This is a genomic window from Streptomyces bauhiniae (genome assembly GCF_004784475.1).
Lineage (GTDB): Bacteria > Actinomycetota > Actinomycetes > Streptomycetales > Streptomycetaceae > Streptomyces > Streptomyces seoulensis.
The window spans coordinates 230,687-287,016 of record NZ_SRRT01000006.1 but is presented as its reverse complement, the minus strand read 5'-3'; the positions used below and the strand labels follow the sequence as shown (position 1 = coordinate 287,016).

Annotated in this window: 53 protein-coding genes and 2 tRNA genes (2 of these 55 running past the window's edge); 23 read left to right on the top strand and 32 right to left on the bottom strand. The window is 72.2% G+C overall.

Annotated elements, in window-relative coordinates:
• Positions 1–287, bottom strand: partial view of a pyruvate dehydrogenase (acetyl-transferring) E1 component subunit alpha gene (gene pdhA / locus E5083_RS21105; RefSeq protein WP_135787257.1) — the 5' end (the start) only. It extends 904 nt beyond the left edge of the window; only the first 287 of its 1,191 coding nucleotides appear in the window; the start codon lies at positions 285–287; its stop codon lies beyond the left edge, outside the window.
• A gap of 532 nt (positions 288–819) precedes the next feature.
• On the opposite strand from pdhA (E5083_RS21105), the gene E5083_RS21100 reads away from it, so the two are divergent.
• Entirely contained in the window at positions 820–1,836 is a 1,017-nt protein-coding gene (locus E5083_RS21100) for a phosphotransferase (RefSeq protein WP_135787518.1), read from the top strand.
• Between the two features lie 69 nt (positions 1,837–1,905).
• Here the strand turns inward: E5083_RS21100 and E5083_RS21095 are convergent, their stop codons facing one another.
• Positions 1,906–3,537: a protein kinase domain-containing protein gene (locus tag E5083_RS21095; protein ID WP_135787256.1), complete on the bottom strand. Its 1,632-nt coding sequence runs from the start codon at positions 3,535–3,537 to the stop codon at positions 1,906–1,908.
• Between the two features lie 359 nt (positions 3,538–3,896).
• Between E5083_RS21095 and E5083_RS21090 the strand changes: the two genes are divergently transcribed.
• The gene (locus E5083_RS21090; RefSeq protein ID WP_135787255.1) at positions 3,897–5,501 is read left to right on the top strand and encodes a protein kinase domain-containing protein; all 1,605 of its coding nucleotides are present in this window, start codon (positions 3,897–3,899) and stop codon (positions 5,499–5,501) included.
• Between the two features lie 59 nt (positions 5,502–5,560).
• Here the strand turns inward: E5083_RS21090 and E5083_RS21085 are convergent, their stop codons facing one another.
• Positions 5,561–6,100, bottom strand: a complete 540-nt coding sequence (locus tag E5083_RS21085; RefSeq protein ID WP_135787254.1) for a bacterial proteasome activator family protein — start codon at positions 6,098–6,100, stop codon at positions 5,561–5,563.
• Between the two features lie 148 nt (positions 6,101–6,248).
• On the opposite strand from E5083_RS21085, the gene E5083_RS21080 reads away from it, so the two are divergent.
• Positions 6,249–6,782: a hypothetical protein gene (locus E5083_RS21080; protein WP_135787253.1), complete on the top strand. Its 534-nt coding sequence runs from the start codon at positions 6,249–6,251 to the stop codon at positions 6,780–6,782.
• Between the two features lie 16 nt (positions 6,783–6,798).
• On the opposite strand, the gene E5083_RS21075 is transcribed toward E5083_RS21080, so the two are convergent.
• The 7 genes from E5083_RS21075 to pdhA (E5083_RS21045) all read right to left on the bottom strand — a co-directional run bounded on the left by E5083_RS21075 (position 6,799) and on the right by pdhA (E5083_RS21045) (position 14,794).
• The gene (locus tag E5083_RS21075; protein ID WP_135787252.1) at positions 6,799–7,779 is read right to left on the bottom strand and encodes an NAD(P)H-quinone oxidoreductase; all 981 of its coding nucleotides are present in this window, start codon (positions 7,777–7,779) and stop codon (positions 6,799–6,801) included.
• 46 nt (positions 7,780–7,825) lie between these two features.
• Positions 7,826–8,923, bottom strand: coding sequence for a potassium channel family protein (locus tag E5083_RS21070; RefSeq protein WP_135787251.1), 1,098 nt, complete (start codon positions 8,921–8,923; stop codon positions 7,826–7,828).
• Positions 8,920–10,308 (bottom strand): molybdopterin molybdotransferase MoeA, encoded by a 1,389-nt coding sequence (locus E5083_RS21065; protein ID WP_135787250.1) that lies wholly within the window; start codon positions 10,306–10,308, stop codon positions 8,920–8,922. Before E5083_RS21065 ends, E5083_RS21070 begins: the two co-directional genes overlap by 4 nt.
• Positions 10,305–11,234: an NTP transferase domain-containing protein gene (locus E5083_RS21060; protein WP_135787249.1), complete on the bottom strand. Its 930-nt coding sequence runs from the start codon at positions 11,232–11,234 to the stop codon at positions 10,305–10,307. Before E5083_RS21060 ends, E5083_RS21065 begins: the two co-directional genes overlap by 4 nt.
• A 79-nt stretch (positions 11,235–11,313) precedes the next feature.
• The gene (locus tag E5083_RS21055) at positions 11,314–12,648 is read right to left on the bottom strand and encodes a dihydrolipoamide acetyltransferase family protein (RefSeq protein WP_135787248.1); all 1,335 of its coding nucleotides are present in this window, start codon (positions 12,646–12,648) and stop codon (positions 11,314–11,316) included.
• Positions 12,648–13,652 (bottom strand): alpha-ketoacid dehydrogenase subunit beta, encoded by a 1,005-nt coding sequence (locus tag E5083_RS21050; protein WP_135787247.1) that lies wholly within the window; start codon positions 13,650–13,652, stop codon positions 12,648–12,650. The genes E5083_RS21055 and E5083_RS21050 overlap by 1 nt, the downstream gene beginning before the upstream one ends.
• Positions 13,649–14,794 carry a pyruvate dehydrogenase (acetyl-transferring) E1 component subunit alpha gene (gene pdhA, locus E5083_RS21045; protein ID WP_135787246.1) on the bottom strand — a complete coding sequence of 382 codons (1,146 nt, stop codon included), beginning with the start codon at positions 14,792–14,794 and terminating at the stop codon, positions 13,649–13,651. Before pdhA (E5083_RS21045) ends, E5083_RS21050 begins: the two co-directional genes overlap by 4 nt.
• 175 nt (positions 14,795–14,969) lie before the next feature.
• Between pdhA (E5083_RS21045) and E5083_RS21040 the strand changes: the two genes are divergently transcribed.
• Positions 14,970–15,467, top strand: a complete 498-nt coding sequence (locus E5083_RS21040; RefSeq protein WP_237537533.1) for an Lrp/AsnC family transcriptional regulator — start codon at positions 14,970–14,972, stop codon at positions 15,465–15,467.
• A gap of 25 nt (positions 15,468–15,492) precedes the next feature.
• On the opposite strand, the gene E5083_RS21035 is transcribed toward E5083_RS21040, so the two are convergent.
• Together E5083_RS21035 and E5083_RS21030 are read right to left on the bottom strand one after the other, a co-directional pair.
• Positions 15,493–16,080: a TetR/AcrR family transcriptional regulator gene (locus tag E5083_RS21035; RefSeq protein ID WP_135787245.1), complete on the bottom strand. Its 588-nt coding sequence runs from the start codon at positions 16,078–16,080 to the stop codon at positions 15,493–15,495.
• A complete protein-coding gene (locus E5083_RS21030; RefSeq protein WP_135787244.1) occupies positions 16,077–17,591 on the bottom strand; it encodes a 3-hydroxyacyl-CoA dehydrogenase in 1,515 nt (504 codons plus the stop codon). The genes E5083_RS21035 and E5083_RS21030 overlap by 4 nt, the downstream gene beginning before the upstream one ends.
• A gap of 212 nt (positions 17,592–17,803) precedes the next feature.
• Between E5083_RS21030 and paaN the strand changes: the two genes are divergently transcribed.
• Positions 17,804–19,495 carry a phenylacetic acid degradation protein PaaN gene (gene paaN, locus E5083_RS21025; RefSeq protein WP_135787243.1) on the top strand — a complete coding sequence of 564 codons (1,692 nt, stop codon included), beginning with the start codon at positions 17,804–17,806 and terminating at the stop codon, positions 19,493–19,495.
• A gap of 8 nt (positions 19,496–19,503) precedes the next feature.
• Here paaN and E5083_RS21020 read toward each other — a convergent pair whose 3' ends face one another.
• The 3 genes from E5083_RS21020 to E5083_RS21010 are packed head-to-tail and all read right to left on the bottom strand — an operon-like array spanning position 19,504 to position 22,255.
• Complete coding sequence (locus E5083_RS21020; protein WP_135787242.1) at positions 19,504–20,244, bottom strand: TrmH family RNA methyltransferase; 741 nt, start codon at positions 20,242–20,244, stop codon at positions 19,504–19,506.
• Complete coding sequence (locus tag E5083_RS21015) at positions 20,241–21,467, bottom strand: HTTM domain-containing protein (RefSeq protein ID WP_135787241.1); 1,227 nt, start codon at positions 21,465–21,467, stop codon at positions 20,241–20,243. Before E5083_RS21015 ends, E5083_RS21020 begins: the two co-directional genes overlap by 4 nt.
• Entirely contained in the window at positions 21,464–22,255 is a 792-nt protein-coding gene (locus E5083_RS21010; RefSeq protein ID WP_135787516.1) for a DUF5819 family protein, read from the bottom strand. The genes E5083_RS21015 and E5083_RS21010 overlap by 4 nt, the downstream gene beginning before the upstream one ends.
• Positions 22,256–22,587: 332 nt before the next feature.
• On the opposite strand from E5083_RS21010, the gene paaA reads away from it, so the two are divergent.
• The 5 genes from paaA to paaE are packed head-to-tail and all read left to right on the top strand — an operon-like array spanning position 22,588 to position 26,201.
• Positions 22,588–23,607, top strand: coding sequence for a 1,2-phenylacetyl-CoA epoxidase subunit PaaA (gene paaA / locus E5083_RS21005; protein ID WP_135787240.1), 1,020 nt, complete (start codon positions 22,588–22,590; stop codon positions 23,605–23,607).
• Positions 23,604–23,891, top strand: coding sequence for a 1,2-phenylacetyl-CoA epoxidase subunit PaaB (paaB, locus tag E5083_RS21000; protein ID WP_130337920.1), 288 nt, complete (start codon positions 23,604–23,606; stop codon positions 23,889–23,891). The genes paaA and paaB overlap by 4 nt, the downstream gene beginning before the upstream one ends.
• Positions 23,888–24,607, top strand: a complete 720-nt coding sequence (gene paaC, locus E5083_RS20995; protein ID WP_135787239.1) for a 1,2-phenylacetyl-CoA epoxidase subunit PaaC — start codon at positions 23,888–23,890, stop codon at positions 24,605–24,607. Before paaB ends, paaC begins: the two co-directional genes overlap by 4 nt.
• On the top strand, positions 24,601–25,137 hold the full coding sequence (gene paaD / locus E5083_RS20990) for a 1,2-phenylacetyl-CoA epoxidase subunit PaaD (RefSeq protein WP_135787238.1): 537 nt from the start codon (positions 24,601–24,603) through the stop codon (positions 25,135–25,137). Before paaC ends, paaD begins: the two co-directional genes overlap by 7 nt.
• Positions 25,137–26,201 carry a 1,2-phenylacetyl-CoA epoxidase subunit PaaE gene (gene paaE, locus E5083_RS20985; protein WP_135787237.1) on the top strand — a complete coding sequence of 355 codons (1,065 nt, stop codon included), beginning with the start codon at positions 25,137–25,139 and terminating at the stop codon, positions 26,199–26,201. Before paaD ends, paaE begins: the two co-directional genes overlap by 1 nt.
• 19 nt (positions 26,202–26,220) lie before the next feature.
• Here paaE and E5083_RS20980 read toward each other — a convergent pair whose 3' ends face one another.
• The 5 genes from E5083_RS20980 to E5083_RS20960 form a co-directional block, all read right to left on the bottom strand.
• A complete protein-coding gene (locus tag E5083_RS20980) occupies positions 26,221–26,550 on the bottom strand; it encodes a rhodanese-like domain-containing protein (RefSeq protein WP_135787515.1) in 330 nt (109 codons plus the stop codon).
• Between the two features lie 60 nt (positions 26,551–26,610).
• A complete protein-coding gene (locus E5083_RS20975) occupies positions 26,611–27,432 on the bottom strand; it encodes a J domain-containing protein (RefSeq protein ID WP_135787236.1) in 822 nt (273 codons plus the stop codon).
• A gap of 75 nt (positions 27,433–27,507) precedes the next feature.
• The gene (locus tag E5083_RS20970) at positions 27,508–27,978 is read right to left on the bottom strand and encodes a hypothetical protein (protein WP_135787235.1); all 471 of its coding nucleotides are present in this window, start codon (positions 27,976–27,978) and stop codon (positions 27,508–27,510) included.
• Positions 27,979–28,042: 64 nt separating this feature from the next.
• Positions 28,043–29,467 (bottom strand): DUF2252 domain-containing protein, encoded by a 1,425-nt coding sequence (locus E5083_RS20965; RefSeq protein WP_135787234.1) that lies wholly within the window; start codon positions 29,465–29,467, stop codon positions 28,043–28,045.
• A 105-nt stretch (positions 29,468–29,572) separates the two neighbouring features.
• Positions 29,573–31,057, bottom strand: a complete 1,485-nt coding sequence (locus E5083_RS20960; protein ID WP_135787233.1) for an MATE family efflux transporter — start codon at positions 31,055–31,057, stop codon at positions 29,573–29,575.
• Between the two features lie 68 nt (positions 31,058–31,125).
• On the opposite strand from E5083_RS20960, the gene E5083_RS20955 reads away from it, so the two are divergent.
• Entirely contained in the window at positions 31,126–31,464 is a 339-nt protein-coding gene (locus tag E5083_RS20955) for a hypothetical protein (RefSeq protein ID WP_208754113.1), read from the top strand.
• A gap of 189 nt (positions 31,465–31,653) precedes the next feature.
• Here the strand turns inward: E5083_RS20955 and E5083_RS20950 are convergent.
• Positions 31,654–31,740: transfer RNA gene (locus tag E5083_RS20950), tRNA-Leu, on the bottom strand.
• Between the two features lie 439 nt (positions 31,741–32,179).
• Between E5083_RS20950 and E5083_RS20945 the strand changes: the two genes are divergently transcribed.
• From E5083_RS20945 to pknB, 6 genes are all read left to right on the top strand, one after another.
• Positions 32,180–33,034: an FhaA domain-containing protein gene (locus tag E5083_RS20945; protein WP_135787232.1), complete on the top strand. Its 855-nt coding sequence runs from the start codon at positions 32,180–32,182 to the stop codon at positions 33,032–33,034.
• A gap of 10 nt (positions 33,035–33,044) precedes the next feature.
• Positions 33,045–33,581: an FHA domain-containing protein FhaB/FipA gene (locus tag E5083_RS20940; RefSeq protein WP_086693586.1), complete on the top strand. Its 537-nt coding sequence runs from the start codon at positions 33,045–33,047 to the stop codon at positions 33,579–33,581.
• Positions 33,582–33,722: 141 nt separating this feature from the next.
• The gene (locus E5083_RS20935; RefSeq protein WP_208754112.1) at positions 33,723–35,276 is read left to right on the top strand and encodes a Stp1/IreP family PP2C-type Ser/Thr phosphatase; all 1,554 of its coding nucleotides are present in this window, start codon (positions 33,723–33,725) and stop codon (positions 35,274–35,276) included.
• 27 nt (positions 35,277–35,303) lie between these two features.
• Complete coding sequence (locus E5083_RS20930; protein WP_135787231.1) at positions 35,304–36,773, top strand: FtsW/RodA/SpoVE family cell cycle protein; 1,470 nt, start codon at positions 35,304–35,306, stop codon at positions 36,771–36,773.
• Positions 36,774–36,948: 175 nt separating this feature from the next.
• Complete coding sequence (locus E5083_RS20925) at positions 36,949–38,424, top strand: peptidoglycan D,D-transpeptidase FtsI family protein (RefSeq protein ID WP_135787230.1); 1,476 nt, start codon at positions 36,949–36,951, stop codon at positions 38,422–38,424.
• A gap of 170 nt (positions 38,425–38,594) precedes the next feature.
• Positions 38,595–40,583 carry a Stk1 family PASTA domain-containing Ser/Thr kinase gene (gene pknB / locus E5083_RS20920; protein ID WP_135787229.1) on the top strand — a complete coding sequence of 663 codons (1,989 nt, stop codon included), beginning with the start codon at positions 38,595–38,597 and terminating at the stop codon, positions 40,581–40,583.
• A 432-nt stretch (positions 40,584–41,015) separates the two neighbouring features.
• Here the strand turns inward: pknB and E5083_RS20910 are convergent, their stop codons facing one another.
• The 5 genes from E5083_RS20910 to E5083_RS20890 form a co-directional block, all read right to left on the bottom strand.
• The gene (locus tag E5083_RS20910; RefSeq protein WP_135787513.1) at positions 41,016–41,762 is read right to left on the bottom strand and encodes a class E sortase; all 747 of its coding nucleotides are present in this window, start codon (positions 41,760–41,762) and stop codon (positions 41,016–41,018) included.
• Between the two features lie 48 nt (positions 41,763–41,810).
• Positions 41,811–42,875 carry a class E sortase gene (locus tag E5083_RS20905; protein WP_135787228.1) on the bottom strand — a complete coding sequence of 355 codons (1,065 nt, stop codon included), beginning with the start codon at positions 42,873–42,875 and terminating at the stop codon, positions 41,811–41,813.
• Complete coding sequence (locus E5083_RS20900; RefSeq protein ID WP_135787227.1) at positions 42,872–43,513, bottom strand: aminodeoxychorismate/anthranilate synthase component II; 642 nt, start codon at positions 43,511–43,513, stop codon at positions 42,872–42,874. Before E5083_RS20900 ends, E5083_RS20905 begins: the two co-directional genes overlap by 4 nt.
• Positions 43,510–43,671, bottom strand: a complete 162-nt coding sequence (locus E5083_RS20895) for a hypothetical protein (RefSeq protein WP_030805941.1) — start codon at positions 43,669–43,671, stop codon at positions 43,510–43,512. Before E5083_RS20895 ends, E5083_RS20900 begins: the two co-directional genes overlap by 4 nt.
• A 196-nt stretch (positions 43,672–43,867) precedes the next feature.
• Positions 43,868–44,656, bottom strand: coding sequence for a DUF881 domain-containing protein (locus E5083_RS20890; RefSeq protein WP_135787225.1), 789 nt, complete (start codon positions 44,654–44,656; stop codon positions 43,868–43,870).
• Between the two features lie 152 nt (positions 44,657–44,808).
• On the opposite strand from E5083_RS20890, the gene crgA reads away from it, so the two are divergent.
• On the top strand, positions 44,809–45,063 hold the full coding sequence (gene crgA / locus E5083_RS20885) for a cell division protein CrgA (protein WP_030805947.1): 255 nt from the start codon (positions 44,809–44,811) through the stop codon (positions 45,061–45,063).
• 281 nt (positions 45,064–45,344) lie between these two features.
• Here the strand turns inward: crgA and E5083_RS20880 are convergent, their stop codons facing one another.
• Positions 45,345–46,244, bottom strand: coding sequence for a rhomboid family intramembrane serine protease (locus E5083_RS20880; RefSeq protein ID WP_135787224.1), 900 nt, complete (start codon positions 46,242–46,244; stop codon positions 45,345–45,347).
• A 119-nt stretch (positions 46,245–46,363) separates the two neighbouring features.
• On the bottom strand, positions 46,364–46,894 hold the full coding sequence (locus tag E5083_RS20875) for a peptidylprolyl isomerase (RefSeq protein WP_135787223.1): 531 nt from the start codon (positions 46,892–46,894) through the stop codon (positions 46,364–46,366).
• A gap of 278 nt (positions 46,895–47,172) precedes the next feature.
• Between E5083_RS20875 and E5083_RS20870 the strand changes: the two genes are divergently transcribed.
• Entirely contained in the window at positions 47,173–47,871 is a 699-nt protein-coding gene (locus E5083_RS20870; RefSeq protein WP_030805955.1) for a DUF5324 family protein, read from the top strand.
• Between the two features lie 141 nt (positions 47,872–48,012).
• On the opposite strand, the gene E5083_RS20865 is transcribed toward E5083_RS20870, so the two are convergent.
• Positions 48,013–48,085, bottom strand: a tRNA-Ala gene (locus tag E5083_RS20865).
• A 179-nt stretch (positions 48,086–48,264) separates the two neighbouring features.
• Between E5083_RS20865 and E5083_RS20860 the strand changes: the two genes are divergently transcribed.
• Together E5083_RS20860 and E5083_RS20855 are read left to right on the top strand one after the other, a co-directional pair.
• Positions 48,265–48,813, top strand: a complete 549-nt coding sequence (locus E5083_RS20860) for a helix-turn-helix domain-containing protein (RefSeq protein WP_135787222.1) — start codon at positions 48,265–48,267, stop codon at positions 48,811–48,813.
• An 84-nt stretch (positions 48,814–48,897) separates the two neighbouring features.
• The gene (locus E5083_RS20855) at positions 48,898–50,172 is read left to right on the top strand and encodes a serine/threonine-protein kinase (RefSeq protein ID WP_135787221.1); all 1,275 of its coding nucleotides are present in this window, start codon (positions 48,898–48,900) and stop codon (positions 50,170–50,172) included.
• Positions 50,173–50,311: 139 nt separating this feature from the next.
• On the opposite strand, the gene E5083_RS20850 is transcribed toward E5083_RS20855, so the two are convergent.
• Positions 50,312–51,592 (bottom strand): hypothetical protein, encoded by a 1,281-nt coding sequence (locus E5083_RS20850; protein ID WP_244317592.1) that lies wholly within the window; start codon positions 51,590–51,592, stop codon positions 50,312–50,314.
• A 198-nt stretch (positions 51,593–51,790) separates the two neighbouring features.
• Positions 51,791–51,919, bottom strand: coding sequence for a DLW-39 family protein (locus E5083_RS20845; protein ID WP_003999697.1), 129 nt, complete (start codon positions 51,917–51,919; stop codon positions 51,791–51,793).
• A gap of 327 nt (positions 51,920–52,246) precedes the next feature.
• Here E5083_RS20845 and E5083_RS20840 point away from each other — a divergent pair, with 327 nt between their 5' ends.
• A complete protein-coding gene (locus E5083_RS20840; protein ID WP_135787219.1) occupies positions 52,247–52,636 on the top strand; it encodes a DUF6344 domain-containing protein in 390 nt (129 codons plus the stop codon).
• 165 nt (positions 52,637–52,801) lie between these two features.
• Here E5083_RS20840 and E5083_RS20835 read toward each other — a convergent pair whose 3' ends face one another.
• Positions 52,802–52,990, bottom strand: a complete 189-nt coding sequence (locus E5083_RS20835) for a ferredoxin (protein ID WP_030805981.1) — start codon at positions 52,988–52,990, stop codon at positions 52,802–52,804.
• 429 nt (positions 52,991–53,419) lie between these two features.
• On the opposite strand from E5083_RS20835, the gene E5083_RS20830 reads away from it, so the two are divergent.
• Positions 53,420–56,330: the 5' portion of an nSTAND1 domain-containing NTPase gene (locus tag E5083_RS20830; protein ID WP_135787218.1), read on the top strand. It continues 1,133 nt past the right edge of the window; the window shows 2,911 of its 4,044 coding nt (coding positions 1–2,911); its start codon is at positions 53,420–53,422; the stop codon falls past the right edge of the window.

Here is a 56,330-nt window from a genome sequence, read left to right as displayed (position 1 = left end):
AGGCCCAGCTCGCCCTGGCGCTGCAGGGCGGTCGCCTCCGCGTCGAAGCGGCGGGTGAGCACCATGTCGCGGTACAGACCGCGCAGCTCGTCGGGGGTGATGCCGGCGACGTAGGCGTCGAACTCGGCGTTCTTGACCCGCTTGCCCTCCGGCGTCAGAAGCTGCACCAGCTCCGGCTCGGTGCCCTGCTTCGCGGTGCTGCGGGTGCTGCGCCCGGTACCGGCGGTACCGGCCTTGCCTGCGGCGCTGCGTCGCGGCTTGCGCGCGGCACTGCTCTCCACGGTCACGTGTGCTCCTCCGTCGTTCCGGCCCACGGGGTTGCCGGTGAGCCTGGGGTCCCCCTTGCTCGGTCGGAGCCGGGGGGAGCGGCCACCTCTTCTCGACCACCGGGCACGGGGTGGGTGCCGCTCGGCCGGGAACAGGCGTGACAGGTGCCCCGGCGAGCGCCTGCGGCTTTTAACGTTACCCAGTGCTCCACATTTCTGTGAAACCCCACCTGACCTGCGATTTTGCTTGGATTTCCAAGTAAATCGACGAGGCCCGGAAGTTTGCTGGTCACAGCCTTGCAGGAGGCCGGAGCAACGGCACGTTATCCCGCGCACCCAGCTCAAAGGAAGAGTCCCGGCGCGTCACCGGGGACGGCCGGGGATTTCTTTCGCGCCGCGCGCGAATTGCGCTTCGAAGGACACCGGGACGTTCACCGGGGCACTCCGGGTGACCGAATGCGACCGCCGAAGACTGCCTGTGACAACCCCCAGCTCACGGGGGCTTTTCGTGCCCTAGCATCGGCGCGTGCAGCGCCTTCGTGTACCACCCGTCGTGCCCCACGCGCCCCCGCTCGGCACCTTGTTACCCCTGTACGGAGCCGGTACGGCCCTCGCCTGCGAACCGGTCGACCAGGGGCTGCTCAACCGGGGCTTCCGGGTGCGCACCACGCGGGGCCGGTACTTCCTCAAGCACCACTTCGACCCCGACACCGCCGACCCCGACGCCATCGAGCGCCGCCATCGGGCCACCCAGCGCCTCGCCGAGGTCGGCGTCCCGGCCGTCCCGCCGCTCACCCACCGCGAGGGCCGTACGGTCGCGGTCGTCGGCGGGCACGCCTACGCCCTGCACCCCTGGATCGAGGGCGGGCATCTGCACGGCGGCCAGCTCACCCGCTCCGAGAGCGCGCGCCTGGGCGCGCTGCTGGGCGCCGTGCACGCCTGCCTGGAGCGCGTGATGCCGCCCAAGGGGCGCACCCGTCCGGCCACCGGCCCGCACCCGGTGGAGAGCGCCGACCCGGCCGACACTTTCACCCTCATCGACGACCTGCTGGGCCACGTCCACCGCCACAGGCCGGCCGACGCCTTCGACGACCTGGCCCGCCACCGCCTGCTGGAACGCCGGTCGCTGCTGGAGCAGCACACCCACCGCCGGCCGCCGCGCGGCGGCCCGGTGGGCTGGGTGCACGGCGACTTCCACCCGTTCAACCTGCTCTACCGGGGCGGCACCCCGGCCGCCATCGTCGACTGGGACCGGCTCGGCGTGCAGCCCCGCGCCGAGGAGGCCGTACGCGCCGCCGCGATCTTCTTCGTACGGCCCGCGGGGATGCTGGATCTGCCCAAGGCGCGGGCGTACGCGCGGGCGTACCGGCGCGCGGCGCGGGCCACCCCCTCGGAGCTGGCGGCGGCCGTGCACCGGGTGTGGTGGGAGCGCCTGAACGACTTCTGGATGCTGCGCTGGCACTACGAGCGCGGTGACACCCGCGCCGACCGCCAGTTCCCGGCCGCCTCCGCGCTCGCGGTGTGGTGGACACGGGAGTACGACGCGGTCTGCGACGCCTTCACGAGCTGACCGCCCAGAGAGCGGTCAGCCGCCGGCCGGCCCGTCCGGGCCCGTTCCAGGGGCCGGCGGGGTCGGCCTTCAAGTGCCGTCGGCGCCGCCCGCGTCCGCCCCGGCCGCCGCACCGGCGGCCGCACCGCCGTCGGTCGTGCCGCCCGTCTCGTTGCCGCCCGGACCGGCCGTGGTGCCCGCGTCCGTACCGCCGCCGCCGGACGCGTCGCCCGTGGCGGGCGGCGAGGTCTGCGGGGCGCTCGGCTGATCGGAGGTCTGCTGGTCGGTCGGCTCGTCCGTCGGCTCGGCGGTGCCGGGGTCGGTCGTCCGGTAGGACGGGGTGTAGTCGGAGCCGTTGTTCCAGCCCGAACCGCCCTGGGTGGCCGGGTCGTCCGTCGGCTCCTTGGTGGTGTCGTCGGTCGGCGTCTCGGACGCCTTGTCGTCCTTGTGCGTCTGCGAGTGCGTCGGGGTCGGCTTGGTGCCCTTGCCCTCGTCGCCGCCGGTGTTGTTCAGCGCGAGCGCGACACCGGCCACGACCGCCACCACGGCGAGCGCGGCCAGCACCAGGAGCTTGCCCCGGCCGCTGCCCTTGTTGCCGTGGCCCTCGAAGCCGCCGTCGTCGCCGCCCCCGTAACCGCCCGGCAGGATCGGCTGCGGAATCTGCGTGGTGCCGCCGCCGTAGCCGCCGGACTGGGGCATCACGGTGGTGCCCGCGTAGCCGCCGGGCGGCGTCGGCGCGCCCGCCGTGGCGTCCACCGGGCCGGTGTTCCAGGTGCCGGAGTGGGCGCCCTGGTCGTACAGCATCTGCAGGCCGTACTGGATCAGGCCGCGCATCTCCTCGGCCGTCTGGAAGCGGTCGTCCGGCTCCTTGGCGAGGGAGCGCATGACCAGGCCGTCCAGCTCGGGCGGGCAGCCCGCGGTGACCTGCGAGGGCGGCACCGGCATGTCCTGGACGTGCTGGTAGACCACCGACAGCGGGGTCTCACCGGTGAAGGGGGGACGCAGCGCGAGGAGTTCGTAGAGCAGGCAGCCGGTGGCGTACAGGTCGGAGCGGTGGTCGACGGCCTTGCCGAGCGCCTGCTCCGGGGAGAGGTACTGCGGGGTGCCCATGACCATGCCGGTCTGGGTCATCGTCGTGGAGGCGCCGTGCAGGGCGCGGGCGATGCCGAAGTCCATCACCTTGACCGCGCCGTTGTCGGTGATGATGACGTTGGCGGGCTTGATGTCACGGTGCACGATGCCGTGCTGGTGCGAGTAGGCGAGCGCGTCCAGCACGCCGGAGACGATGATGAGGGCCTGCTCGGGGCCCGGCGCGTCCGCGTCGACCAGCAGCTCGCGGATGGTGCGGCCCTCGACCAGCTCCATCACGATGTACGGCACGGCCTGGCCGCCCACCTGGTCCTCGCCGGAGTCGTACACGGCGACGATCGAGTGGTGGTTGAGTCCGGCCACCGACTGGGCCTCGCGCGTGAAGCGGGCCTTGGAGGTGGGGTCCTCGGCGAGGTCGGCGCGCAGCAGCTTGACCGCGACCGTACGGCCGAGCCGGACGTCCTCGGCCGCGAACACCTCGGCCATGCCGCCCCGGCCGAGCCGGTGGGTGAGCCGGTAGCGGCCGTCGCCGACGAGCCCGCCGTTGCCCCAGTTCTCCGGCGCCTCCGCCATGCCGCCGCCGGCCGCCGCCTCGGGGTCGGACGGGCCTTGGGCGCCGTGCGTCTGTGCCATCGGTCCTCGCCGTCGTTTCTGCCCGCGGTGCGCGCGGTGTTGATACGGACTCCGTCGGCCACGCTACAGCCTCGCCGGTGGCCGCCGGTCCCGATCCGGCACCGGGACGGGCCCAGGACGGACCGGCCATGAAACCCGCAGCACAGGCCCTCGTGCAAATTCCGTGCACCGGTCGTACGCCTGCTGTAACGCTTGCGCGACGCTTCTTTCGCGTACGGTCACGGAACGGGCACCGGGCTTGACGTGTCCGTGCCCTCGGGCAGACTTGGCCGGGAATGACACATTCGATCAAGACGTGTGCCACGCGGCGCGGGTCCGGTCGATGACGGCTCCGACGGGCCAGTGGGGGACACGGAACGATGAGCCAGGACGGCGCACAGGGCGGCCGGTACACGGGGCGGGCACTGGCCGGTGGCCGTTACCGGCTCCAGGACCTGCTCGGCGAGGGCGGCATGGCCGCCGTGCACCTGGCCCACGACGCGGTGCTGGACCGCCAGGTGGCCATCAAGACCCTGCACACCGAGCTGGGCCGGGAGCAGGCGTTCCGCGAGCGGTTCCGCCGCGAGGCCCAGGCCGTGGCCAAGCTCACGCACACCAACATCGTCTCCGTCTTCGACACCGGCGAGGACGAAGCGGACGGCATGCCCTACATCGTCATGGAGTACGTGGAGGGCCGCCCGCTCGGCTCCGTGCTCGCCGACGACGTACGGCAGTTCGGCGCGATGCCCGCCGACAAGGCGCTGAAGATCACCGCGGACGTGCTGGCCGCGCTGGAGATCAGCCACGAGAAGGGGCTGGTCCACCGGGACATCAAGCCGGGCAACGTGATGACCACCAAGCGCGGTGTGGTCAAGGTGATGGACTTCGGCATCGCGCGGGCCATGCAGTCCGGGGTCACCTCGATGACGCAGACCGGCATGGTGGTCGGCACCCCGCAGTACCTCTCCCCCGAGCAGGCCCTCGGCCGCGGGGTGGACGCCCGCTCCGACCTGTACTCGGTCGGCATCATGCTGTTCCAGCTCGTCACCGGACGGCTGCCGTTCGACGCGGACTCCCCGCTGGCCATCGCGTACGCGCACGTCCAGGAGGAGCCGGTCGCGCCCTCCTCGATCAACCGCGCGCTGCCCCCGGCGGTGGACGCCCTGGTGGCCCGCGCGCTGAAGAAGAACCCCAACGAACGCTTCCCCACCGCCGAGGCGATGCGCGAGGAGTGCCTGCGGGTGGCCGCCTCGCTCCAGCAGGCGGCGCCGAGCATCGTGCCGGGCGCGGGTCCGGCGCAGAGCGGCTCGGGCGTGGGCTCGGCGGTGTTCCCGCCGATCGGCCACACGGCCCCGCAGCCCCACCCCGGCCAGGTGCAGCAGCCGTACCAGCCGACGCCGAACCCCTACGGCACCCCGCCCCCGTCCTACGGCTACCCGCAGCAGGGCGGCTACCCGACTCCGCCCGCGTACGGCCGGCAGCCCGCGCCCGCCTACGGGGCCCAGCCGGTGACGGCGGTGCCGTCCTCCGGGGGCGGCCGGAGCCGCAAGCCGGTCCTCATCGGCTCGGTCGCGGTGGCCGCGGTGCTGATCGCGGGCCTGCTGATCGCGCTGATCAGGGACGACAGTGCCGACCAGGCCCATGGAGGCGACGGGTCCCCCAGCGCCTCCGCGTCCACGCACGGCTCCGGCTACCGGGGCCCGGACACCTCCCGCACGATCGACGACACCGAGTGCACCGAGCCGCAGGAGTCGTACAACGACGAGAAGAAGATCCGGCTGCCCGACTTCCGGTACAAGAACATCGACTCCGTGAAGGCGTGCTTCCAGGCCGCGAGCTGGCAGTACAAGGTGAAGAAGGAAGACAACAACACCTGGGGCGACGGCACGGTCCTCGACCAGTTCCCCGCGCCGGGCACGGACGTCGACCCGAAGAACATGGGCGAGGTCTCGCTGAACGTCTCCACGGGCGAGCCGCCGCAGTAGGTGACGTACGAGAAGGGCCCGGCGGAGTGCTTCCGCCGGGCCCTTCTCACGTTCCGGGTCTACAGGTACGGCCCGCCCGAGCGGCCGCCGGTGTGCTGCTCCTCGGGGCCCTCCGGGACACTGCCCGGCGGGAGCGCGCGGCGCATCTGCTCCAACTGGGCGCGGGCGGCCATCTGCTGGGCGAACAGCGTGGTCTGGATGCCATGGAAGAGGCCCTCCAGCCAGCCGACCAACTGGGCCTGGGCGATCCGCAGCTCGGCGTCGCTCGGTGTCGCGTCGTCGGTGAAGGGCAGCGACAGCCGCTCCAGCTCCGCCACCAGCTCCGGCGCGAGACCGTCCTCCAGCTCCTTGACCGAGCTGGCGTGGATCTCCTTCAGCCGGACCCGGCTCGCCTCGTCCAGAGGAGCGGCGCGCACCTCCTCCAGCAACTGCTTGATCATGCTGCCGATCCGCATGACCTTCGCCGGCTGCTCCACCTGGTCCGTCACCGGGATCTCGCGGGAGCCCTCGTCCGTGCCGCCACCGAGCGCCATCCCGTCCTGGCCCACGACGAGGATCTGGGGGTTCTCGGGCGACCGTTCGTTCCTCGGCATCTCCATGCCGTCATTCTCTCGCACCCGCCCACGCGCCCGTGATCCGGCATCCCGCCCCCGACGGCCCAGCCCAAAATGCCGGGTGCGCCACGAGATGTGAGGCTGGATTCCTTCTTCCCCGGCGTTTCCCGGCATTCCCCCGGAGGTCACCGACGTGACTCCATGGCTGCGACTCACGCTCCGCCTGGTGCGGGTGCTGCTCGTCCTGGCGGCGACGGCCGCGCCGCTGTGCGGCGCCGCGACCGCGTACGGCGCGGAGAGCGCCCCGCCGGGTTCGCCCAGCCCCTCCGGCCGCTCCTCCGCCCCCGCCGTGCGGGCCCGGAACGCCGCCGACACCGCCTCGCCGTCCCCGACCGTCTCCAAGCCCGCGCGGGCCGGGAGCCGGGGCGGGGAGGGGCGGATGCGGCCGGGCCGTCCCGAGGCGCCCGACCCGGCCCAGGACCCGTCGGGCAGCGCCACGCCCGCCACCCCGGAGGCCGCCTACCCGGAGGAGCCGGAGACTGCCGACAGCCCCGCCGCCCCCACGCCGACCGCCGCCTCGGCCCCGGCCTCGCGGCCCGCCGCCGTACGCCAGGGGGAGGGCACCACGGCACGCGCGCCGCGCATCCTCCCCCTGGGCAGCGGCCTGGTCCTGCTGGGCCTCGGCCTGGCGCTTGCCCGGCTGGGCCTGCGCCTGCGCCGAAACTGAGGGCCGCTTCGGGGGCTTACGGCGCGACCAGCAGCACCTTGCCGATGTGCCCGCTGCCCTCCACCACCCGGTGCCCCTCGGCCGCGTCCGTCATCGGCACCTCGCGGTCGACGACGGGACGTACGACGCCCGACGCGATCAGCGGCCAGACGTGCTCGCGTACGGCCGCCACGATGGCCGCCTTCTCGCTCAGCGGGCGGGCCCGCAGCGAGGTCGCGCTGACCGCGCCGCGCTTGCCCAGCAGCAGGCCGATGTTCAGCTCGCCCTTGGTGCCGCCCTGCATCCCGATGATCATCAGGCGCCCGTTGACGGCCAGCGTCTCCACGTTGCGGCCCAGGTACTTGGCGCCCATGTTGTCGAGGATGACGTCGGCGCCCTTGCCGTCCGTGGCCCGCTCGATCTCGGCGACGAAGTCCTGGTCGCGGTAGTTGATCAGGATGTCCGCGCCCAGCTCGGCGCAGAAGTCCAGCTTCTCCTTGGTTCCGGCGGTCACGGCGACCCGCGCCCCGATGGCCTTGGCAAGCTGGATCGCCATGGTGCCGATGCCGCTGGAACCACCGTGCACCAGCAGCAGTTCGCCGGGCCGGAGGTGGGCCAGCATGAAGACGTTGGACCAGACCGTGCAGGCCACCTCGGGCAGCGCGGCCGCCTGCTTGAGGTCGATGCCCTCGGGAACCGGCAGCAGTTGCCCGGCCGGGATGACGACCTTCTGCGCGTAACCGCCGCCCGCGAGCAGCGCGCACACCTCGTCGCCGACGGACCAGCCGGAGACACCGGGACCGAGCGCGGCGATCCGGCCGGAACACTCCAGACCGGGGTAGGCGGAGGCGCCGGGCGGCGGGTCGTAATGGCCCTGACGCTGCATGATGTCGGCCCGGTTGACGGCGCTGGCCACCACCTCGACCAGCACCTCGCCCTCGCCGGGCACCGGATCGGGCACCTCGGTCCAGGTCAGGTTCTCGGGCCCGCCGGGTTCGGAAATCGTGATCGCATGCATGCCCGCGACGCTACTCCCCGACCGCGCCACGGGCCTGACGGCCCGCTCAGTCGCCCGGCAGTGGACGCGCGTGCGGGGCGACATGCTCGGTGGGACTGGCCCTCACGATGGTGATCAGCCGGTCGGTGAGCTGCAACTCCCCGATGGCCGGGTCGTCGTAACCCAGCACCCGGTGCCCGCGTACGACGCTGACCACGAGGTCCTCCGTGTCGCGTGGGGTGCGGCCCACCTCGGCGCGAACCACCGGGCGGTCCACGATGTCCAGGCCGCTGCCCTGCTGGATCAGGTCCTCCATCACCATGCCGGCGGCGGGGCTGAGCACGGAGAGACCGAGCAGCCGGCCCGCCGCTCCGGAGCTGGTGATGACCGCGTCGGCGCCGGACTGCTTGAGCAGCGGGGCGTTCTCCTCCTCGCGGACGGCGGCGACGATCTTGGCGCCCCGGTTGAGCTGGCGCGCCGTCAGGGCGACCAGCACGGCGGTGTCGTCGCGCTGCGGGGCGATGATGATCTGCCGCGCCTTGTGCACCTCCGCGCGCCGCAGCACCTCGCTGCGGGTCGCGTCGCCGGTGACGCCCGCGTAGCCCTCGGCGGTGGCCGCCTCGATCGCCTTGGAACTGGGGTCGACCACGACGACCTGTTCCTTCTTCAGCCCGGTCGCGCAGACGGTCTGGATCGCCGAACGCCCCTTCGTGCCGAAGCCGATGACCACGGTGTGGTCGCGCAAGGTGGACCTCCAGCGATTGAGACGCCATTCCTCACGGGTGCGTTCGGTGAGGACCTCCAGCGTGGTGCCGACCAGGATGATCAGGAAGAGCACGCGCAGCGGGGTGATGACGAGGATGTTGATGAGCCGGGCACCGTCGCTGACCGGGGTGATGTCGCCGTATCCGGTGGTGGAGAGGGTGACCGTCGCGTAGTAGAACGCGTCGAGCAGGTCGACGGGACCGTCGGAGTTGTCGCGGTAGCCGCTGCGGTCGGCGTAGACGACGCACGCGGTGGCGACCAGCACCACCAGCGCCATCACCAGGCGCTTGGCGACCTGGCGTATGGGGCGTTCCACCGCCTTCCTCGGCAGCTTCACCCGCGAGGGCACCAGATGTTCGCCGGCCTGGCGGGCTATGGCGTCATGGCCCGGAAGTTTCACGTGAAACACACCCCGATTCCGGCCGTGTCCCACGGCAGGTCCAGCAGTTCCATCTCCGCACCCTGCGCCGCCCCGCCCGGCGGGACGACGGCCAGCGCGTCGGCGGTGGCGATCCCGCGCAGCATGGCGGGCCCGCTGTAGTGCAGGGGTACGGCCCGCTCCCCGCGCAGCACCACGGGAACGAGCCGGGTGTCCTGCGCGTGCCCCTGCACCGCTTCCCTCAGCGGCATCCGGTACGGCTCGGGCGCCGGGTGGGCGGCCAGCGCCCGCAGCAGCGGCTCGGCCAGCGTGAGCAGCCCGGAGACGGCCGCGAGCGGGTTGCCGGGCAGCCCGACGAGGTGCTGGTCCGCCTTGGTACGGGCCAGCAGCATGGGGTGACCGGGGCGCACCGCGACGCCGTCGACGAGGAGTTCGGCGCCGATCCGCTCCAGCGTGGGGTGGACGTGGTCCACGGGTCCGGCGGCGGTGCCCCCGGTGGTGACGATCAGGTCGGCGCGGGAGGTGGTGATCGCCCTGCGCAACGCCTTGGCGTCGTCGCCGAGCCTGCGGACGGCGATGACCTCGGCGCCCAGCGTGCGCAGCCAGGGCGCCAGCATCGGGCCGAGCGCGTCCCGGATCAGCCCGTCGTGCGGCAGCCCCTCGGTGAGGAGTTCGTCGCCGAGGACGAGGACCTCGACGCGCGGGCGCGGGACGACGGTGAGGGTGTCGTACCCGGCAGCCGCGGCGAGGCCCAGGACGGCCGGGGTGACCAGGGTGCCGGTGGGCAGCAACTGGTCGCCGCGCCGGCATTCCTGGCCGCGCGGGCGGATGTCCTGGCCGTGGCTCATCTCCGTGGTGGCGTGCAGGCGGTCCTGGGGGCCGGTGCGGCCGTGCTCGCTGCGCAGGACGGCGGTGACACCGGCGGGGACGCGGGCGCCGGTGGCGATCCGGACCGCCTCCCCGTCGGTGAGGGGCTCGGGGGGCGCGTGTCCGGCGAGCACTCCGCCGTCGCGGATCTGCCAGGGGCCGGGGCCGGCGACGGCCCAGCCGTCCATCGCGGAGGTGTCGAAGGAGGGGAGGTCGCTGAGGGCGTCCAGGGGGGCGGCGAGGACCAGGCCGAGGGCGTCACTCAGGGCGACGGAGACGTGGGGGCGCCGGGTGGCGTCGCGGACGGCTCGGGCGGCGAGGTCGCGGGCTTCGGGCCAGGGGGTGGCGTCGTGGTGGGGGTGGGGGTGCTCGGGCCCGGACGGGCGGGCGGGCGCGGGGGCCGTCCGCCCGGTCTGGTCGGCGCGATCGGTCCGGTCGCTCTTGGGTGCGCGGACGAGCGCCAGGGCTTCTTCCACGTCGAGGTCGTCGGCGTCGCCGCGCCCGGCGTGCGGTCCCGCGTGGGTGCCGGAGGGGGTCATCCGGCGTCCGGGGCGGACCCGCCCCCGCTGTGCTCGGCTTCCCAGCGGTTGGCCAGGTCGGCGACCTTGGCGGACGCCTCGGCGACGGACTCGGCGTCGCCCTTGCCCTGGGCGGCGGCGTAGCCGATGAGGAAGGTGGTGAGCGGGGCGGCGGGGCGGGCCACACCATGCGCGACGTCGCGGGCGGCGTCCAGGAGGACGCGGGTGTCGACGTCGAGCTCGATGCCCAGCTCGTTCTTGACTGCGGTGATCCATTCGTTCAGCACGTGCCCATGCTCCCTGATCCGTGCCCTGGCGTGGGCGATGTCTTCCCAGGTGTCGCAGTCGAAGGAGGCGAGGGGGTCGGTGAGCCGGGTGAGGCGCAGGGAGCCGGTCAGGCGGCGCAGGGGCAGCCCGGTCAGGCCGCCGTGCTCGGTCGCGAGGTCCGCGAGGGCGGCGCGCAGGGAGGCGGTGCGGTACGCGGCCACCAGCGGCTGGTCGCGGCCGTCGTCGTCGGTGAGCATCGCCCCGTCGGCATCGCCGTCCCGCAGGGCGGCCAGCAGCCGGTGCACGGTGTCCGCGCCGAGGAACGGCAGGTCGGCGGAGAGCACCACCGCGTACTCGGCCGTGGTGAGCCGCAGCCCCGCGTCGAGCGCGGCGACGGGTCCGCCACCGGCCGGCTCCTCCCGCGCCCAGCGCACCGGCCGGGCGGTGGCACGGGGGTCGGCCACGACGACGGTGGTGGCCGCGTCGGCACAGGCCGCCAGTACCCGGTCGAGCAGCGCCCGGCCGCCGACCTGGACACCGGGCTTGTCGGCCCCGCCGAGCCGCCGCGCCCCGCCTCCGGCCAGCACGACGGCATCGTACGGGGCACCGGCCGCCGGGCCGGACCCGCTGGACTCGGGGGATGCGGCCGGCGGGGGGCCGGCCGGGGCGTTGTCGGTCACCCTTCGAGTATGGCTGGTGGGCCCCCCGGCGGCGGACGCCGCCCGGCGGAACCGGGCGGCGGGGCTCAGTCGGGCGGGCTCACACGGTGCGCAGCAGTACGGCCGGCTGTTCCACGCAGTCCGCCACGTACCTCAGGAAGCCGCCCGCCGTGCCGCCGTCGCAGACCCGGTGGTCGAAGGTGAGCGAGAGCTGCACGACCTGGCGCACGGCCAGTTCGCCCTCGTGCACCCACGGCTTGGGGACGATACGGCCGACGCCGAGCATGGCGGCCTCGGGGTGGTTGATGATCGGGGTGGAGCCATCGACCCCGAAGACGCCGTAGTTGTTCAGCGTGAAGGTGCCGCCGGTGAGTTCCCCCGGCGTCAGCCGTCCGGCGCGGGCGGCCTCGGTGAGCCGGGCGAACTCGGCGGTCAGCGACTCGGCGTCCCGCGTGTGCGCGTCCCGGACGACGGGCACGACCAGCCCGCGCTCGGTCTGCGCGGCGAACCCCAGGTGCACGCCGGGCAGTTGGACGACCTCGCGGGCCTCGGTGTCGACGTAGGAGTTCAGCTCCGGGAACCGGGCGAGGGCGGCGGCGCAGATACGGGCGAGCAGAGCGACCAGGGAGATCTTCGGAGCCCCGGCCGCGTTCATCGCGGCCCGCGCGCGCAGGAGTTCGGTCGCGTCGGCGTCGACCCAGCAGGTGGCGTCCGGGATCTCCCGGCGGCTGCGGCTCAGCTTCTCGGCGACGGCCCCGCGCACGCCCTTGAGGGGGATGCGGGTGCCTTCGGGGTGGGCGGTGGGAGTGGGGGCCGCGGTGGTGGGGGGTGCCGGGGCTTCGACGCGGAGGGCCGCTTCGACGTCCGCGCGCAGGATGAGGCCGTCCGGGCCGGTGCCGCGCAGGGCGTGCAGGTCGACGCCGTTGTCACGGGCGAGCTTGCGGACGAGGGGGGAGATGACGGGGACGGGGCCGCCCTGGGGGGCGGGGGGCTCCGGTGCGGTCGGCGCGGGGGGTGCGGGTGCCGGGGCCGGCGCAGGCGCGGCCGGTGCGGTGCCGTTGGCCGCGGTGAGCTGGGTGCGTACCCGGCGTCGGCGGCGGGCGGGGGCCTGGGTGCCGTAGCCGACCAGGACGTTGCCGGAGCCCTCGGCCTCGGCGGCGGGTTCTCCGGCCGGTCCGACGGCGTCGGGGGAGCCGACCGCGACGGTGATCAGGGGTGCGCCCACGGGCAGTTCGGTGCCCTCCTCGCCGTAGCGGGCGGTGACCACGCCGCCGTAGGGGCAGGGGACCTCCACCATCGCCTTGGCCGTCTCGACCTCCACGACCGGCTGGTCGACGGCGACCACGTCACCGACGGCCACCAGCCAGCGCACGATCTCCGCCTCGGTGAGTCCCTCGCCGAGGTCGGGCAGCTTGAACTCCAGTACCTGGGCCATCAGTTCTCCGCCTCCCACTGCAGGCGGGCCACCGCGTCCAGTACGCGGTCGACACCGGGCAGGTGGTGCCGCTCCAGCATCGGCGGCGGGTAGGGCAGGTCGAACCCGGCCACGCGCAGCACCGGTGCCTCCAGATGGTGGAAGCAGCGCTCGGTGATCCGGGCCGCGATCTCGCCGCCGGGACCGCCGAACCCGGTGGACTCGTGCACGACGACCGCGCGTCCGGTGCGCCGTACGGAGGCGCAGACCGTCTCGTCGTCGAAGGGAACCAGCGAGCGCAGGTCGACGACCTCCAGGTCCCAGCCCTCCGCGCGGGCGGCCTCGGCGGCCTCCATGCAGACCGGCAGGGACGGCCCGTAGGTGATCAGGGTGGCGCTGGTGCCGGGGCGCCGGACGACCGCGCGCCCGATGGGCTCCACCTCGGTGGGGTGGTCGGCGTTCCAGGTGTCCTTGGACCAGTAGAGCCGCTTGGGCTCCAGGAACACCACGGGGTCGTCGGAGGCGATGGCCTGCCGCAGCAGCCCGTAGGCATCGGCGACGGTGGCCGGGGTGACGACGTGCAGGCCGGGGGTGGCCATGTAGTACGCCTCGGAGGAGTCGCTGTGGTGCTCGACGCCGCCGATGCCGCCGCCGTAGGGGATACGGACCGTGATCGGCAGGGGCATGCGGCCCCGCGTGCGGTTGCGCATCCGGGAGACATGGCTGACCAACTGCTCGAACGCCGGGTAGGCGAACGCGTCGAACTGCATCTCCACCACGGGCCTGAGGCCGTACATGGCCATGCCCACGGCGGCGCCGAGGATGCCCGCCTCGGCCAGCGGGGTGTCCGTGCACCGGTCCTCGCCGAACTCGGCGGCGAGGCCGTCGGTGACCCGGAAGACACCGCCGAGGGTGCCGACGTCCTCGCCCATGACATGGACGGCGGGGTCGGCGGCCATCGCGTCGCGCATCGCGCGGGTGAGGGCCTGCGCCATGGTGGCGGGCTTGACGGCCACGGTGGTCATCGCGGGTCGCCTTCCTGGTCGTCCTGTTCGGCGGCCAGCTCGGTCCCGAGCAGCGCGCGCTGCTCGCGGAGCTGCGCGGTGGGCTCGGCGTACACGTGGTCGAAGAGGTCCATCGGGTCGAGCCGGGGGTCCTGGTTCATGCGTTCGCGCAGGTCGGCGGCCATCGCCTCGGCGTCCTGCCGGACCGCGTCGATCGCCGCCTCGTCGAGCAGCCCGCGCGCGGTCAGCTCGCGCTCCAGGAGCTGGACCGGGTCGTGCCGCCGCCACGCCTCGACCTCGTCGTCCTCGCGGTAGCGGGTCGCGTCGTCGGCGTTGGTGTGTGCCTCCACCCGGTAGGTCACCGCCTCGACCAGGGTCGGGCCGCCGCCCGCGCGGGCGCGCCGTACCGCGTCGCTGAGCACCTCGTACACCGCGACCGCGTCGTTGCCGTCGACCAGGCGGCCCGGCATGCCGTAGCCGACCGCCTTGTGGGCGAGGGAGGGGGCGGCGGTCTGCTTGGCGAGCGGGACGGAGATGGCGAAGCCGTTGTTTTGTACGAGGAAGACGACCGGGGCCTGCCAGACGGCGGCGAAGTTCAGCGCCTCGTGGAAGTCGCCCTCGCTGGTGCCGCCGTCGCCGACCATGGCGAGCGCGACCACGTCGTCCCCCTTGAGCCGCGCGGCGTGCGCGAGGCCCACGGCATGCGGCAACTGGGTGGCGAGCGGAGTGCTGAGCGGGGCCACGCGGTGGGTGTGCGGGTCGTAGCCGGTGTGCCAGTCGCCGCGCAGCAGGGTGAGCGTCTCTACCGGGTCGACACCCCGGGCGACCACGGCGAGGGTGTCGCGGTAGCTCGGGAAGAGCCAGTCACGCTCCTCCAAAGCCAGAGCGGCGGCGACCTCGCTCGCCTCCTGTCCGGTGCTGGAGGGGTACACGGCGAGCCGGCCCTGCTTGGTGAGCGCGGTCGCCTGCGTGTTGTAGCGGCGGCCGCGGACCACCTGGGCGTAGAGCCGGCGCAGCAGATCCGGGTCGGCCTTGGCGGCCGTGTCGGTGCCGAGGACGCGATAGGGCTCGGCGTCGGGCAGCAGCGGCGCGGGGTCCGTGCGGGGCTGCCAGGCGGGCGGCGGCGATGGCCGGTACGCGCCCCGCTGCTCCATGACCGTCATGACGGCACCTCCTCGTGGGAGCGGCTACGAGAGGCGGGTCGGCTGTGACCCGTCTCACCTACCGATTGTTCGGTCGTCGGCGCATTTTGGCTACTGGCCCCCTCAGGCTGTGGACAAACGGTTTTGCACAGCCTGGAATGAATGCAGGACGTCCACGGCGATGAAGCGGGGGGACATGACACCTGAACAAATGGCCCAGGCGGTGGCGGCGCATGGCGCACCCCCGCCCCGCCCGCTGGATGCCATAGATCAGGACATCCTCAAGATCCTCCAGGCGGACGGCCGCGCCTCCATACGGTCGGTCGCCGAGCGGGTCCACGTCTCCCGCGCCAACGCCTACGCGCGGATCAACCGGCTGGTCGAGGACGGGGTGATCCGTGGCTTCGGCGCCCGGGTCGACCACGAGCGGGCCGGCCACGGCACCTCGGCGTACATCACGCTGAACATCGTCCAGAACACCTGGCGCACCGTCCGCGAACAGCTTCGCCGCCTGCCTGGCGCGTCCCACATGGCGCTGGTCGGCGGCGACTTCGACGTGCTGCTGCTGGTGCACACGCCGGACAACAGGGCGCTGCGCGAGCTGGTGCTCACCCGGCTCCAGTCGATCCCCGAGGTGCTCGGCACCCGCACGCTGCTGGTGTTCGAGGAGGAGGACCTGGAGCCGGACGCGTGACCGCCCCGTCTTCGGCGCGCGCTCCCTACTCCTCGCGCAGCCCCGCGAAGACCAGCCGCACCACCGCGTCGGCCACCTCGCGCCCGCTGGCCCCCCTTGTCTCGGGCCGGTACCACTCCACGATGGAGTTGATCATTCCGAAGACCAGCCGGGTCGCCAGCCGGACCTCCACGTCCCCCCGTACGTCCCCGTCCTCGGCGGCCGCCCGCAGCAGGTCGGCCACCCGGTGGTCGAAGTCCCGGCGCCGGTCCAGCGCCCACCGCTCCGCCTCGGTGTTGCCCCGGACGCGCAGCAGCAGCGTCACATAGGGCAGCTCGGCTATGAGCACCTCGACCATGCGCCGTACGACGTGCTCCAGCCGGTCCACCGGCCGTCCCACGCGCGCGTGCTCCTCGTCGAGGATGGCGAAGAGACCGTCCAGCGCGCGGCTGACGGCCCGGCGCAGCAGCTCCTCCTTGCCGCTGACGTGGTGGTAGATCGAGGACTTGGAGATGCCCGCGGCTCTGGAGAGGTGCTCCATGGAGGTGCCGTCGTAGCCGCGCTCGTTGAACACCCCCACGGCGACCGAGAGCAGGGTCTCGGGGGTGTACGTGTCGCGCTTGGCGGTGGTCATGAGGTGCCCTCCCGCTTGTCGGTGGCGTACGCGTGGCGGTAGAGCGCGAGGGACGGCGCGTACCGGCCGGAGGGGTCGCGCAGATGCAGGTCGTCCAGCAGCTCGTAGGCCCAGCTCCGGCCGAGCCTGCGGCTCCACTCGAAGGGCCCGAGCGGGTAGTTGACGCCCAGGCGCATCGCGGTGTCGATGTCCTCCTCGGTGGCCACGCCCTTGGCGACGGCGTCGTGCGCGAGGTCGACGATCCGGGCCACCGTGCGGGCGACGATCATGCCGGGCACGTCCCCGATGACGCTGACGTCCTTGCCGAGCGCCTGGAAGAGGCCGATGGCCTCGGCGAGGGTGCGCGACGAGGTGTCCTGGGAGGCGGAGAGCGCGATCCGGGTGGCGGCGCGGTAGTCGAGGGCGAGGTCGAAGTAGACGACGTCCCGGAACTCCACGGCGGTCTGGCCGTCGGCGAGGACCAGTTGGCCGCCGCTCGGCAGGGCCAGCCGGCTGCCCTGGTCCTCGTCCTCCTCGTGGACGAGGATTCCCGCCTCGCGGATCAGCGGGAGCAGTCCGGCGGCCGGGCCGAGGTCGCCCTCGACGGTGACGTGCGCCGGCGGCTTCTCCTTCTCGGCGGTGTGCGGCTCGGGGCGCTCGCCGTCCTCGCCGTAGTCGAACCAGCCCTGGCCGCTCTTGCGGCCGAGCCGGCCGGACTCCACCAGGCGGCGCTGGGCGAGCGAGGGGGTGAAGCGGACGTCCTGGAAGAAGGAGTTCCACACCGAGTGGGTGACGGATTCGTTGACGTCCTGCCCGATGAGGTCGGTCAGTTCGAAGGCGCCCATGCGGAAGCCGCCGCTCTCGCGCAGCACCGCGTCGATGGTGGCCGGGTCGGCGCCCTGGGCCTCCAGCACGGCGAACGCCTCGGCGTAGAAGGGCCGGGCGATCCGGTTGACGATGAAGCCGGGGGTGTCCGCGCAGGCCACCGGGGTCTTCCCCCAGGCGCGGGCGGTCTCGTACGCGCGCGTGACGGACGTGACGTCGGTGGCGTACCCGGAGACGACCTCCACCAGGGGCAGCAGCGGGGCCGGGTTGAAGAAGTGCAGGCCCAGGAAGCGGCCGGGGGAGGCGAGCGCGCCGCCGACGGCGGTCACCGACAGGGAGGAGGTGTTGGTGGCGAGCAGGCAGTCCGCAGAGACGATCCCCTCCAGCTCGCGGAACAGCTCCTGCTTGACGTCCAGCCGCTCCAGCACGGCCTCCACGACCAGCGCGCAGTCGGCCAGTTCGCCGAGGTGCTCGACGGGGGTGAGCCGGGCGCGCGCCGCGTCCCGTTCGTCCGCGCCGAGCCGGCCCTTGGCCACGAGCCGGTCGAGGCGGGCGCCGATGGCCTCAGCGGCCTCCCGCGCCCGGCCGGGCAGCGCGTCATGGAGCAGGACGGGGTGGCCGGCGGTCAGCGCGACCTGGGCGATGCCCTGGCCCATGGTGCCGGTGCCGACCACGGCCACGGGGCTGCTGAGGTCGATAGCTGTCATGTGCGCGATCCTCCCGCACGACGTTGTCCACAGATGCGGCGGACCCCCTTGTCCCGACCGATCGTTCGGTTACTCTAGCCCTGACCGCCCGCAGCCCACCACCGTCCGGCGGAAGGCTCCGCGGGCCGCGCCCGCCGCAACCCTGCCGTCTCTCCAAACCCCCAGGTCACGAGCTCGACGACGAGTTCACGCAGACGAGGAGTTGGTCCCGGATGACCGCCCGACCGACCGCACACGAGCTGATCGCCCAGCACCGCCCCACCCTCGATCAGGCCCTTGAGGCGATCCGCACCCGCGCGTACTGGTCCCCGCACCCCGAGCACCCCAAGGCGTACGGCGAGCACGGCAGCCTGGACGCGGGCGCGGGAAAGGCCGCCTTCGACGCGCTCCTCGGCACCCGTCTCGACCTGGACCAGCCCGGCACGGACGACTGGGTGGGCGGCGAGGTCTCGCCGTACGGCATCGAGCTGGGCGTGAGCTACCCGCACGCCGACCTGGACGTCCTGCTCCCCGCGATGCGCGCCGGGCAGGCCGCCTGGCGCGACGCGGGGCCGGAAGCCCGCGCGGCGGTCTGTCTGGAGATCCTGAAGCGGATCAGCGACCGGACGCACGAGTTCGCGCACGCGGTCATGCACACCAGCGGCCAGGCATTCATGATGGCGTTCCAGGCGGGCGGCCCGCACGCCCAGGACCGCGGCCTGGAGGCGGTGGCGTACGCGTACGCGGAGCAGACCCGCACTCCTCGGACGGCGGAGTGGAGCAAGCCGCAGGGCAAGCGCGACCCGCTGACCCTGACCAAGACCTTCACGCCGGTCCCCCGCGGCATCGCCCTGATGATCGGCTGCAACACCTTCCCGACGTGGAACGGCTATCCGGGCCTGTTCGCCTCCCTGGCGACCGGCAACGCGGTCGTGGTCAAGCCGCACCCGCGCGCGGTGCTGCCGCTCGCGCTCACCGTCCAGGTGGCCCGCGAGGTGCTGGCCGAGGCCGGGTTCGACCCCAACCTGGTGGCGCTGGCCGCCGAGCGGCCCGGCGAGGGCATCGCCAAGACCCTCGCCACCCGCCCCGAGATCCGCATCATCGACTACACCGGCTCCACCGCCTTCGGCGACTGGCTGGAGGCCAACGCCCGCCAGGCGCAGGTCTACACGGAGAAGGCCGGCGTCAACACGGTGATCGTGGAGTCCACCGACGACTACCAGGGCATGCTGGCCAACCTGGCCTTCTCGCTCTCCCTGTACAGCGGCCAGATGTGCACCACCCCGCAGAACCTGCTGATCCCGCGCGAGGGCATCAGTACCAATGAGGGCCACAAGTCCTTCGACGAGGTGACCGCCGACCTCGCCCGCGCCGTCGACGGCCTCCTCGGGGACGACGCCCGCGCGGGCGCCCTGTTGGGCGCCATCGTCAACCCGGACGTGAAGGCCCGCCTGGAGGCCGCCGCCGACCTCGGCGAAGTCGCCCTGGCCTCCCGCGAAATCACCAACCCGGACTTCCCGGACGCGGTCGTACGCACCCCGGTGATCGTGAAGCTGGACGCCGCCAAGCCGGACGACGAGGCCGCCTACCTCGGCGAATGCTTCGGCCCGGTGTCCTTCGCGGTGGCCGTCGACTCGGTCGCCGACGCCGTGGACCTGCTGCGGCGCACCATCCGCGAGCAGGGTGCCATGACGGTCGGCGCGCACACCATCGACCCGGAGGTCGCGCGGGCCATCGAGGAGGTCTGCCTGGAGGAGCCCGCCCAGCTCTCCCTGAACCTGACCGGCGGGGTGTACGTAAACCAGACAGCCGCCTTCTCCGACTTCCACGGCTCCGGCGGCAACCCGGCGGCGAACGCGGCCCTCACCGACGGCGCTTACGTGGCCAACCGCTTCCGCGTGGTGGAGGTCCGCAAGGAGGCGTGAGGCGGGGCTCAGGCGGCGCGCAGGCTCCAGTGGTACAGCGTCATGGCCACGCTGGTGGCGAGGTTGTAGCTGGAGACCTGCGGCCGCATGGGCAGCGCCAGCAGCCGGTCGGCGCGGGCCCGCAGCGGCGCCGAGAGCCCGCTGCGTTCCGAGCCGAACGCCAATACCGCGTCGTCGGGCAGCTCGACCCGCCGGATGTCCTCACCCTCGGGGTCGAGGGCGAACAGCGGCCCGGCAGGCAGCTCCTCGACACCGAGGCGCTCCACGGCGGTGGCGAAGTGCAGCCCCGCCCCACCGCGCACCACGGTGGGGTGCCAGGGGTCGAGGGTGCCGGTGGTGACGACCCCGGTCGCGCCGAACCCGGCGGCCAGCCGGATCACCGCGCCCGCGTTGCCGAGGTTGCGCGGCTCGTCCAGCACCACCACGGGCGCGGTGCGCGGCAGATGGGCCAGCGCCTTGAGGTTGGCCTCGCGGGACGGCCGTACGGCGAGCGCGGCCACGCCGGTCGGGTGCGGGCGGGGCACCAGGGAGGCGTAGACCGCCTGGGGCACCTCCGTCAGCAGGGCGTCCAGCGGGTCCCTGACGTCCCCGGCCAGTTCACCGGCGAGGGCCAGCGTGGCCTCCCGGTCGGTGGTGACCGCCACGGGCACCTCGGCCCCGAAGCGCAGCGCGTGCTTGAGGGCGTGGAAGCCGTCCAGCAGCACGGCGTCCCCGGCGCGCTCGCGCCAGCGGTTCAGGGGGTCGGTCATGCCCTGAACCCTACGTGGCCCGCGGTGGACTCCTCCGGGACGCGGGGCGGCGGCACCCGGCCCGCCCCGTCGCGCCGTATCAGCCGTCCACGCGCGCGTGCGGCCCAGCCGCCGAGGAGCAGCAGGAAGGCGGTCGGCAGGAAGACGGCGTCCGCCGTGATCATCGCCAGCGAGAAGAAGGGCAGTCCGAGGACGACGGCGATCACCGCGTGCTCGGTCATCATCAGCACCAGCAGGACGTTCTTCACCCGCCGGTTGAACAGGGTGAAGGGGAAGGCGACCTGCACCATGACCGTCCCGTAGGTCACGATCATCATGAGGACGCCGCTGGCGGACATCAGGTCGGCGAGGGCGGGCCAGGGGGAGAAGTAGTCGAGGTGCAGCGGGTAGTAGACGGCGGTGCCGTCCTGCCAGCGCGAGCCCTGGATCTTGTACCAGCCGGCCGTGGCGTAGATCAGGCACGCCTCCGCCATGATCACGACGAGACCGGCGTTGTGCAGCACGTTCGCCAGCACGTCGAGCAGCATCCGGAGCTGCTGCGACCGCGGCCGGCGGCCCGCCGCCCACCACAGGCCGAGCCCGGCCCAGGCCGCCCACAGCAGCGCCGGCACCAGCCGGCCGCCGTCGAACCGGCCCGTCACCGCGGCCGTGACCAGCACCGCGCCGGACAGTGCCCACAGCACCGGGCCCACCCGGTCGGCGGGAACGCGCTCCCCACGCGCGCGTGCCGCCTCCGCGCGCCCGGCCCGGCGCGCGTCCAGCGACCAGACCTGGCCGCAGCGGGTGAACACCAGATAGAGGGACATCAGATGCAGCACGTTGTCGCCGCCGTCGCCCATGAACACGCTGCGGTTCTGGAGCGACAGCACGCCCACCATGAACAGCACGGAGGCGGTCCGGGTGCGCCAGCCGACCAGCAGCGCGGCACTGGCCAGGACCGCCAGGAGGTAGCAGAGCTCGAACCAGAGCCGGCTGTCGGACCACATCAGCACGGTGAAGGCGTGGTTGTCGGCGATGAGCTGATGAGCCAGGTTCCAGCTCCAGGGCCCGGCCGGCCCGTACAGCTCCTGACGGTGCGGGAACTCGCGCAGCAGGAACAGCAGCCAGGTCCCGGCGAACCCGATCCGGATCACGGCGCTCTGATAGGGGCCGAGGGCCGCGCCGGTGACGCGTTCGACGCCCTGGGCGAAGGTCTGGGCGACGGTCTGGGAGAGCCGGTTCATCGGGCACCCGCCTCGGTCTCGTCACCGGTCACCGTCCACCAGGGCAGCACCCGGTAGGCGGGGTTGGTGGAGACCTTCTCCCGGCTCCACTCGGGCGGCGGCACGTTGACGGTACGGGAGCGCACTTGCACGCGCTCGATGGTTCCGGCGCGGTCGAGACCCTCGTCCCGGCGCAGGCGCAGCACCACTATCCGGCGCACGTACTGCTCGGAGAGCGCCCCGCGCACGCCCACGGGCCGGTTGTCGGTGCCGTGGGTGGTGCCGAGGAAGTCCCAGGCGCGGCGCAGCTCGTTCTGCTGGGTGTGGCTGGGCAGCAGGTTGCCGTCGATGGCGGCGCCGTCCTCGGCCGACAGGTCGGTCCAGCCGGTGGTGCGCAGGTCACCGCCTTCGCTCCGGACCTGGGCGCGCACCTGTACGGCGACGTTCTGCTGCAGCGGGTTCGGCGCGAACAGCTTCCAGTTCTGCTCGAACTCCGGGTACACCCACCCCTCCACCGCCTTGGCGTGCCGCTTGCTCACGGTGTTGGCGGGGGCGAGGCTCAGGAACACCATGCCGAGATGCACGGCGGCGACGGCGGCCACGACCGCCAGCGCGCCGCCCGCGACGAGGCGGTAGCGGGGGGAGAGGGCGGCGAGACCGGTGCGCGGCGTCGGTTCCGCAGCGCCGTCGCCTCCGGTGCCCTGGGGGGCGGTGTCCTCGCCCGGTGTGCCGGGGCCGCCCGCGCGACGCGCCCCGGCCGGGCCGTCCGGCCCGCTCCGGGCCTCCGGCTCCTCGTCGTACGCGTCCATCCCCGCCCCGTCCCGCTTCCGCTCCGGCATCGACGCGCCCGTCACGGGGCGCCCCCTGGTCCTCGGACGCCTTTGCTTCCGCTTGGCACCCGCACGGAACGGTACTCAGCCCCACCTGCCCCGCGCAGCCCCGGGCCCGGCCTCGGCCGCCGCCGCACACCGGCATGGCAGCGTGGGGAACGCAGACCGGCCACGGGGGTTTTCCACAGGTGCGCCGCCGCGTTGTCCACAGCGGTTGACACCCGACGACGCCCCGGCACACCATTGACACGCACGAACCGAACGATCGGTCGGGGCGTGTTTCCGGCAGAGTCCTAGGTCAGGGGGACCGCATGGCCACAGCAGCCGCGCCTCGCACGGACCGCACACCCGCGGACGGCGCACCCGGCGCCACCGCGGACACCGCGGCGCACCAGCACGCCTTCGACACGGCGGTGGCCGCCGAGGAGCGCATCGAGCCACGCGACTGGATGCCGGACGCCTACCGCGCCACCCTCGTCCGTCAGATCGCCCAGCACGCGCACTCCGAGATCATCGGCATGCAGCCCGAGGCGAACTGGATCACCCGCGCCCCCAGCCTGCGCCGCAAGGCGATCCTGATGGCCAAGGTCCAGGACGAGGCGGGCCACGGCCTCTATCTCTACAGCGCCGCCGAAACCCTCGGCACCAGCCGCGAGGAGCTGCTCGACAAGCTGCACAGCGGCCGCCAGAAATACTCCTCGATCTTCAACTACCCCACCCTGACCTGGGCCGACGTGGGCGCCATCGGCTGGCTGGTGGACGGCGCCGCCATCACCAACCAGGTCCCCTTGTGCCGCTGCTCCTACGGCCCGTACGCCCGCGCGATGGTCCGCATCTGCAAGGAGGAGTCCTTCCACCAGCGCCAGGGGTACGAGCTGCTGCTCGCCCTGAGCCAGGGCACCCCCGAGCAGCACGCCATGGCGCAGGACGCGGTCGACCGCTGGTGGTGGCCCTCGCTGATGATGTTCGGCCCGCCCGACGACTCCTCCCAGCACTCGGCCCAGTCCATGGAGTGGAAGATCAAGCGCCACTCCAACGACGAGCTGCGCCAGCGCTTCGTCGACATCGCCGTCCCCCAGGCCGAGTCCCTCGGCCTCACCCTCCCCGACCCGGACCTGAAGTGGAACGAGGAGCGCGGGCACCACGACTTCGGCGCCATCGACTGGACCGAGTTCAAGGAAGTACTCAAGGGCAACGGCCCCTGCAACGAACAGCGGATCACCCAGCGCCGCCGCGCACACGACGAGGGCGCCTGGGTCAGGGAAGCGGCCGCCGCCCACGCGGCCAAACACGCCGGGAGCACCGGCTGGACAGGAGCGACGCGCGCATGACCCACACCGACTGGCCCCTGTGGGAGGTCTTCGTCCGCTCCCGCCGCGGCCTCTCCCACACCCACGCCGGCAGCCTGCACGCCCCCGACGCGGAGCTGGCCCTGCGCAACGCCCGTGACCTCTACACCCGGCGCGGCGAGGGCGTCTCCATCTGGGTCGTCCCGGCCACCGCCATCACCGCCTCCTCGCCCGACGAGAAGGACCCGTTCTTCGAGCCGTCCGCCGACAAGCCCTACCGGCACCCGACCTTCTACGAGATCCCGGAAGGGGTGAAGCACCTGTGACCGCCACCGTCCCCACCACCGCGGCCCTGGCCCTCGGCGACGACGCCCTGGTGCTCTCCCACCGCCTCGGGGAGTGGGCCGGACACGCCCCCGTCCTGGAGGAGGAGGTCGCCCTCGCCAACATCGCGCTCGACCTGCTCGGCCAGGCCCGCGTGCTGCTCTCCATGACCGGCGACGAGGACGAGCTGGCCTACCTCCGCGAGGAACGCGCCTTCCGCAACCTCCAGTTGGTGGAGCAGCCCAACGGCGACTTCGCCCACACCATCGCCCGGCAGCTCTACTTCTCCACCTACCAGCACCTGCTGTACGCCGAACTGGCCGCGCACGAAGGCCCGTTCCAGCCGCTGGCCGGCAAGGCGGTCAAGGAGGTCGCCTACCACCGCGACCACGCCGAGCAGTGGACCGTGCGCCTCGGCGACGGCACCGAACTCAGCCACGACCGGATGAGCCGGGCCTGCGACGCGCTGTGGCGCTTCACCGGCGAGATGTTCCAGCCGGTCCCCGGCGTGGACGCCGACTGGGCGGCCCTGGAGGCGAGTTGGCTCGCCTCCGTCACCGACGTGCTCGGGCGCGCCACCCTGACCGTGCCCGAGGGCCCCCGTACGGGCGCGTGGGTGGCGGGCGCGGGCCGGCAGGGCCTGCACACCGAGCCGTTCGGGCGGATGCTCGCCGAGATGCAGCACCTGCACCGCAGTCATCCGGGGGCGTCATGGTGACCGCCACCGCGCTGGAGACCGAGCTGCTGGAGCTGGCCGGCTCGGTGCCCGACCCGGAACTCCCCGTGCTCACCCTGCACGAGCTGGGCGTCGTGCGCGCGGTGCACCTCACCGGCGCCGACGCGGTCGAGGTCGACCTCACCCCGACCTACACGGGCTGCCCGGCGGTGGAGACGATGAGCGCGGACATAGCGCAGGTCCTGCGCGCCCACGGCATGCGCGAGGTGACCGTCCGCACGGTCCTCACCCCGGCCTGGTCCACGGACGACATCACCCCCGAGGGCCGCCGCAAGCTCCAGCAGTCCGGCATAGCCCCGCCGCGCACCCAGCACACCGCGGGACCGGTCGCCCTCACCCTGGGCCCGACCCGCACCGGCGACGCCGGGGACCCGGCGCCGGAGGCCATCCGCTGCCCCCACTGCGACTCCGCCGACACCGAGCTGCTGAGCCGCTTCTCCTCCACGGCCTGCAAGGCGCTGCGCCGGTGTCTCGCCTGCCGTGAACCCTTCGACCACTTCAAGGAGTTGTGATGGCACGCTTCCACCGGCTCCGGGTGGCCGAGATCGACCGGCTGACCGACGACTCGGTCGCCGTCACCTTCGCCGTGCCGCCCGAGCTGCGCGAGGAGTACCGGCACAAGCCGGGCCAGCACCTCACCCTGCGCCGACGCGTGGACGGCGGGGACATCCGCCGCACCTACTCGATCTGCTCCCCGGCCCCCGACCCGGCCGGGCCCGGCCCGAGCACGCTGCGGGTGGGGGTGCGGCTGGTCGACGGGGGCGCGTTCTCGACGTACGCGTTCAAGGAGATCGCGGCCGGGGACGAACTGGAGGTGATGACCCCGGCCGGGCGCTTCGCCCTGGACCCGGCGCCGGGTCTCTTCGCGGCCGTCGTCGGCGGCAGCGGCATCACCCCGGTGCTGTCGATCGCCGCCACACTGCTGGCCCGCGAGCCGGGCGCACGGTTCTGCCTGATCCGGGCCGACCGTACGGCCGCGTCGACCATGTTCCTGGAGGACGTGGCCGACCTGAAGGACCGTTACCCGGAGCGGTTCCAGTTGGTGACGGTGCTCTCCCGCGAGGAACAGCAGGCGGGCCTGCCCTCCGGCCGCCTCGACCGGGACAGGCTCACCGGCCTGCTCCCCGCGCTGCTCCCGGTGGACCAGGTCAAGGGCTGGTTCCTCTGCGGCCCCTACGGCCTGGTGGAGGACGCCGAACGGGCCCTGCGCGGCCTCGGCGTGGACCGCTCCGGCATCCACCAGGAGATCTTCCACGTGGACGGCGGCACCGCCCCGGCCACCACCGCCCCGGCGGCCGCCCACAGCACGGTCACCGCCCGCCTCGACGGCCGCGGCGGCAACTGGCCGGCCCAGCAGGGCGAGTCCATCCTGGACACCGTCCTCCGCAACCGCCCCGACGCCCCCTACGCCTGCAAGGGCGGCGTCTGCGGCACCTGCCGCGCCTTCCTGGTCACCGGCGAAGTCCGCATGGACCGCAACTTCGCCCTGGAACCCGAAGAAACCGAAGCCGGCTACGTCCTCGCCTGCCAGTCCCACCCCATGACCGAGAAGGTGGAGGTGGACTTCGACCGGTGAGCGGGCCGGGGGCCGGCCGCTAGATCACAACCCCGGCCTGCCCCGCGTCCGTCACCACCGGGCGCCCTGCGGCCTCCCAGTGCTTCATGCCGCCGTCGACGTTCACCGCGTCGATGCCCTGCTGGACGAGGTACATGGTGACCTGGGCGGATCGGCCGCCGGAGCGGCAGATGACGTTGACGCGGCCGTCCTGGGGGGCGGCTTCGGTCAGCTCGCCGTAGCGGGCGACGAACTCGCTGATCGGGATGTGCAGCGCCCCCTCGGCATGACCGGCCTGCCACTCGTCGTCCTCGCGGACGTCCAGCAGGAAATCGCCGTCCTTGAGGTCCGTGACCTCGACCGTGGGCACACCAGCTCCGAAACTCATGCCCCCGACGCTACCCGAAGCGCCGCACGCGACGCCGGGGCCTCACTCCTGCGTCAGCAGCGCCGCGAGGTCGGACTCGCGGCGGGCGATGTCGCCGTGCAGGCGCTCGGCGATCTCGGTGAGGAGGCTGTCGGGGTCGTCCGGGGCGAGGCGGAGCATGCCCGCGATGGCGCCGTTCTCCAGTTCCCGGGCGACCAGGGTGAGGAGTTCCTTGCGCTGGGCGAGCCACTCCAGACGGGCGTACAGCTCGTCGCTGGGGCTGGGTCGGCGCTCGGGCGGCACCGGGCCGGCCGCCCACTCCGCGGCGAGTTCCCGCAGCAGGGCCTCGTCACCGCGGGCGTAGGCCGCGTTGACGCGGGTGATGAACTCCTCGCGGCGGGCGCACTCGGCGTTCTCCTGGGCGAGGTCGGGGTGGGCCTTGCGGGCGAGGTCGCGGTAGAGCTTGCGGACCTCCTCGCTGGGCCGCACCCGCTCCGGCGGCCGTACCGGCTGGTCGGTGAGCATCGCGGTGGCCTCGGGGAACAGCCCCTGGCCGTCCATCCAGCCGTGCAGCAGTTCCTCGACGCCGGGAATGGGCGACAGGTTGGCGCGGGCCTCGGCGGCACGCCGGATGTCCTCGGGGTCCTGGGTACGGGCGGCCCGCGCCTCGGCGATCGAGGCGTCCAGCTCCTCGATGCGGGCGTACAGCGGGCCGAGCCGCTGTTCGTGCAGCCGGGCGAAGTTCTCGACCTCGACGCGGAAGGTCTCCACGGCGATCTCGAAGTCGATCAGCGCCTGCTCGGCGGCCCGGACGGCCTTTTCCAGCCGTTCCTCGGGCCGCGGCGACTGGGACTGCTCGGTCTGCTCAGCTTCCGGGGTCGTCACCCGACCAGCCTAGGCCACACCCACAAGGCCCCACCGCGACGGAACCGAACGACCGCCCCAACTCGGCATCCCCGCCTACGAACCCGTCTCCGGGCAAGCGGCCGGGACCCACTCGGCCACCAGATCCCGGCACGCCACCACCAGCCGGCCGGGACGGCAGGCCACCTCATGGGTGCAGCCACCCGGCAGCGGCAGGATCTCGTCCAGGATCACATCGCCCAGCGAGGCCGGATCGCACACGTCCAGCACGTCCGACTGGAAGTCGGACACCCCGGTGTAGCGGACCAGCAGGTCCTCCTCATGCCGGAAACAGTTGTGCCGGAACCGGATCTCGACGTCACCGTCGGCCGTGCGGTTCACCCGCGTCGGCAGCAGGTCGCGGACACAGCGCTTGGCCTCGGGGTCGTAGTGCGCCGGGTCGGTCGCGAAGGCACGGGCGCCGGGCGGCAGTCCGGCGGCGATCCCCGGCAGCCGGGCGAGATAGGGGCGGGGATCGGCGAGCACCGGCTCCTCGCTGCCGCCACCGCGCAGTTCGACGTACTTCATCTCACCACTCCGGGCACCCTCTTCCCCGCCACGGCGGCCGCGCCTCAAGTCCCCGCATCCCCGCTCACACCCCCGTCTCGGCCGCGATCCGCCCGGAGCGCACCGCCTCCACCAGCCGCGCGTGGTCGGCCTCGGTGAGGTCGGCGTAGGCGGTGGCGAAGCCGGCCACGGCGTCGTCCAGTTCCTCGTTCTTGCCGCAGTACCCGGCGATGAGCCGGGGGTCGGCACTGTGGGAGTGGGCGCGGGCCAGCAGGGCGCCGGTCATCCGGCCGTAGTCGTCCACCTGGTCCGGCGCGAGGGCGGCCGGGTCGACGCTGCCCTTGCGGTTGCGGAACTGCCGTACCTGGTAGCCCCGTTCGTCCACCGTGGTCCAGCCCAGCAATATGTCGCTGACCACCTGCATCCGCTTCTGCCCCAGCACCACGCGCCGCCCCTCGTGCTCGGCGGGCGGCACCGGGAAGCCCGCGGTGGCCAGATGCGGGGCGAGCGTGGAGGGCCGGGCCTCCTTCACCTGGAGGACGAGCGGCTCACCGCGATGGTCCAGGAGCAGCACGACGTAGGACCGGGTGCCCACGCTGCCGGTGCCGACGACCCGGAAGGCGACGTCCTGCACCGCGTACCGCGCGAGCAGCGGCAGCCGGTCCGCGCCGAGCGTCGACAGATACGGCTCCAGCGAGGCGGCGACGGCGGCGGCCTCGGCGTCCGGGACACGGCGCAGCACCGGGGGCGCGTCCACGAAGCGGCGCCCGCCGTCCTCGCACACCTCGGTCGACCGCGCGGCGAAACGGCCGCTGGTGTTGGCCCGCGCCTTCGCCGAGACCCGCTCCAGGGTGCCGAGCAGGTCATGGGCATCGGTGTGCGAGACGAGTTCCTCGTCCGCGATGGCGTTCCAGGCGTCCAGCGCGGGCAGCCTGGCCAGCAGCCGCATGGTGCGCCGGTACGCGCCCACGGCGTCCCGCGCGGCCGCGTGACAGGTGTCCTCGTCGGCCCCCGCCTCGCGCCCGGCCAGCACCAAGGAGGCGGCGAGCCGTTTCAGGTCCCACTCCCAGGGGCCGTGCACCGTCTCGTCGAAATCGTTCAGGTCGATGACCAGACCGCCGCGCGCGTCCCCGTACAGGCCGAAGTTGGCCGCGTGGGCGTCGCCGCAGAGCTGGGCGCCTATGCCGGTCACCGGGGTGCGGGCCAGGTCGTAGGCCATGAGGCCGGCCGAGCCGCGCAGGAAGGCGAAGGGGGAGGCGGCCATACGGCCCACCCGTATCGGGGTCAGCTCGGGCCGGCGCCCGGCGTTGGACTCCTCGACCGCGGCCAGCGCGTCCGGACGCGCGTCGTCCACCAGGAGGTCCCGGTGGGCAGCGCGGGGCACGTCGGCCCGCAGCGCCTTGCCCTGATGCTTGGCGGACCCGGCCGGCGGCCACTGCGCGAACCCACGCAGCCTCGGCACCCTGCCCACCGGCCGCACCCCGGCCAACTCCACCCCTCCGGCCACCACGACCGCCTCCCCCGCACCCCGAACGCCCCCGCACGAGCGTCTCGAACATCAACTCGTGCCGAAGGTACATGCGGTGACCGAAACGCGTCAGACCCTGTGGACAACTCACCACTTGTGGACATCCACGGCGCCTTCCGCACCAGCACCCCGGCGCCCGCCCGTTTCTCCCGCCCCCTCCACACCTCCCGCGTCACGGGCACCGTCTCCATCAGGAGCCCCCTCCCCGGTGAGCCGCCGGAAGAAGACCCACGTCACCCCGTACTGCGCCCCGGTCGCCAGGACCATCGACAGCCACACCCCCTGCACCCCCAGCCAGGTGGCCGACAGCCCGTAGGCGAGCGGGATCGGGACACACGCGCCGAGCGCGGTGACCGTGAACAGCGCCCGCGTACGCCCCGCGCCCGTGAACACGCCGCCCAGCGCCACCACCCCGGCGAGCAGCACCAGGTAGGGCAGCAGATAGCGGAAGAAGACCGCTCCCGCGTCGGCCAGGGCGGGGTCGATGGTGAAGAGCCGCATCACCCGGTGGCCGCCCAGCGCGAGGAGAAGTCCCGCGCCGAAAGCGGCCGTTGAGGCGAGCAGCAGGCTCTGCCGTCCGATCAGCCGCGCCGCGCTCGGCCCGCCGGCCCGCGTCCGCGCCCACGTCCGCGCGGTCAGGATGGCGGCGGCCTGCCTAAAGGCGTAGCAGGCCATGGTGACCAGGAGCATGACCTTGGCCCCGATCCCGTAGGCGGCGAGCGGGCCCGCGCCGAATCCGGCCACGACGCCGACGAGAGCCGCGCTCATGCCCATCCGCAGCACGAAGTCCCCGGACACCGGCAGCCCGATGCGCAGCACGCGCCGCAGCACGGCGGCCACGCCCGGACCGGTCGCCGCACCCTGATCGCCACGCACCCGCCCGAGCACCCTCCGCAGAAGAAGGAGACTCACCGCCAGCGCCACCGCCCGCCCCGCCAGCGTGGCCAGCGCCGCGCCCTGCACACCCAGCCGGGGCAGGCCGCCGACGCCGTAGATCAGCAGCGGATCGAGCACGAGCACGCAACCGTTGGCCAGGAGCGCCATCCGCATCGGGGTCCGGGTGTCGCCGGTGCCCTTGAAGAGGCCGTCGACGACGTTCTGGGCGAAGAAGACCGCCATGCCGGGGAAGGAGACGGCGAGGAAGCCGACGGCCAGCCGGTGCACGTCGCCCCCGCCGCCGCCCACGAGCAGCGTGGCCACCCGGTCCCGGAGCAGGAAACCGCCCACGGCCACGAGGAAGGAGAGAGCCAGCCAGAGAAGGGCGACGGCCCGCACCACGACCGGGACCACCCCGCGCCGCCCGGCCCCGAGAGCCTCCGCGATCAGGATCGTCGCGCCGGTGCCGGCCATGAGGATCACGCCGAGCAGCACGTTCTCCAGCGTGCTCGCGACGGCGACAGCCCCCACTGCGGCCGCTCCGAGGCGGGCCACCCAGAGGGTGTCGATGATCCCGGCGACTACACCGGAGAGCAGCTCGCAGTAGACGGGGACACCGAGCCCCAGCAGCGCCCGGCGGGCGGCGGCCGGAGTACCAAAGCCGGCTCGCGCCGGACGCTTGCTCTCAGGAGACACCGGCCACACCTTTCGACGAGGGCCCGGTCAAGGAGGCGGAGCCCGGCGACAGCGCTCCTCAGCGACAGGTGCTGCGGATCACGCCGTCCGGCCGGGCGGAGCTGCTGCGCAGGCTGAGCGAGCCGAAGGAGAGCGAGATCACGGACGGCGGCGCGTTCTTCACGCTGCTGGCCTTCCTCAGCCAGGTGCCCGACCCCGGGCGGCGGGCTGCGGTACTGCGCCGGCGCCTGGACTTCCTGACCCGGCCGGCCGGGTTCTTCACGCGCGCGGGGACCCCGGTACGCATCGCCGACGAGCCCGACCCGTACCGCAAGGGGATGCTGGTCATGGCCAGGGCGGCCCAGCGGGCGGAACGCGCCTGGCTGGAAGAGGCCCTGCGGGACCTCGAGTCCCCGCGGACCCCGTAACCCCGAGGCGGTCCGGCGCAGATGGCCCCGGCCGCCGGGCACTCTTCGCCAACTCCGTTGAAAGGGACCCCCGCGACGCTTCCGCCGCCTGAGACCTTCCTCACAGACGGCCACCCCCAGGCCCAAGCCCCGAGCGACCCCGGAAACGCCGAAGTGGGCGGCATCTGAACGATGCCGCCCACTTGGGACTGGTGCGCGAGGGGGGAGTTGAACCCCCACGCCCTTTCGGGCACTGGAACCTGAATCCAGCGCGTCTGCCTATTCCGCCACCCGCGCATTGGGTGTGTCTTCCGGTTCGGCCCTTGCGGGCTGGCCCCTTCCGACATGCAGAACATTAGCACGGCGCACGGGGTGGAATCACATCCCTTCCCCAGGCCCCCCACCAGGCCATCTGCCCCGCCGCGCCCGAGAACCCGCACCGCACGGCGGCCCCGCCGGGACCTCCCGCAACCCCCGCCCCTGTGGACAAAGCTGTTCACGTATCAACCTCGTACCGGTCCCGGCCATCTCATCCACAGGGGGACCGGACCGGACGCCGGGTGCGGGACACTGGACCGGGACCACCTCTACGATCCTCCTCCGAAGGAGTTCGAAGGGGGTCCGCTGGGGGAACCGGCTGATTGCCGGGCGCGTAGATACGATCAGTGAGCAGTACCGGCGAGGCTGCCGCGCCGAGCACGGCACGGCAGAACGGCAGCGACGGAGGAGGTGCCCCATGGGAGTCCTGAAGAAATTCGAGCAGCGTCTCGAAGGTCTGGTCAACGGCACCTTCGCCAAGGTGTTCAAGTCCGAGGTCCAGCCGGTGGAGATCGCCGGCGCGCTCCAGCGGGAGTGCGACAACAACGCGACGATCTGGAACCGCGACCGGACCGTCGTGCCCAACGACTTCATCGTGGAGCTGAGCACGCCCGACCACGAGCGGCTCAGCCCCTACTCCGGACAGCTCGGTGACGAGCTGGCCGGAATGGTGCGCGACTACGCCAAGCAGCAGCGCTACACCTTCATGGGGCCGATCAAGGTCACCCTGGAGAAGGCCCCCGACCTGGACACCGGTCTGTACCGGGTGCGCAGCCGCACCCTCGCCTCCTCCAGCAGCCAGGAACCCCAGGCCCCGCACGTCGGCGGTCCGGGCCCCGCGGCACCCCAGGCCCCCCAGGGCGGATACGGCTACCCGCCCGCCGGAGCCCCCCCGATGCCGTCCGCGCCGCCCCCCGGCGCCCGGCCCGGCGGCTACGGCTACCCCCAGCCCGCCACCCAGCGCCCCGCGGCCGCCCCGATGGGCGGCGCCGCGACCCGGTACTGGATCGAGGTCAACGGCACCCGCCACCAGATCTCCCGCCCGACCCTGGTCATGGGCCGCAGCACCGAGGCGGACGTACGGATCGACGACCCCGGCGTCTCCCGCAGGCACTGCGAGATCCGCACCGGCACGCCCTCGACGATCCAGGACCTCGGGTCCACCAACGGCATCGTGGTGGACGGGCAGCACACCACCCGCGCTACGCTCCGCGACGGCTCGCGGATCGTCGTGGGCAGCACCACCGTTATCTATAGGCAAGCCGAAGGGTGAAGCGGGGGCAATGTCAGAGCTGACCCTCACGGTCATGCGGCTGGGTTTCCTGGCCGTACTGTGGCTGTTCGTGATCGTGGCCGTGCAGGTCATCCGCAGCGATCTGTTCGGTACGCGTGTCACACAGCGCGGAGCGCGCCGGGAGGCCCAGCGACCGCAGGCCGCCGCCCGGCAGCAGTCCGCGCCCCCGCAACAGCGCGGCCAGCGCGGACAGCGGGCCCAGCAGAGCGGCGGCGGCCGCCAGCGGCGCAACGCGCCCAGCAAGCTCGTCGTCACCGAGGGCACCCTCGCCGGGACCACCGTGGCGCTCCAGGGCCAGACCATCACCCTGGGCCGCGCGCACGACTCCACGATCGTGCTGGACGACGACTACGCCTCCAGCAGGCATGCCAGGATCTACCCCGACCGCGACGGCCAGTGGATCGTGGAGGACCTCGGTTCCACCAACGGCACCTACCTGGACCGGTCCCGGCTGACGACCCCGACGCCGGTCCCGCTGGGCGGGGCGATCCGCATCGGCAAGACCGTCATCGAGCTGCGGAAGTAGTGCTACACCAATGAATGAGCGCGAGCGGAGCGAGCACGCGGCGGCGGACCGCAATCCGGTCCCCGGCGCGCTCCCGACCGGAGGGTGGGCAGTGTGGCTCGACACGACCGGCTGTACCCGGAGCCGACTGGCGAGGTGCGCATGAGCCTGTCACTGCGCTTCGCCGCCGGATCGCACAAGGGCATGATCCGGGAGGGCAACGAGGACTCCGGTTACGCCGGTCCGCGCCTGCTCGCCATCGCCGACGGCATGGGCGGCCAGGCCGCCGGTGAGGTCGCCTCCTCGGAGGTCATCTCCACCCTGGTCACGCTCGACGACGACGTGCCCGGCTCCGACATCCTCACCTCGCTCGGCACCGCCGTGCGCCGCGCCAACGAACAACTGCGCTCCATGGTCGAGGAGGACCCCCAGCTCGAAGGCATGGGGACCACCCTCACCGCGCTGCTGTGGACCGGCCAGCGGCTCGGCCTCGTGCACGTCGGCGACTCGCGCGCCTACCTGCTGCGCGACGGCATGCTCAGCCAGATCACCCAGGACCACACCTGGGTGCAGCGCCTGGTCGACGAGGGCCGGATCACCGAGGAGGAGGCCGGCGCCCACCCGCAGCGCGCCCTGCTGATGCGCGCCCTCGGCAGCGGCGACCACGTCGAGCCCGACCTCTCCATCCGCGAGGTCCGCGCCGGCGACCGCTACCTGATCTGCTCCGACGGGCTCTCCGGTGTCGTCTCCCACCAGACGATGGAGGAGGCGCTCGCCAGCTACCAGGGCCCGCAGGAGACCGTGCAGGAGCTGATCCAGCTCGCGCTGCGCGGCGGCGGCCCCGACAACATCACGGTGATCGTCGCCGACGTGCTCGACCTGGAGACCGGCGACACTCTCGCCGGGCAGCTCTCCGACACCCCGGTCGTGGTCGGCGCCGTGGCCGAGAACCAGCACCACCTGAACCACGACAACGGCATCATGCAGACCCCGGCCGGCCGCGCCTCGCACCTCGGCCGCCAGGGCCGCAGGCAGTCCGGCGGCGGGCGGCACGGCGGGCCCTCCGGTGACACCGAGGAATACGCCCCCGAGGGCAGCTTCGGCGAGTACTCCGAGGAGGACTTCACCAAGCCCCGCAAGGGCCGCCGCTGGCTGAAGCGTTCCCTCTGGAGCGCGCTGGCCCTCGCCGTGATCGGCGGCGCCGTCTACGGCGGCTGGCGCTGGACCCAGACCCAGTACTACGTCGGGGTCAACGGCGAGCACATCGCGGTCTACCGGGGCATCAGCCAGGACCTCGCCTGGGTCTCGCTGTCCAAGGTCCAGCAGGACCACCCCGAGATCGAACTCAAGTACCTGCCGTCGTACCAGCAGAAGCAGGTCAAGAACACGATCGTGGTGGCGGGCGGTCTGTCCCAGGCCCGCTCCAAGGTGCAGGCGCTCTCCGTGCAGGCGTCCGCCTGCCGCAAGCAGGCCGAGCGCACCGCCGCCGAGCGCGAGCAGCAGAACTCCAAGACGGGCCAGGGCGCGACCGGCGGCACCACCGGTGCCACCAAGACCGCCTTCACCAAGGCCAGCCCCTCGCCGGACCCCTCGGCCTCCGGGTCGAAGTCGCCGGCGTCGCCCTCGAAGTCCCCGACCGCGTCCGCCACTCCCCGGCCCGGCCCCAGCCTCTCCGAGGATGAGCAGAAGGTCGCCGATCAGTGCGGCAAGCAGTAGGCAAGCCGTGAGAGGCCCCGTCACACGATGAGCAGTACTACCAACACGCCGACGCACCACACGTCCACGATCGGCTCGATCGGTGCGCCGAGCCGCCGCAACACCGAGCTGGCCCTGCTGATCTTCGCCGTGGCCATCCCGGTGTTCGCCTACGCCAACGTGGGCCTGGCCCTCAACGACCAGGTCCCCGCGGGCCTGCTCGGCTACGGCCTGGGCCTCGGCCTGCTGGCGGGCGTCGCCCACCTCGCGGTGCGCAAGTTCGCGCCGTACGCCGACCCGCTGCTGCTGCCGCTGGCCACCCTGCTCAACGGGCTGGGTCTGGTGGCGATCTGGCGCCTGGACCAGTCGAAGCGGCTCCAGGCCATGCACGCGGCCGGCGACAAGGCGACCAACCAGCTCATCTACACGGCCCTGGGCATCGCGCTCTTCGTGGTCGTGCTGATCTTCCTCAAGGACCACCGCACGCTCCAGCGCTACACCTACATCTCCATGGTGGTCGCGCTGTTCCTGCTGCTGCTCCCCCTGGTCCCCGGCCTCGGCGCGGACGTCTACGGCGCCAAGATCTGGATTCAGATCGGCAGCTTCACCATCCAGCCCGGTGAGTTCGCCAAGATCGTGCTCGCGGTCTTCTTCGCCGGCTATCTGATGGTCAAGCGGGACGCGCTCGCGCTCGCCAGCCGCCGCTTCATGGGTCTCTACCTGCCGCGCGGCCGCGACCTCGGCCCGATCCTGGTCGTCTGGTTCATCTCGATCCTGATCCTGGTCTTCGAGACCGACCTCGGTACCTCGCTGCTGTTCTTCGGCATGTTCGTGATCATGCTGTACGTGGCCACCGAGCGGACGAGCTGGATCGTCTTCGGTCTGCTGATGTCGGCGGCCGGCGCGGTCGGCGTCGCCAGCTTCGAGCCGCACGTGCAGACCCGTGTCCAGGCGTGGCTCGACCCGATGGGCGAGTTCAAGGCCAGCCGGTCCGGCATCCAGGACGGCATCATCCACTCCGAGCAGGCCATGCAGGCGCTCTGGGCGTTCGGCTCCGGCGGCACCCTCGGCACCGGCTGGGGCCAGGGCCACTCCGAGCTGATCGGCTTCGCCGCCAACTCCGACTTCATCCTCGCCACGTACGGCGAGGAGCTGGGTCTCGCCGGCATCATGGCGATCCTGCTGATCTACGGCCTGGTCGCCGAGCGCGGTGTGCGTACCGCGCTGGCCGCCCGCGACCCGTTCGGCAAGCTGCTCGCCATCGGCCTCTCCGGCGCCTTCGCCCTCCAGGTGTTCGTCGTCGCCGGCGGTGTGATGGGCCTCATCCCGCTGACCGGTATGACGATGCCCTTCCTCGCGTACGGCGGTTCGTCCGTCATCGCCAACTGGGCGCTCATCGGCATCCTGATCCGCATCAGCGACACCGCCCGGCGCCCGGCACCCACCCCGGCCGCCAACCCCGACGCCGAGATGACGCAGATCGTGCGGCCCGGCACCACCGGGCCCGACCCGCAGTGAGCACGGCGGGCGGCGGGACCGTACCCCAGGGCGGGTCCCGTCGCCGGGCATCCGGAGCGTCCGCGTCCACAGGCCGTGCCTCTAGACTGTGGGCGGCCAAGGACGGGGGCCAGCCCCAGCGACACCGAGAGACCGAAGCGACAGGCGCCCCTGTCAGCTCGTGGAAAGGCCGGACGTGAACAAGCCCCTGCGCCGCATCGCCATCTTCTGCGGACTGCTCGTGCTGGCCCTGCTGATCCGCGACAACTGGCTCCAGTACCTCAAGGCCGACGAGCTGCGTACCGCGAGCGACAACCGCCGCGTCGCCATCGAGCGCTACGCCGCCCCGCGCGGCGACATCATCGTGGACGGCGAGCCGATAACCGGTTCCGTGGAGACCAAGGCCGGCGACTACAAGTACAAGCGCACGTACAAGAACGGGCCCATGTGGGCGCCGGTCACCGGGTACTCCTCCCAGGCGTTCGACAGCACCCAGCTCGAGAAGATCAACGACGGCATCCTCACCGGCAACGACGACCGGCTGTTCTTCCGCAACACCCTGGACATGCTGACCGGCAAGCCCAAGCAGGGCGGCAACGTCGTCACCACGCTCAACTCCGCCGCGCAGAAGGCCGCGTACTCCGGGCTGAAGAACCAGGGCGGCAAGGGAGCGGTCGTCGCGCTGGAGCCCTCCACCGGCAAGATCCTCGCGCTGGCCTCGTACCCCTCCTACGACCCGTCGTCCTTCGCGGGTTCCCGTGACAGCGACGCGGCAGCCTGGTCGAAGCTGCAGAAGAAGAGCGACGCCTCCGACCCGATGCTCAACCGGGCGCTGCGCGAGACCTACCCGCCCGGCTCGACCTTCAAGGTGGTCACCGCCGCCGCGGCGCTGGAGAACGGCAAGTACTCCTCGGCCGACCAGAAGACCGACAGCCCGCTGCCCTGGGTGATGCCCGGCACGCAGACCGAGCTGAAGAACGAGGGCAACATCCCCTGCAAGGACGCGACGATGCGGGTCGCGCTCCAGTACTCCTGCAACACCGTCTTCGGCAAGATCGGCGCCGACCTCGGCAACGAGAAGATGCTGGACGAGGCGAAGAAGTTCGGCTTCGACGAAGAGCAGTTCACGCCGATCCGCGCCAACGCCTCGGTGTTCTCGAAGAACATGAACGACTCGCAGACCGCGCTGTCCTCCATCGGCCAGTTCAACACCGCGGCCACCCCGCTCCAGATGGCCATGGTCGCCTCCGCGGTCGCCAACGACGGCAAGCTGATGAAGCCCTACATGGTCGACTCGCTGCAGTCCTCCAACCTGGACCCGGTGGAGAAGAGCGAGCCGCAGGAGATGAGCCAGCCGCTCTCGCCCAGCAACGCGCAGATCCTCCAGTCGATGATGGAGACCGTCGTCAAGGACGGCACCGGTAAGAACGCGCAGATCAACGGCGTGACGGTGGGCGGCAAGACCGGTACCGCGCAGCACGGTGTGGAGAACAGCGAGAACCCGTACGCGTGGTTCCTCTCCTACGCCAAGCTGCCCGACCACAGCTCCCCGGTGGCCGTCGCCGTGGTCATCGAGGACGACAACGCGGTGCGCGACGACATCTCCGGTGGCGGCCTGGCCGCCCCGATCGCGAAGAGCGTCATGGAGGCGGTCATCAACTCCAAGAAGTGAACCCGCTCACGTGCCCTTCACATCGCCGCACGTTGCGATACCGGTCCGGTATCGGGTTACCGGCTTGGCCAGGTCACACAGAGCGAGCCGGGTACGGTAGGCCCGGACGGAAGCTCCGGCCGCGCACACCCGTGCCGGGCGGGACCGACGGAGAGGGCTGGTAAGTAGCTATGGAAGAGCCGCGTCGCCTAGGCGGCCGGTACGAGCTGGGCCACGTACTCGGCCGTGGTGGCATGGCAGAGGTCTACCTCGCGCATGACACCCGCCTCGGCCGCACCGTGGCGGTGAAGACGCTGCGCGCGGACCTCGCGCGTGATCCGTCCTTCCAGGCCCGGTTCCGCCGGGAGGCCCAGTCTGCCGCCTCGCTCAACCATCCCGCGATCGTCGCGGTCTACGACACGGGCGAGGACTACATCGACGGGGTCTCGATCCCGTACATCGTGATGGAGTACGTCGACGGCTCCACGCTCCGTGAGCTGCTGCACTCCGGGCGCAAGCTGCTGCCCGAGCGGTCGATGGAGATGACCATCGGCATCCTCCAGGGTCTGGAGTACGCCCACCGCAGCGGCATCGTCCACCGGGACATCAAGCCGGCCAACGTCATGCTGACCCGCAACGGCCAGGTCAAGGTGATGGACTTCGGCATCGCCCGCGCCATGGGCGACTCCGGGATGACGATGACGCAGACCGCGGCCGTGATCGGCACCGCCCAGTACCTCTCGCCGGAGCAGGCCAAGGGCGAGCAGGTGGACGCCCGGTCCGACCTGTACTCCACGGGCTGCCTGCTGTACGAGCTGCTGACCGTCCGTCCGCCGTTCGTCGGCGACTCCCCGGTGGCCGTGGCCTACCAGCACGTGCGCGAGGAGCCGCAGCCGCCGAGCGTGTTCGATCCCGAGATCACGCCGGAGATGGACGCGATCGTCCTCAAGGCGCTGACCAAGGACCCCAACTACCGCTACCAGTCCGCCGACGAGATGCGCGCCGACATCGAGGCGTGCCTCGACGGCCAGCCCGTCGGCGCGACCGCGGCCATGAGCACGGTCGGCTACGGCTACGCGGACGACCAGGCGACCACCGCGCTGCGGCAGGAGCCGGCCGGGGCGACGACGATGCTCCCGCCGATGAACCCGGACGACGGCGGCTACGGCTACGAGGACCGGCCCGACCGGCGGCGCCAGCAGAAGAAGAACAGCAACAACACCTCGACGATCCTGCTCGCGGTCGCGGGTGTGCTGGTGCTGGTCGGCGCGATCCTCATCGGCATGTGGATGTTCTCCGGCAAGGGCGAGAAGCCGTTCGCGGCGCCGAACTTCGTGGGCAACACCGTCGAGGACGCCCGGAAGATGGCGGAGGCGTCGGATCTGAAGCTGGGTGACATCACGCGCAAGCCGTGTGAGAACCAGCCCAAGAACAAGATCTGTTCGCAGACCCCGGCCGAGGGCTCGGACGTCAAGAAGAACGACACCGTCGACCTGGTCGTCTCCACGGGCGCGCCCAAGGTGACGATCCCGAGTGTCATCGGGCTCAGCTTCGACGAGGCGCGGGAGAAGCTGGAAGGCGACGACTACCAGCTCACGGTGAAGAAGGAGACCCGCGTCTCCAGCGACACCCCCGACAACGTCCTCGACCAGGACCCGACCGGCGGCAAGCAGGTGCAGAAGGGGTCCACGATCACCCTGACCGTCGCCAAGGCCGAGGAGAAGGTGACGATCCCGGACGTCAAGGGCAAGTCCTGCGACGAGGCCAAGGCCGCCCTCTCCGACGCGGGCCTCGTCCCGAGCTGCACCGACCAGCCCGTGGCCGACCCGGCCCAGAACGGCAAGGTCCAGGGCACCAACCCGGAGATCGGCCGCCAGGTCAAGAAGGACACCCCGGTCTCGATCAGCGTCGGCAAGAACGACGCCCCGCAACAGGTCCAGGTCCCCGACGTCACCAAGCAGTCCCTGAAGGACGCCCGCAACACCCTCCAGGGCCTCGGCCTCCAGGTGAACGCCCAGGGCCCGGGCGCCGGCGACGAGAACTCCACCATCGCCACGCAGAGCATCCCGCCCGGCACCGCGGCCAACAAGGGCGACACCATCACCCTCGTCGCCATAAGCCAGGGCAACAACGGCAACGGCGGCGCCCTCGGCGGAATCTTCGGCGGCCAGAACGGCTGACCCGGCTCCGCTCCGACCAACGGACAGTCCCCCGGCACCTAGTGGGTGCCGGGGGACTGTCTCGTTTTTGTCGTGGTGGGCGACCTACGTCGGGGTCACCGTCGAGGCTGTGCGTCAGCTCAAGGCGCGGCACCGTAAAGAGCTCACCGCCAACGGGATGGTCACGCTCCAGGGCTCTGACCTGGCGGCATTTAAGCGTGACATCCTGTCACGCTATCCCGGAAGTTATCCACAGCCCCGGTCCAGTCTCACCCTCTTCCCCCGCCGCGCCGTCCTCAACATCGCCATGCTCCTCCGCGACAGCGAGGTCGCCCGGCAGGTGCGCGCATACCTGCTCGATGTGGAGCAGGCGTCCCGTGCCCACACTCGACGGCCCCGCGCTGGACGACCGTATCGATGCGGTTGCGGCGGTTGGAGGGCCGCAAGCCGTGATCAGCCGAGTTCCGTCGGCGGGGTTCGCTTGGCGTCGACCTTTTGCGTGCGGACCAGTTCGGCCCAGACCACGTAGCGGTAGCGGCTGGTGTAGACCGGGGTGCAGGTGGTCAGGGTGATGTAGTGGCCCGGCTTGGTCTTGCCGGACTCCTTGGGGACCTGGGCGAGGACGTCGACGTTGTACTTCGAGGTCTCGGGGAGGATCGAGTAGACCTTGTAGACGTACCACTTGTCCTTGGTCTCGAAGACGACCGGGTCGCCCTCGTGGACCTTGTCGATGTTGTGGAACTTGGCGCCGTGGCCGTCGCGATGGGCGGCGAGGGTGAAGTTGCCCTTCTTGCCGGTCGTCGGGAGCGCGGCCTTGGCCGGGTCGGTGTAGTAGCCGGCCACGCCCTCGTCGAGGACGTCGGGAGAGGTGCCCTTCTCCACCAGCACCGCCCCGTTGCGCATCGCCGGGACGTGCAGGAAGCCGATGCCGTCCTTGGTGTCCAGCGCGCCGGGACCGGTCGCGGAGTTCGCCCAGTGGTCGCGGACCTTGTCCGCCTGCCGGTCGGCGTGCCGGTCGGCGACGACGTTGGTCCACCACAGCGAGTAGACGACGAACAGCCCGAGCACCACCCCGGCCGTGATGAGGAGTTCCCCGAGGAAGCTGACCGCCCGCGCGACCGGCCCCTGCCCCCGCGGCGGACCCCCGCCCGTGCCGGACGCGGCCGTGTGCTCTTCGGTGCCGTCGGCGGTCGCTGCCACAGATCCCCTGCCCATGTTCGGCTCTTCGGCTGGTGAGACGGACCGCCGCTACTGGATGAGCGCGTCCGGCTTGCCCTTGCTGCGCGGGCGTTCCTCGACCATCTTGCCCCAGACGATCAGCCGGTACTTGCTGGTGAACTCAGGCGTGCAGGTGGTGAGGGTGATGTACCGACCCTCACGGGTGAACCCGGACCCGTTCGGCACCGGATTCAGCACGCTGGTGTTCGACGGCGGGGTCACCGGCAGCATCGACGCCACCTTGTACACGAAGTACTCGTCCTGCGTCTCCACCACGACCGCGTCCCCCGCCACCAGCCGGTTGATGTAACGGAACGGCTCCCCATGGGTGTTGCGGTGCGCCGCGAGCCCGAAGTTGCCGGTCTTGTCGTACGGCATCGCCGTCTTCAGCGGCGCTTCCCCGTAGTGCCCGACCATCCCCTTGTCGAGCACCTTCTTGTTGCTGACGCCCTCCGCGATCGGCGCGACCACGTCCAGCTTGGGGATGTGCAGGATGGCGAACCCCTGCCCCGGCTCGAACACCCCCGGCGCCCGCTTGCCGTTCGCCCAGTCGTCCTGGAGCTGGCTCGTCTCGCTGCCGGCCTCCGCGTGGGCCCGGACGTTGGTCCACCAGAGCTGGTAGGTGACGAACAGCAGCATGACCACGCCGGTGGTGATGAAGAGTTCGCCCACCGCCCGGCTCACCATGACCGCCGCCCCCGGTTTGCGCGCCCGCGCCTGCTGCCGGGCCTCCACCCGCGACAGCGGCCGCGCCGGGCCGTCCGCAGCGGCTGAAGCCTCGGCCCCACGCCGCCCGCCGCCGCGCTTGGCGGCCTTCCTGCGGGCCGCGCGCCCCCCGGTGGCTCCCCCGGCGCCCGAGGCGCCCGCGGAGGCGCTCAGCGAGCCGTACGCGCCCTCCGCCGCACCGGGCACCCGGAGCGCCATCGTCCGGTCGTCCAGGGGCAGTTCGGAGTACTGATCGCCGTACTCGCCGTACTGGTCAACGGCCGGCATCCGCGCCGTCCCCGGATCGCCCGCCCCCACGAACGCCGGACCGTAGGACCCGTACGGCACCCCGCCGTACGCGTCCTCGCGTTCCGGGCGCGGGGTGGTCACGCCGTGGCCCTGCCCACCACCGGGGCGAGCCCCGCCGACCTCGCCACCGCGTCCCGGTCGCCGCACTCGGCGAGCCAGTTGGCCAGCATCCGGTGGCCGTGCTCGGTCAGCACCGACTCGGGGTGGAACTGCACGCCTTCGACGAGGAGTTCACGGTGGCGCAGCCCCATGATGATCCCGTCCTCGGTGCGGGCGGTGACCTCCAGAGCGGCCGGCACGGTGGCCGGCTCGGCGGCCAGCGAGTGGTACCGGGTGGCGATGAACGGCGTCGGCAGGCCCGCGAAGACGCCCCGCCCCTGGTGGATCACCGGCGAGGTCTTGCCGTGCAGCAGCTCGGGCGCCCGGTCCACCACCCCGCCGTAGGCGACCTGCATCGACTGCATGCCGAGACACACCCCGAACACCGGGACACCCGTCGCGGCGCAGTGCCGGACCATGTCCACGCAGACCCCGGCCTCCTCGGGCGTACCCGGTCCGGGCGACAGCAGGACGCCGTCGAAGCCGTCCTGGGCGTGCGCGGTGGTCACCTCGTCGTTGCGCAGCACCTCGCACTCGGCACCGAGCTGGTAGAGGTACTGGACGAGGTTGAAGACGAAGCTGTCGTAGTTGTCGACGACGAGAATCCGGGCGCTGCTCACTGGTTGTCCACCGTCACATCGTTGAAGGGCAGCAGCGGTTCCGCCCACGGGAACACGTACTGGAACAGGACGTAGACCGCGGCCACGACGAGCACCAGCGAGATCAGTGCCCTCACCAACGCGTTGCCCGGCAGATGCCGCCAGATCCAGCCGTACATGCCGTCCCTTCCGTTCCTCCACGGCCCCTGACTCACGCCGTACGGCACCAGACTAACGGCGCCGGGTCCGTCACCGGCGTGCCTGGAGCACACCTGGAGTTACGGGGCCGGGCGCCGATCACCTCAATGACAGGCGGAACGGTTTCGCACCGCGAACACGCGGTCGGCGGGTGAGACGCGGCCGCGTCCCGCGCGCCTACTTCACGGGCGTCGCGTAGTGCAGGTCGACGGTGCCGGTGTAGCCGGGCAGCGTGACGGTGCCCTCGTCGGCGACGTCCCAGCCGAGGCCGTAGACATTGACGTACACCATGTAGTTCTGGATCGCCTTGCTCGCGGCCAGCGCCTGCTTCAGCCGCTCCGGGTCGCCCACGGCGGTGATCTTGTACGGGGGCGAGTAGACGCGGCCCTGGAGGATCAGGGTGTTGCCGACGCAGCGGACCGCGCTCGTGGAGATCAGCCGCTGGTCCATGACCTTGATGCCCTGGGCGCCGCCGTGCCAGAGCGCGTTGACGACGGCCTGGAGGTCCTGCTGGTGGATGACCAGGTAGTCGGGCTGCGGCGGGGGATAGCCGGGGAGCTTGGCGGTGGCGTTCGGCGGGGCGTCGTTGAGGGTGACGGTGACGGCCTTGCCGGTGAGCCGCTCGGTGCCCGCGCTCTTCTCCAGCCCGCCGAGCCGCCGGTCCTGGGCGCGGGTGCTGCCGTCGTCGCCCTCGGCGAGCGACTCGACGCTGTGCCGCAGTGTGGCGTTGGACTCGTCCAGGCCCTGGTTCTTCCGGCTGCGCTCCTGGATGAGGTCCGACAGCTTCAGCAGCGAGGTGTCGGTGCGCAGGTCGGTGCCCTTGGCGGTGTTGAAGCTGGTGACGAAGATGAGGCCGGCCAGAGCGAAGACACCGGCAGTGAGAATCCGCACCGGCCGGAAACGGGGACGACGGGCGGGCGCGGAACCCATTGCTCCCGTCCCTGGGGAGTCGGCAGAATTGCTCAACGTACCCTTATCTCCTTCGGCGCCGCGGAAGCACTACGCTAACGGACGTCCGGGGGAGCACTCGGTGTGCCCTTGCCGTCCCCTTGTACGCTGCCCCGAGCTCGACCCAGACACCTGCGCGGCCACGCAGCGCATCGACAGGAGAGACCTTCGTGCCGAAGTCACGTATCCGCAAGAAGGCCGACTACACGCCGCCGCCCGTCAAGCAGGCGCAGGCCATCAAGCTCACCAACAGCGCCTGGGTCGCGCCCGTCATGCTGGCGATGTTCCTCATCGGCCTGGCGTGGATCGTGGTGTTCTACGTGACCGACGGCTCGCTGCCGATCGACAGCCTGGACAACTGGAACATCGTCGTCGGCTTCGGCTTCATCGCGGCGGGCTTCGGCGTCTCCACCCAGTGGAAGTGACCGGGCCCATAGCCCGGCAGGTCCGGTTCCGGCGACCTCTGCCCACGGCCCTCCACTGAGTTATCCACAGGCCAACGAAATATCCACACCCCCCTGGGGAAAAGGAATACGATCTGTGGATAACTAATCCCCGGTTGACGCCGGGAACACCATCCGACGACCGGTGCTCCACTGAATGCCCCCTGCCTGACCTGCGGATTCACATCCGAGCGACAGGGGGCACGGTTGTTCCCGCACGGTGTGCACAAGATCGGGCACAGACTGTGGACAACGGTTCGGGCTCAGGTGAGCTGGAGGGTTCTCACCAGGGTGAGAACGGCCACCACCAGGAGCACCAGCGCACACGCCCCGTACTGGATCAGCGCCCGCCGTTCGCGCGGGGCGTGGACCATCGCGTACCCCACGACGATGCCGGCGACGAGCCCGCCGATGTGCGCCTGCCAGGCGATGCCCGGCACCCCGAACGTGATGATCAGGTTGACCACCAGCAGCACGATGACCGGCCGCATGTCGTACTTCAGGCGGCGCATCAGCACCGCGGTGGCGCCGAACAGGCCGAAGATCGCACCGGAGGCGCCCAGTGAGGGCTGGTTGGGCGCGGCCAGCAGATAGGTCAGCGCGCCGCCGGCCAGGCCGCAGACCAGGTACAGCGTGAGGTAGCGGGCGCGGCCGAGGGCGCCTTCCAGCGGGCCGCCGATCCACCACAGGCTGAGCATGTTGAAGAGGATGTGCACATAGCCGCCGTGCAGGAACATCGACGTCAGCAGGCGGTAGTACTGACCCTCGGTGAGGCCCTGGATGCCGGTGAGGTGGGGGACGTAGGCCCGGCCGATCAGGTCGAGCTGGTTGGTGAAGACGTCGCCCAGGGAGAGCTGAACCAGGAAGAAGGCCAGGTTCAGCCCGATGAGGACCTTGGTGACCAGCCGGGGGTCGCGGCTGAGGGTGCCGCCCGCCAGGGTGCGGGGGCGGGTGTCGGCCGGGGTGGGCGCGGTGTCGTCCGAGGCGGAGGTGCCGCCGCGCACGCAGTCGGGGCACTGGAAGCCGACGGAGGCGTCGACCATGCACTCGGGGCAGATCGGCCGGTCGCAGCGGGTGCAGCGCACGCCGGTCTCGCGCTCCGGGTGCCGGTAGCAGACGGGCACGCTGCGGGCGCCCGGGGCGTCGGCCGCTGCCTGTTCCATGAGATCCCCTTCGTCCCTCGCGTCGTCCGTCGTCACTCCGGGGGCGCGGCACCGCCCCCGCCCATCCTTACGGACGAGCGGGGCATTTGGTTCCCTCTGCGGAATTCAGCGGCCGCCGGTCAGCCCTCGGTCTTCTCCACCACCACGGACTCGATCACCACGTCCTCGACCGGACGGTCGTTGCGGCCGGTGGGGACCGCGGCGATGGCGTCGACGACCTTCTGGCTGGCCGGGTCGGCGACCTCGCCGAAGATGGTGTGCTTGCGGTTCAGCCAGGTGGTCGGGGAGACCGTGATGAAGAACTGCGAGCCGTTGGTGCCCGGCCCGGCGTTGGCCATGGCGAGCAAGTAGGGCTTGTTGAAGGACAGGTCGGGGTGGAACTCGTCCGGGAACTGGTAGCCGGGGCCGCCGATGCCGGTGCCGAGCGGGTCGCCGCCCTGGAGCATGAAGCCGCTGATCACCCGGTGGAAGGTGGTGCCGTCGTAGAGCCGGTCCGTGCTCTCGACGCCGGTCCCCGGGTGCTTCCAGGAGCGCTCGCCCCGGGCCAGTTCGACGAAGTTCCTGACCGTGGCCGGCGCGTGGTTCGGGAACAGCCTGATCTTGATGTCGCCGTGGTTGGTCTTCAGGGTGGCGTAAAGCTGCTCGGCCACGGTCTGCCTTCCGTTGTCTTTCCGTTCGCCCCTGATCCTCGCACGCTCCCGGCGGTCCGGAACCGGGCGGGCAACGGCGAGTTCGGCCCGTATGGGCGGCGCCGGGCGGCGAATCGTGGCAGGGTCGTGGGCGGGGCCGGTTGCCCGGAATTTCACCGCTTCGCCAGAGATCGGCACCCGTATGCCCGCCCACACATGCTGTGTGGGCCACCGACAGGCATGATCCGTAACAGGGTGGACAGTCGAAATACCGTACCGCCACCGAGGAGGAGGTTCCCGTGACCCGCATCGACAGCGTGCGCGCCGCGACCGGTTCGGCCAAGGACAGCGTGCTGCACGCAGCGGACGTGGTGGCGCCCTATGCCGACACGGCCAAGGAGCGTGCCGCTCATTACACGCAGGAGGCACGTGTACGGCTGGCGCCCGTGGTCTCACAGGCGGCCGACCAGGCCCGTCTTCAGTACGACGCCAAGCTCGCCCCGCAGGTGGAGCGAGCGCTCTCCCACGTGCCGCCGAAGGTCGATCAGGCGGCACAGGACGCCGCCAAGCTGACCCGCAAGGCAGCCAAGCAGGCAGCCGTGTACTCCCGCCCCAGGATCGAGCAGGCCGTGGCCGCCGCCACCCCGGTGTACGACGAGGCCGCGGCACGCAGCGCCGCCGCCCTGGTCGCACTGCGGGGCAATGTGTCGGCCAAGGAGATCAAGAAGCTGGCCCGCCGCAACGAGCGTCGCGGCCGCACCGGCCGGGCGCTGAAGTACGTGGCCCTGGCCAGCCTGCTCGCGGGCGGCGCCTACGCCGTCTGGCAGTGGTGGGACCGCCAGGCCAACCCGGACTGGCTGGTCGAGCCCCCGGCCGCCACGGAAATGCCGGACTCCGCCCGCCTCCACTCGGTGGACGGCACCGGCCCCTCCGTTCTGGACCCCGAGGTCCAGGCCAAGCAGGTCGAGGACGACGTCGAGGGCGACGAGAACCGGTGACCTGAGGCCCCAAGTCACGGGCACCGCACGCTGTTTCACGTGAAACAGCGCCCGCGCTACCCCGAGCCCCCGTCCCCACGGTGGCACGACAAAACCCCCTCCGTACTGCGTTTTCGCAGGTCGAAGGGGGTTTTTGGGTTGTGGAGCCTAGGGGAGTCGAACCCCTGACATCTGCCATGCAAAGACAGCGCTCTACCAACTGAGCTAAGGCCCCGAAAGGGGACGGCCGACGGGAGACGGGCTCCTGGCGGGCGTCGCAGACCAGAGTACCGGTTCACCCCCCGTATCCCGCAAAAAGATTGGGGGTCCCCGCGAATCACCCCGCTCCGTAGGATGCTCGACGTGGTTCGCTTCAGCGAACCTCGGTTTCTGGGGAAGCGATGGGGAGACGCAATGGATGCCGCACAGCAGGAAGCCACCGCGAGAGCGCGGGAGCTCCAGCGGAACTGGTACGGGGAGCCGTTGGGGGCGCTCTTCCGTAAGCTCATCGACGATCTCGGGCTCAATCAGGCCCGGCTCGCCGCCGCGCTGGGGCTGTCGGCTCCGATGCTGTCGCAGCTCATGAGCGGCCAGCGGGCCAAGATCGGCAATCCCGCGGTGGTGCAGCGGGTGCAGTTGCTGCAGGAGCTGGCCGCGCAGGTGGCGGACGGCAGTGTGAGCGCGGCCGAGGCCACCGACCGCATGGACGAGATCAAGAAGTCCCAAGGGGGCTCGGTGCTGAGCAACACCACCACGACGACGAGCAGTTCGGGCGCGCCCACCGTCAAGCGGGTCGTACGTGAGATCCAGTCGCTGCTGCGTTCCGTCGCCGCCGCCGGGGACATCATCGACGCCGCGGACACCCTCGCCCCGACCCACCCCGAACTGGCAGAGTTCCTCCGGGTCTACGGCGCGGGCCGCACCGCCGACGCGGTCGCGCACTACCAGTCCCACCAGAACTGACCCCCGGCCCGGTCCGGAGGGGGTCCGGCACCGGGCCCGGCCACACGGCCGGGGCAGCGCACCAGGGGGAGGAGCTGCACGGTCATGGGTGAGGTCTTCGCGGGGCGGTACGAGCTGGCCGACCCGATCGGGCGTGGCGGTGTGGGCGCGGTATGGCGCGCCTGGGACCACCGCAGACGGCGCTATGTCGCCGCCAAGGTGCTTCAGCAGCGCGACGCCCACACCCTGCTGCGCTTCGTGCGCGAGCAGGCGCTTCGTATCGATCATCCGCATGTGCTCGCGCCGGCGAGCTGGGCGGCCGACGACGACCAGGTCCTGTTCACCATGGACCTGGTGTCCGGTGGCTCCCTGGTCCATCTGATCAACGACTACGGTCCTCTTCCGCCGGTGTTCGTCTGCACCCTGCTGGACCAGTTGCTGTCCGGGCTGGGTGCCGTGCACGCGGAGGGGGTCGTGCACCGGGACATCAAGCCCGCCAACGTACTGCTGGAGGCCACCGGTACCGGTCGGCCCCGGCTGCGGCTGTCCGACTTCGGTATCGCCATGCGGTTCGGGGAGCCCCGGCTGACCGAGACCAACCTCGTGGTCGGCACGCCGGGTTATCTGGCGCCCGAGCAACTGCTGGGGGCCGAACCCGACTTCCCCGGTGACCTGTTCGCCGTGGGGCTGGTCGCCCTGTATCTGCTGGAGGGGGCCAAGCCGGACGGCAAGGAGATCGTCCGGTACTTCCTGGAGCACGGGACGCCGGGCGCTCCCGCGCGGGTGCCCGAGCCGCTGTGGCAGGTCATCGCCACCATGCTCCAGCCCGACCCCGCGGCCCGCTTCCGCACCGCCACGGGTGCCCGCAAGGCCCTCGCCGCCGCCCGCGAACTCCTCCCCGAGCCCGGCCCCGACGACGAGCCGATAGAAATCTTCGACCAGCTCGGCCCCCTGCCCCCCGGCTTCGGCCCCGAGGGCCCCCACAAACCCGCCCCCGCGGTGGACGCCCGCTGGGGAAACCGTCCCCCGGGCGCCCCGGACACCAGCGGCACCACGACAAACGCCCCCCTGCCCGTCTCCTCCCCGACAGCCGACCTGGGCACCCGGCCCCCGGCCGTCACCACCCCGCCGATGTCCGACACCGGCAGCTTCCACCTCCCGCCCCCACCTCCACCCCGGCCCACGACCGACCCCGACACCGCCGCGTACACAGCCTGCGACCCCCGCACACCGGCCCCACCCACCGAGGCTCCGCGCACCCCGAGCCACCGCGCCCACTCCCGGCCCCGCCCGGGCCCCTCCGCCAAGGTCGCGGTCCCGGTCCTGCTGCTGGCCCTGGTCTGCTACGCCGTCGGCTTCTGGGCGCTGACCCGCATCTGAACCGGCCGGTCGCCCAGCACCCGTACCGCCGCCGGGGCGTCCCCGACGTCCTGGCCGCAGCCCGTACCTGTGACCGCCAGTGGGCGGCCCTCGATCTGCCCAGCACGCGCACGGCAGGCCCACCGTGCCGCTGCCACCCCTACGCCATCGGCTTTGCGGAACCGGCCCGCCCCCGAGCCCGCCGTGCCAGCAGCGTCCACGCCCCCAGTCCCAGCAACAGCGCCGTACCGGCCCCCAGCCCGCCGTACGCCAGCACCCGCATCGCCGGATCACCGCCCCCGGTGTCCCCACCAGCAGCCGGCCCCCAGTCCCCCGTGCTCACCGAGAAAAGCCCCGTCGGCTCAGTGCGCCCCACGTACTTCGGCCCGGCGTGGGCAGCACCATCCACCCGTACCCGCAGCGTCACCCCGAAAGGACCCGTGCCGAAGGAGTCCGCCAGGCGCTCGCTGAGGTGGACGACCACGTAGTAGTCCCCCGCGAACCGGACCCCGTTCTCCCCGCTCGGCACCGCATACCGGTTGGCGTACTCGACCGGGGGGACCGGAGCCAGGGACACCGCGTGGCGGGTGCCGGTGTAGCCGAGGGCCGCGTCGTCGACGGGGCCTCGGGCCGGGTTGAGGAGGGAGAGGGTGAGGGCGCCGCCGACGTAGCCGTGGCCGGTGGCGGCGGCCAGTTCCGCACTCGCGTGCACCTGGCGGCCCCAGTCGACCGGCACCTTGTAGAAGGCGGTGTCGCCGGGGGCGAGGCGGGTGCGCCAGACGCCTTGGCCGAGCAGGCGGGCGGAGGAGAAGCCCCCGCCTCCCTCTCTCTCGCGCGGGGCGTCGCCGGGCGGCTGGGGCGTGGCGGAGTTCCAGGTGCGGGGCGGTGTGGTGGGGCCGGTGGCGGCGAGGCCCGGTTCGGTGGCGGGCGCCAGCTCCAGGTCCCAGCGGCCGGGGTCGGAGTTCTTGGCGTCCAGCCGCTCCACCAGCAGGTAGTACACGGCCGCGCTCTGGCACAGCGACTTGCCGGTGTCCCGCTGGCCGACGGCCGTGACGGGCCGGGGGCTGAGTCCGGCGCCGAAGGACGCGGAGGAGTAGAAGCAGGGGTTGCCGTCGGCGTCCTGGAGCGAGACCCGTATCCCGTCCGTGGCGGCGACGGTCGCGCCGCGCCGGGGTACGGCGGTGACGGGGACGTAGGCGTTCGCCGTGACGGTGAGGGTGAGCCGGTAGTAGAGCCGGCCGTGCGTGGGGAGCGAGCTGCGGTAGGTGTGGCCGGGCACCAGGGTCCGTGCCCCGGCGGTGTCCGGAGAGCCCGCGAGGTTCTCGGCACCCGGTGCGAAGGCGTACCCGTCCGGGGCGGCCACCGCGGGTGTCCCGGCGAGGGCCCACACCACGGCCCCCGCGCACAGCCCGCGTACCGCGTTCCGCAACCCCCGCCGCATCAGCCGCCCCCTGCCCCTAGGTCACCGCGCCGGGGCCCATCCTGCCCGGTACCGCTTGCGCCATCAGGGTTTTCGCGCGGCCGTCCGAAACACCCGGCCTCTTGAGGACGAGGCGTACCTCACGTTCCGGGGTCCGGCAACACAGAACCCCGGCCGCTCGAGCGACCGGGGTTCGTTCAGAGAAGTGGTGCCGGGGTTTCAGGAACCGGTGGGCACGGAGTCGGTGGCCTCCGTCCACAGGTCCTGCTCGGCGCGATCCGCCTGGATCTGGCGGTACACAAGGAGACCGCCGATGGCGGCCAGTGCGACCAGGAGCAGCTTCTTCACCGCGCGACCTCGTCTTTCGTTGACGTAGGGGACCTCTGGCGCCCGACTATACACACCGGCCGAGACCGATCGGTGACCTGCGCCGGGCCCCCAACTCCCGCCCTCGGACGGCCCGGAGCCGTTGCGATCGGAGGGTGATCACACCCGCACAGAGGGTTGTGTTCCTCCCGTTAAGAGGCAGTTTCAGGGTTTTTCCACCTCCTTGCACCCATCCGAGTGGTGTTCATCTGAACATCGACGCGCCACGGGCGTCGGTCCACCACTTCGCGGCCCACATACACATCATGAGGAAAGTACGCAAATCGCCCAACCTGAAAGTGAGGGGCCATGGCCAGGAACAAGGTCATGACGCTGTGGACCGCCATCGTCACCGCCTTCCTCGCGCTGTGCACGGCGCTCGGACTCGTCACCGCGACCGCCCCGGTCGCCTCGGCCAAGAGCGAGAGCCCGAGTCACGGCAGCACGGAGCACAGCGCACCGGAGGCACCGGCGGCCGTCAGCCACCAGGTCTGGCCACAAGCCAGGTCCCTGCCCCCCACGATGAAGCAGCGCATCCGGGCCGAGGCCCACGGGAAGTCCCCCAACTGCCGGCACCGCTCACTGGCCGGACGGGAAGCGGGCACCCTGGCCCCGCACCGCGTGAACGCCCCGGACCGCACCGAGACCACGCACCGGCAGGAGAGCACCGAGCAGTACGCGTCCCACCTGGACTGCTGAGCCCGCCGAGCCCCCACGGCAGGCGTACTGAGACCGCCGAGCCCACGGCAGGCATCCAGTACCGCGGACGTCTCGACACACAGGCGACTTGCGTACCCGACCGTCGACACGGAAAGCCCCCCGGCCACCGGCCTGGGGGCCCGCACCGCGTCCGCACCGCCCGCCTCATTCCCCCAGCAGCACGGCCTGCGACGGACACTTCTCCACGATCTCGCGCACCAGCGGATCGTCCCCGGAATCCTCCCGGCCCGGCCTGACCACGCCGTACCCCTCGACGAAGTCGAAGACCTCGGGAGCGCGGTAGGCGCACTCGGCCGAGCCGTAACAGACCTCCCGGTCCACGGACACCTTCATGCGTCCTCCCCTGCCCGCCCGGGCGGTCCCGGACTCAACGACGACCCTGCCCGCGCCGGACCCGCCCGAACCGGCGGCGCCACCGCCCGTCCGGCACCGGTCCCTCCCCTCGTGGGGACCGGTACCGAACGGAGCGGGGGGTCTTCGTCCCGAGCCGTGCCGGTGTGCCCGGCGCGGTGGGCCTCTGGATCTCGTGGCGTCCGCCACGCCGTGCGCCGCTCCTGACGAACTTTGACCGAGAACGTTCGGCGCCCGGCGGGACCCGCTCGCGAACCGGGCCGGTGGCCTGTCCGGACGGTGTGTGACAGCTCCGCTACCGCGATGCGATCCTGCCATCTGCGGCAACCGGCGAGGAGGTCCGGACCAGCCACCCAGGGCTTTCCCGCAGGTCAGCCGTATAGGGTGAGTTTTCCGGTCCGGACGCATCAGATGGGGGAAGTGAGGGGTGGGACCTTGGGTTCCGACTCAGGGGCACGCACAGCCTTCGCCGAACGCCTCGCCCTGCTGTACCGGGAAGCCGGGAATCCGCCCCTGAAAAGCGTCTCGGAGGCGGTCGTCCGGCTCCAGCGGGTGGACGAGCGGGGCCGTCCGGTACGGGTCTCCGCGCAGCGCATCAGCGACTGGCGGCGGGCCAAGAACGCGCCCGCCCAGTTCGCCGCCCTGGCCGCCGTCCTCCAGATCCTCATCCCCGAGGCCCGCCGCGCCAGCCCCACCCCGGTCTCCAGCGGCCTGTACGACCTGGCCCAGTGGCAGCGGCTGTGGGAACGCGCCCTGGCCGACCCGGTCGGCGAACGCCCCGAGGGCCCGGCGGCCGAACCCCCTCCGGCCGAGCTGCCCGTGTGCCCGTACCGGGGTCTCGCCTCCTACCGGCAGGAGGACGCCCGCTGGTTCTTCGGCCGGGAGCGCGGGACGGAGGCGCTGGTGGCCCAGTTGCGGGCCGCCGAGCGCGGCGGGGGACTGGTGATGCTGGTCGGCGCCTCGGGCGCCGGGAAGTCCTCCCTCCTCAACGCCGGCCTGGTGCCCGCGCTGGAGGAGGAGGGCGCGCACACGGTCCTCCAGCTCGTGCCGGGCGCCGATCCGCTGGGGGAGCTGACCCGCCTGGTCCCGGCCCTCACCCCGCTCGCCGCCGAGGCGCGGGCCGCCGGGGAGGACGACCGGGGCCCGGCCGCCGGGGCGATACGGGAGGCGGTCACCGAGTGGGCCCACGGCCGGCGGCCCCCCGGCACCGTCACCATCCCCGGCCCCCGCTCCTCACCCGAGTCCCCGGCCCCCGCCGCCCGCAGGACGGCCCGGCCGGTGCTGATCGTGGACCAGTTCGAGGAGACCTTCACCCTCTGCCCGAGCGAGGCCGACCGCCGGGCCTTCGTCCAGTTCCTGCACGCCGCCTGCACCCCCGGCCCCACCGGCGCGGCCCCCGTGCAGGTCGTCCTCGGCATCCGCGCCGACTTCTACGAGGAGTGCCTCGGCTACCCCGAACTCGCCGACGCCCTCCAGCACCGGCACATGGTGCTCGGCCCGCTGACCACCGCCGAACTGCGCGAGGCGGTGACCGGCCCGGCGCGGGCGGTGGGACTGGAGCTGGAGGCGGGCCTGACCGAGCTGATCGTCCGCGAGGTCAGCGCCGACGGCCCGCGCGGCGCCCATGATGCGGGCGTGCTCCCGCTGCTCTCCCACGCCCTGCTCGCCACCTGGCAGCGCCGCAAGGCCGGCCGGCTCACCGTGGCCGGATACCGGTCGGCGGGCGGCATCCAGGGCGCGGTCGCCGCCACCGCCGAGCGCGCCTGGTCCGGGCTGGACCCGGCCGCCCGTACCGCCGCCCGGCTGCTCCTGCTGCGCCTGGTCCGGCTCGGCGAGGACACCCAGGCCACCCGCAGGCGCGGCACCCGGCGCCAGTTGGCAGCCGAGTCCACCGACCCGGACAAGACCGAGGAGTCGCTGGAGGCGCTGGTCCGCGCCCGGCTGGTCACCCTCGACGCGGAGACCGTGGAGATCACCCACGAGGCGCTGCTGCACGCCTGGCCCCGGCTGCGGCACTGGATCGACGACAACCGGGGCGACCATCTGCTGCGCCAGCGGCTGGAGGAGGACGGCCGGGCCTGGGAGGACTCCGAGCGCGACAGCTCCCTGCTGTACCGGGGCTCCCGTCTCGAGCAGGCGCGCGGCTGGGCGGAGTCGGCCGGGGACACCTATCTGACGCGGGGCGCGCTGGACTTCCTGGCCGCCTCGGTACGGCTGCGCAGGCGCACGGTGCTGATCAGCAGGGCCGCGGTGGCCGCGCTCACCGTGCTGGCGGTGCTCGCCGCGGGGGCCGCGGTGGTGGCCTGGCAGCAGCGGAACGACGCGGTGTTCGAGCAGGTCCTGGCGGAGGCCGACCGGGTCCAGCACACCGACCCCTCGCTCGCGGCGGGCCTCGACCTGGTCGCGCACCGGCTGCGCCCCGACGACGAGGGCGCCTACAGCAGGCTGATCTCCATAGTGAACGCCCCGCTCGCCACCCCGCTGACCGGCCACACCGGCGCCGTCTACCTGACCTCCTTCAGCCCGGACGGCAAGGTCCTCGCCACCGCCAGCTACGACCGCACCGTCCGCCTGTGGAACGTCGCCGACCGGGGGAACCCCAAGCCGCTGGGCGCCCCGCTGCACGGGCACCGGTCCTGGGTGAGCAGCGCGGTGTTCAGCCCGGACGGGCACACCCTGGCCAGCGCGGGCGACGACGGCACGATCCACCTCTGGGACGTCACCGACCCCGCGCACCCCAAGTCCCTGGGGGAGCCCCTCACGGGCCACGACGGCACGATCTACCTGGTCGCCTTCAGCCCGGACGGCCGCACCCTGGCCAGCGCGGGCGAGGACCGCACCGTACGGCTGTGGAACGTCGCCGATCCGCGCCGGGCGAAGCCGCTTCAGGCGCTGCGCGGGCACAGCGCGCCGGTGCGCTCGGTGGCGTTCAGCCCCGACGGGCACACCCTCGCCTCGGCGGGCGACGACGACACCGTACGGCTGTGGGACGTGGCCGACCCCCGGCATCCCAAGGCCCGGCGCGAGGTGTTGCGGGGGCACACCGATCTGGTGCATTCGGTGGCGTTCAGCCCCAATGGCAAGGTGCTGGCCAGCGGCAGCGCGGACGACACCATCCGGCTGTGGAACGTGGCAGACCCGGACCGTCCGGCCCCGCTGGGCGGGCCGCTGACCGGGCACACCGGGCCGGTGTGGTCGGTGGCGTTCAGCCCGGACGGGGGCAGGCTCGCGGCGGCCAGCGCCGACTCCACGGCCAGCCTGTGGAACGTCACCGACCCGGCCTCCCCGTCCCAGGTGGGCGAGCCGCTCGCGGGGAGCAGCG

What these genes read in the sequence shown, in the direction of transcription:
- E5083_RS20850 (WP_244317592.1), bottom strand. Translation starts at nt 51,592, where the DNA reads ATGCGGCGGGGGTTGCGGAACGCGGTACGCGGGCTGTGCGCGGGGGCC.
- E5083_RS20835 (WP_030805981.1), bottom strand. Translation starts at nt 52,990, where the DNA reads ATGAAGGTGTCCGTGGACCGGGAGGTCTGTTACGGCTCGGCCGAGTGC.
- E5083_RS20840 (WP_135787219.1), top strand. Translation starts at nt 52,247, where the DNA reads ATGGCCAGGAACAAGGTCATGACGCTGTGGACCGCCATCGTCACCGCC.
- E5083_RS21095 (WP_135787256.1), bottom strand. Translation starts at nt 3,537, where the DNA reads ATGGCACAGACGCACGGCGCCCAAGGCCCGTCCGACCCCGAGGCGGCG.
- paaD (WP_135787238.1), top strand. Translation starts at nt 24,601, where the DNA reads ATGGTGACCGCCACCGCGCTGGAGACCGAGCTGCTGGAGCTGGCCGGC.
- E5083_RS21015 (WP_135787241.1), bottom strand. Translation starts at nt 21,467, where the DNA reads ATGAACCGGCTCTCCCAGACCGTCGCCCAGACCTTCGCCCAGGGCGTC.
- E5083_RS21085 (WP_135787254.1), bottom strand. Translation starts at nt 6,100, where the DNA reads ATGGAGATGCCGAGGAACGAACGGTCGCCCGAGAACCCCCAGATCCTC.
- paaE (WP_135787237.1), top strand. Translation starts at nt 25,137, where the DNA reads ATGGCACGCTTCCACCGGCTCCGGGTGGCCGAGATCGACCGGCTGACC.
- E5083_RS21050 (WP_135787247.1), bottom strand. Translation starts at nt 13,652, where the DNA reads ATGACCACCGTGGCCGTCAAGCCCGCCACCATGGCGCAGGCCCTCACC.
- E5083_RS21090 (WP_135787255.1), top strand. Translation starts at nt 3,897, where the DNA reads ATGAGCCAGGACGGCGCACAGGGCGGCCGGTACACGGGGCGGGCACTG.
- E5083_RS20935 (WP_208754112.1), top strand. Translation starts at nt 33,723, where the DNA reads ATGAGCCTGTCACTGCGCTTCGCCGCCGGATCGCACAAGGGCATGATC.
- E5083_RS21040 (WP_237537533.1), top strand. Translation starts at nt 14,970, where the DNA reads ATGACACCTGAACAAATGGCCCAGGCGGTGGCGGCGCATGGCGCACCC.
- E5083_RS21020 (WP_135787242.1), bottom strand. Translation starts at nt 20,244, where the DNA reads ATGACCGACCCCCTGAACCGCTGGCGCGAGCGCGCCGGGGACGCCGTG.
- E5083_RS20880 (WP_135787224.1), bottom strand. Translation starts at nt 46,244, where the DNA reads ATGGAACAGGCAGCGGCCGACGCCCCGGGCGCCCGCAGCGTGCCCGTC.
- E5083_RS21035 (WP_135787245.1), bottom strand. Translation starts at nt 16,080, where the DNA reads ATGACCACCGCCAAGCGCGACACGTACACCCCCGAGACCCTGCTCTCG.
- E5083_RS20930 (WP_135787231.1), top strand. Translation starts at nt 35,304, where the DNA reads ATGAGCAGTACTACCAACACGCCGACGCACCACACGTCCACGATCGGC.
- E5083_RS20940 (WP_086693586.1), top strand. Translation starts at nt 33,045, where the DNA reads ATGTCAGAGCTGACCCTCACGGTCATGCGGCTGGGTTTCCTGGCCGTA.
- E5083_RS21065 (WP_135787250.1), bottom strand. Translation starts at nt 10,308, where the DNA reads ATGACCCCCTCCGGCACCCACGCGGGACCGCACGCCGGGCGCGGCGAC.
- E5083_RS20855 (WP_135787221.1), top strand. Translation starts at nt 48,898, where the DNA reads ATGGGTGAGGTCTTCGCGGGGCGGTACGAGCTGGCCGACCCGATCGGG.
- E5083_RS21075 (WP_135787252.1), bottom strand. Translation starts at nt 7,779, where the DNA reads ATGCATGCGATCACGATTTCCGAACCCGGCGGGCCCGAGAACCTGACC.
- paaN (WP_135787243.1), top strand. Translation starts at nt 17,804, where the DNA reads ATGACCGCCCGACCGACCGCACACGAGCTGATCGCCCAGCACCGCCCC.
- E5083_RS20895 (WP_030805941.1), bottom strand. Translation starts at nt 43,671, where the DNA reads ATGTACGGCTGGATCTGGCGGCATCTGCCGGGCAACGCGTTGGTGAGG.
- paaB (WP_130337920.1), top strand. Translation starts at nt 23,604, where the DNA reads ATGACCCACACCGACTGGCCCCTGTGGGAGGTCTTCGTCCGCTCCCGC.
- E5083_RS21055 (WP_135787248.1), bottom strand. Translation starts at nt 12,648, where the DNA reads ATGGCCCAGGTACTGGAGTTCAAGCTGCCCGACCTCGGCGAGGGACTC.
- pdhA (WP_135787246.1), bottom strand. Translation starts at nt 14,794, where the DNA reads ATGACGGTCATGGAGCAGCGGGGCGCGTACCGGCCATCGCCGCCGCCC.
- E5083_RS20860 (WP_135787222.1), top strand. Translation starts at nt 48,265, where the DNA reads ATGGATGCCGCACAGCAGGAAGCCACCGCGAGAGCGCGGGAGCTCCAG.
- E5083_RS20945 (WP_135787232.1), top strand. Translation starts at nt 32,180, where the DNA reads ATGGGAGTCCTGAAGAAATTCGAGCAGCGTCTCGAAGGTCTGGTCAAC.
- pknB (WP_135787229.1), top strand. Translation starts at nt 38,595, where the DNA reads ATGGAAGAGCCGCGTCGCCTAGGCGGCCGGTACGAGCTGGGCCACGTA.
- E5083_RS20970 (WP_135787235.1), bottom strand. Translation starts at nt 27,978, where the DNA reads ATGAAGTACGTCGAACTGCGCGGTGGCGGCAGCGAGGAGCCGGTGCTC.
- E5083_RS21010 (WP_135787516.1), bottom strand. Translation starts at nt 22,255, where the DNA reads ATGGACGCGTACGACGAGGAGCCGGAGGCCCGGAGCGGGCCGGACGGC.
- E5083_RS21030 (WP_135787244.1), bottom strand. Translation starts at nt 17,591, where the DNA reads ATGACAGCTATCGACCTCAGCAGCCCCGTGGCCGTGGTCGGCACCGGC.
- paaA (WP_135787240.1), top strand. Translation starts at nt 22,588, where the DNA reads ATGGCCACAGCAGCCGCGCCTCGCACGGACCGCACACCCGCGGACGGC.